38 protein-coding genes (2 of these 38 only partly in view) are annotated in these 57,671 nt (G+C 70.3%); 14 read left to right on the forward strand and 24 right to left on the reverse strand.

Annotated elements, in window-relative coordinates:
* On the reverse strand, positions 1 to 868 hold the 5' portion of the coding sequence (locus VZQ01_RS05880; RefSeq protein ID WP_426747110.1) for a hypothetical protein. 206 nt of this gene lie to the left of the window's left edge; the window shows 868 of its 1,074 coding nt (coding positions 1–868); its start codon is at positions 866 to 868; its stop codon lies beyond the left edge, outside the window.
* A gap of 481 nt (positions 869 to 1,349) precedes the next feature.
* Here VZQ01_RS05880 and VZQ01_RS05885 point away from each other — a divergent pair, with 481 nt between their 5' ends.
* Entirely contained in the window at positions 1,350 to 3,695 is a 2,346-nt protein-coding gene (locus VZQ01_RS05885) for a patatin-like phospholipase family protein (RefSeq protein WP_426747111.1), read from the forward strand.
* A gap of 12 nt (positions 3,696 to 3,707) precedes the next feature.
* On the opposite strand, the gene VZQ01_RS05890 is transcribed toward VZQ01_RS05885, so the two are convergent.
* On the reverse strand, positions 3,708 to 4,493 hold the full coding sequence (locus VZQ01_RS05890; protein WP_426747112.1) for an AraC family transcriptional regulator: 786 nt from the start codon (positions 4,491 to 4,493) through the stop codon (positions 3,708 to 3,710).
* A 71-nt stretch (positions 4,494 to 4,564) separates the two neighbouring features.
* Between VZQ01_RS05890 and VZQ01_RS05895 the strand changes: the two genes are divergently transcribed.
* The 4 genes from VZQ01_RS05895 (at position 4,565) to VZQ01_RS05910 (ending at position 9,073) form a co-directional block, all read left to right on the forward strand.
* Complete coding sequence (locus tag VZQ01_RS05895; RefSeq protein ID WP_223748947.1) at positions 4,565 to 5,515, forward strand: DMT family transporter; 951 nt, start codon at positions 4,565 to 4,567, stop codon at positions 5,513 to 5,515.
* A 234-nt stretch (positions 5,516 to 5,749) separates the two neighbouring features.
* Positions 5,750 to 6,928 carry a hypothetical protein gene (locus VZQ01_RS05900; RefSeq protein ID WP_426747113.1) on the forward strand — a complete coding sequence of 393 codons (1,179 nt, stop codon included), beginning with the start codon at positions 5,750 to 5,752 and terminating at the stop codon, positions 6,926 to 6,928.
* A 345-nt stretch (positions 6,929 to 7,273) separates the two neighbouring features.
* A complete protein-coding gene (locus VZQ01_RS05905) occupies positions 7,274 to 8,650 on the forward strand; it encodes an exonuclease/endonuclease/phosphatase family protein (protein ID WP_426747114.1) in 1,377 nt (458 codons plus the stop codon).
* Between the two features lie 18 nt (positions 8,651 to 8,668).
* On the forward strand, positions 8,669 to 9,073 hold the full coding sequence (locus tag VZQ01_RS05910; protein ID WP_426747115.1) for a hypothetical protein: 405 nt from the start codon (positions 8,669 to 8,671) through the stop codon (positions 9,071 to 9,073).
* A gap of 8 nt (positions 9,074 to 9,081) precedes the next feature.
* Here the strand turns inward: VZQ01_RS05910 and VZQ01_RS05915 are convergent, their stop codons facing one another.
* Positions 9,082 to 9,792: a hypothetical protein gene (locus tag VZQ01_RS05915; RefSeq protein WP_426747116.1), complete on the reverse strand. Its 711-nt coding sequence runs from the start codon at positions 9,790 to 9,792 to the stop codon at positions 9,082 to 9,084.
* Between the two features lie 591 nt (positions 9,793 to 10,383).
* Here VZQ01_RS05915 and VZQ01_RS05920 point away from each other — a divergent pair.
* The 4 genes from VZQ01_RS05920 (at position 10,384) to VZQ01_RS05935 (ending at position 14,172) form a co-directional block, all read left to right on the forward strand.
* The gene (locus VZQ01_RS05920) at positions 10,384 to 11,154 is read left to right on the forward strand and encodes a zinc-dependent metalloprotease (protein WP_223748942.1); all 771 of its coding nucleotides are present in this window, start codon (positions 10,384 to 10,386) and stop codon (positions 11,152 to 11,154) included.
* Positions 11,155 to 11,158: 4 nt separating this feature from the next.
* Complete coding sequence (locus tag VZQ01_RS05925) at positions 11,159 to 11,929, forward strand: trypsin-like serine peptidase (RefSeq protein ID WP_223748941.1); 771 nt, start codon at positions 11,159 to 11,161, stop codon at positions 11,927 to 11,929.
* A 125-nt stretch (positions 11,930 to 12,054) separates the two neighbouring features.
* Positions 12,055 to 12,672: an LURP-one-related family protein gene (locus tag VZQ01_RS05930; protein WP_223748940.1), complete on the forward strand. Its 618-nt coding sequence runs from the start codon at positions 12,055 to 12,057 to the stop codon at positions 12,670 to 12,672.
* 294 nt (positions 12,673 to 12,966) lie between these two features.
* The gene (locus VZQ01_RS05935; protein WP_426747117.1) at positions 12,967 to 14,172 is read left to right on the forward strand and encodes an acetyltransferase domain-containing protein; all 1,206 of its coding nucleotides are present in this window, start codon (positions 12,967 to 12,969) and stop codon (positions 14,170 to 14,172) included.
* Here the strand turns inward: VZQ01_RS05935 and VZQ01_RS05940 are convergent.
* The 5 genes from VZQ01_RS05940 to VZQ01_RS05960 all read right to left on the reverse strand — a co-directional run bounded on the left by VZQ01_RS05940 (position 14,163) and on the right by VZQ01_RS05960 (position 26,323).
* Positions 14,163 to 15,593, reverse strand: a complete 1,431-nt coding sequence (locus tag VZQ01_RS05940; RefSeq protein ID WP_426747118.1) for a hypothetical protein — start codon at positions 15,591 to 15,593, stop codon at positions 14,163 to 14,165. The genes VZQ01_RS05935 and VZQ01_RS05940 overlap by 10 nt on opposite strands.
* Positions 15,594 to 15,676: 83 nt before the next feature.
* Positions 15,677 to 22,858 (reverse strand): SDR family NAD(P)-dependent oxidoreductase, encoded by a 7,182-nt coding sequence (locus VZQ01_RS05945; protein WP_426747119.1) that lies wholly within the window; start codon positions 22,856 to 22,858, stop codon positions 15,677 to 15,679.
* Entirely contained in the window at positions 22,855 to 24,453 is a 1,599-nt protein-coding gene (locus VZQ01_RS05950) for a phytoene desaturase family protein (RefSeq protein ID WP_267697069.1), read from the reverse strand. Before VZQ01_RS05950 ends, VZQ01_RS05945 begins: the two co-directional genes overlap by 4 nt.
* A gap of 13 nt (positions 24,454 to 24,466) precedes the next feature.
* On the reverse strand, positions 24,467 to 25,507 hold the full coding sequence (locus VZQ01_RS05955) for a fatty acid desaturase (protein WP_426747120.1): 1,041 nt from the start codon (positions 25,505 to 25,507) through the stop codon (positions 24,467 to 24,469).
* 135 nt (positions 25,508 to 25,642) lie between these two features.
* The gene (locus VZQ01_RS05960; protein ID WP_426747121.1) at positions 25,643 to 26,323 is read right to left on the reverse strand and encodes a TetR/AcrR family transcriptional regulator; all 681 of its coding nucleotides are present in this window, start codon (positions 26,321 to 26,323) and stop codon (positions 25,643 to 25,645) included.
* Positions 26,324 to 26,665: 342 nt separating this feature from the next.
* Here VZQ01_RS05960 and VZQ01_RS05965 point away from each other — a divergent pair, with 342 nt between their 5' ends.
* Entirely contained in the window at positions 26,666 to 29,488 is a 2,823-nt protein-coding gene (locus tag VZQ01_RS05965; RefSeq protein ID WP_426747122.1) for an FG-GAP-like repeat-containing protein, read from the forward strand.
* Between the two features lie 54 nt (positions 29,489 to 29,542).
* Here the strand turns inward: VZQ01_RS05965 and VZQ01_RS05970 are convergent, their stop codons facing one another.
* From VZQ01_RS05970 to VZQ01_RS06020, 11 genes are all read right to left on the reverse strand, one after another.
* A complete protein-coding gene (locus tag VZQ01_RS05970) occupies positions 29,543 to 33,007 on the reverse strand; it encodes a hypothetical protein (RefSeq protein ID WP_426747123.1) in 3,465 nt (1,154 codons plus the stop codon).
* Positions 33,001 to 33,540: an aminoglycoside phosphotransferase family protein gene (locus VZQ01_RS05975; RefSeq protein ID WP_223748930.1), complete on the reverse strand. Its 540-nt coding sequence runs from the start codon at positions 33,538 to 33,540 to the stop codon at positions 33,001 to 33,003. Before VZQ01_RS05975 ends, VZQ01_RS05970 begins: the two co-directional genes overlap by 7 nt.
* The gene (locus tag VZQ01_RS05980; protein ID WP_426747124.1) at positions 33,537 to 37,223 is read right to left on the reverse strand and encodes a hypothetical protein; all 3,687 of its coding nucleotides are present in this window, start codon (positions 37,221 to 37,223) and stop codon (positions 33,537 to 33,539) included. Before VZQ01_RS05980 ends, VZQ01_RS05975 begins: the two co-directional genes overlap by 4 nt.
* Before the next feature lie 147 nt (positions 37,224 to 37,370).
* On the reverse strand, positions 37,371 to 39,617 hold the full coding sequence (locus VZQ01_RS05985) for a YfhO family protein (RefSeq protein ID WP_426747125.1): 2,247 nt from the start codon (positions 39,615 to 39,617) through the stop codon (positions 37,371 to 37,373).
* A gap of 231 nt (positions 39,618 to 39,848) precedes the next feature.
* On the reverse strand, positions 39,849 to 40,316 hold the full coding sequence (locus tag VZQ01_RS05990; protein ID WP_223748927.1) for a hypothetical protein: 468 nt from the start codon (positions 40,314 to 40,316) through the stop codon (positions 39,849 to 39,851).
* Between the two features lie 196 nt (positions 40,317 to 40,512).
* Complete coding sequence (locus tag VZQ01_RS05995) at positions 40,513 to 40,989, reverse strand: SRPBCC family protein (protein ID WP_223785287.1); 477 nt, start codon at positions 40,987 to 40,989, stop codon at positions 40,513 to 40,515.
* Between the two features lie 71 nt (positions 40,990 to 41,060).
* A complete protein-coding gene (locus tag VZQ01_RS06000) occupies positions 41,061 to 41,405 on the reverse strand; it encodes an antibiotic biosynthesis monooxygenase family protein (protein WP_267697077.1) in 345 nt (114 codons plus the stop codon).
* Positions 41,402 to 42,610, reverse strand: a complete 1,209-nt coding sequence (locus VZQ01_RS06005) for a cytochrome P450 (RefSeq protein ID WP_408891099.1) — start codon at positions 42,608 to 42,610, stop codon at positions 41,402 to 41,404. The genes VZQ01_RS06000 and VZQ01_RS06005 overlap by 4 nt, the downstream gene beginning before the upstream one ends.
* Positions 42,611 to 43,072: 462 nt before the next feature.
* Positions 43,073 to 43,435: a response regulator gene (locus VZQ01_RS06010; protein ID WP_141332369.1), complete on the reverse strand. Its 363-nt coding sequence runs from the start codon at positions 43,433 to 43,435 to the stop codon at positions 43,073 to 43,075.
* On the reverse strand, positions 43,432 to 45,012 hold the full coding sequence (locus VZQ01_RS06015; RefSeq protein ID WP_426747126.1) for a DUF7125 family protein: 1,581 nt from the start codon (positions 45,010 to 45,012) through the stop codon (positions 43,432 to 43,434). Before VZQ01_RS06015 ends, VZQ01_RS06010 begins: the two co-directional genes overlap by 4 nt.
* Positions 45,013 to 45,034: 22 nt before the next feature.
* On the reverse strand, positions 45,035 to 46,177 hold the full coding sequence (locus VZQ01_RS06020; protein WP_426747127.1) for a hybrid sensor histidine kinase/response regulator: 1,143 nt from the start codon (positions 46,175 to 46,177) through the stop codon (positions 45,035 to 45,037).
* Positions 46,178 to 47,146: 969 nt separating this feature from the next.
* Between VZQ01_RS06020 and VZQ01_RS06025 the strand changes: the two genes are divergently transcribed.
* Positions 47,147 to 48,544, forward strand: coding sequence for an APC family permease (locus tag VZQ01_RS06025; RefSeq protein ID WP_426747128.1), 1,398 nt, complete (start codon positions 47,147 to 47,149; stop codon positions 48,542 to 48,544).
* Between the two features lie 9 nt (positions 48,545 to 48,553).
* Here VZQ01_RS06025 and VZQ01_RS06030 read toward each other — a convergent pair whose 3' ends face one another.
* From VZQ01_RS06030 to VZQ01_RS06045, 4 genes are all read right to left on the reverse strand, one after another.
* The gene (locus tag VZQ01_RS06030) at positions 48,554 to 49,135 is read right to left on the reverse strand and encodes an imm11 family protein (RefSeq protein WP_426747129.1); all 582 of its coding nucleotides are present in this window, start codon (positions 49,133 to 49,135) and stop codon (positions 48,554 to 48,556) included.
* 9 nt (positions 49,136 to 49,144) lie between these two features.
* Positions 49,145 to 50,437 carry an AHH domain-containing protein gene (locus VZQ01_RS06035; RefSeq protein WP_426747130.1) on the reverse strand — a complete coding sequence of 431 codons (1,293 nt, stop codon included), beginning with the start codon at positions 50,435 to 50,437 and terminating at the stop codon, positions 49,145 to 49,147.
* A gap of 72 nt (positions 50,438 to 50,509) precedes the next feature.
* A complete protein-coding gene (locus VZQ01_RS06040) occupies positions 50,510 to 50,932 on the reverse strand; it encodes a VOC family protein (RefSeq protein ID WP_426747131.1) in 423 nt (140 codons plus the stop codon).
* A 67-nt stretch (positions 50,933 to 50,999) separates the two neighbouring features.
* Positions 51,000 to 52,088, reverse strand: a complete 1,089-nt coding sequence (locus tag VZQ01_RS06045) for a hypothetical protein (protein ID WP_426747132.1) — start codon at positions 52,086 to 52,088, stop codon at positions 51,000 to 51,002.
* A gap of 225 nt (positions 52,089 to 52,313) precedes the next feature.
* Here VZQ01_RS06045 and VZQ01_RS06050 point away from each other — a divergent pair, with 225 nt between their 5' ends.
* Positions 52,314 to 53,699: a hypothetical protein gene (locus VZQ01_RS06050; RefSeq protein ID WP_426747133.1), complete on the forward strand. Its 1,386-nt coding sequence runs from the start codon at positions 52,314 to 52,316 to the stop codon at positions 53,697 to 53,699.
* 119 nt (positions 53,700 to 53,818) lie between these two features.
* Entirely contained in the window at positions 53,819 to 54,919 is a 1,101-nt protein-coding gene (locus VZQ01_RS06055) for a hypothetical protein (RefSeq protein ID WP_426747134.1), read from the forward strand.
* A gap of 55 nt (positions 54,920 to 54,974) precedes the next feature.
* On the opposite strand, the gene VZQ01_RS06060 is transcribed toward VZQ01_RS06055, so the two are convergent.
* Positions 54,975 to 55,301 (reverse strand): hypothetical protein, encoded by a 327-nt coding sequence (locus tag VZQ01_RS06060; RefSeq protein ID WP_141333038.1) that lies wholly within the window; start codon positions 55,299 to 55,301, stop codon positions 54,975 to 54,977.
* Positions 55,302 to 55,757: 456 nt separating this feature from the next.
* On the opposite strand from VZQ01_RS06060, the gene VZQ01_RS06065 reads away from it, so the two are divergent.
* Positions 55,758 to 57,671: the 5' portion of a sodium-translocating pyrophosphatase gene (locus VZQ01_RS06065; RefSeq protein WP_426747135.1), read on the forward strand. The gene runs 105 nt beyond the window's last position; only the first 1,914 of its 2,019 coding nucleotides appear in the window; it begins with the start codon at positions 55,758 to 55,760; its stop codon lies beyond the right edge, outside the window.

The raw sequence follows: 57,671 nt of genomic DNA on the forward strand, positions 1-57,671 counted from the left end.
TGCGCGTGCCGTGGCTCGTGCCATAGTCCACGAAGAACTCCACCTGGAAGGTCCGGTTCGGCCCCACGAAGGGGAAGCGCGTCACCGCGTCCTCACGCAGGAAGCGCTGCAGGGGCAGCCCCTGTCCCTGCACGTGAATCGCCGTGATGAGCGGGCGCGGAGTGTAGGTCCCCTCCACGTCCACATCCCCGGTCGTCGGCGTCAATGAATACACGTTCACCGAAAGGCTCTTCGACACCGTCTGTCCCCGCGCGGTGGCCCGCACCTCGAGCGTGCACCGACCCGGCACCGAATTGCCCCACTCCGTGTACGACGCGGTCGGCCGGGTGAACACGCTCGTCGGACAGTCGCTCGTCCACTGGTAGGTGATGGGGTCTCCGTCCAGGTCGACGACGGACACGGCCAGCTCGGTGAAAGTGTTGGTAGGCATGTTCACCGACCCGTGGAAGGCCGACCGGATGAACGGCGCGATGTCCGGCTGCGGCGTGGCCGGCGTCACATCCCGGATGTCCAGGAACACGCCCACCGTGGTGCCCGCGACCACGGTCACCGTCACGGTGCCACTGGCGACCAGCACGGGGGTCCCCGTCCCGTCCTCCACGAACCCCTCGGCCGTCAGCGTCTGCGCCCCCGCGGGCAACACGAGCGTCCCCTCGAAGGTGTCCGACGTCGCCGAATAGGTCAGGGTTTGCGAGACATTGGCGGGCTGCGCGGTGACCACCAGGCTGTCGAGCTCCCCGCGGGCCAGGCCCTGCACCGACAAGCGCATCTCACCCGAAGGGCCCTCGGGCTGCCCCGCTCCTCCTCCGGCACATGCCAGCAATTGCACGACGAGGATGCTCACGACGACACTCCACGGCTTCGACATGGGTTGCTCCTTCGATTGTGAAGACAAACCAAGACAAGCCTATTCGGCCCCAGGACACGCTCCCAGTGATGCGGCGGCGACCCAGGTATGTCTGGGTGAGCGGCATCGTCCGACGCCGGAGCCCGTGAAACGGACGCACGGACGAGGACTTGCGCGAGTCCGCCACCGGCGTGAAGACAGCCACCGGGGTGTCTCGTGTGAGGCCCCGCCATGGCCGACGGGCGCTTCCTCGCCGCCGTGGTCATCCTCGACCCCGCGCGCGGTGAAACGCCGGGCCAGGAGCCTCATCGGGATGGAGCACGACCTGTTCGACCGCCATCGTGCCTTCGCGGTGCCTCACGCGAAGCCCTGCTCCGCGCGGAGGGCCCATGGGCCCCGGACGCGGCGCGCGCCTGGGCTTCCACGCGCCGTGTCCAGGAAGCAACACGTCCCGACACGGAAGCTTGATGCACCCGGGGAGGCCCGGGTCTACGGTCGCCGGATGGGTTCAGCCGTTCCCGGCACGCCGGGCTGTGTTTCATCCAACGACGTCACCGCCGCCCCTCGCCCTTCCCGCTCCACGACGGCGCTCGTCCTCGCCGGGCTGTGCCTGCTCGGCGGCACGCCCGCGAAGGCCCAGCCGATTCCCCTCGATGAGTCGGGGGTCACCGCCACCGCCGTCTCGCTCACCGTCAGCGGCGGCGTGTCGCTGGGGGTCTACGAAGCGGGCTTCCTGTACTACGCGCTCGCCTCGGCCCAGGGCAGCCAGGAGGTGGACCTGCGGCTGTTGACGGGCGCCTCGGCCGGGAGCCTGAACTCGCTGCTCGCGGTGATGGCGTCCTGTGGCGCCGAGCTGCCGCCCCCGGACCAATCCCTGTTCTGGCGGACGTGGGTGCCCGTCGGCTTCAACCAGCTCTTCATCCCCGCGTCGACCTCCCCGCTCGGCGTCTTCTCGCGGGAGTGGCTGGAGCGCGGCGCCGCCGACATCGAGAAGGCCTGGAACCAGGGGCTGAGCACGTCCTGTGACGTGGTGTTCGGCGTCTCCACCACGCGCGTGGAGCCCCGCGTGCTCATGGCCGCGAACGGCCGCATGCCCCTGCCCCGCATCGAGGAGAAGTTCGCCATCCGCATCCGGGGACGCGGCCCGGGCAAGCCCCCCTCCGCCACCAACTACACGACGCCCGGCAGCCGGCGCATGGAGCCGCTGCTCGTCACCGACGAGCAGGGCGAAATCGGCTTCCAGGCGCTGCGCGACCTCATCCTCGCGTCGATGTCCTTCCCCGTGGCCTTCCCGCCGCACGAGCTGTCCACCTGCGTGGCCAAGGAGTCCCAATCCCCCGCCGTGTGCCTGCCCAGGGAGGCCCGGACCGAGCGCTACATCGACGGTGGCATCTTCGACAACGCGCCCCTGCGCCTCGCGGTGGGGCTCGCCCGCGACGGCCTCCACTCCGTCGACGGCAGGCTGCAGTGGCGCGACGTCCCCACGCCCGGCGTGCGGCAGACGCCCAAGGGCATCGCCTTCGCGTTCGTGGACCCGGACGCCACCGAGTACCCCGTCCTCCCTCCCGCCCAGGCCCGCGCCACCTCCCGCTCCCTGCCCACCGAGCTCAGCGGCATCATCGCGGCGCTCGTGGACACGGCGCGCTCCAAGGAGCTGTCGCTGCTGCTGGAGGAGGAGCCCGACATCGCCCGGCGGCTCGTGCTGCCCCGGCGCCACTTCCCCGCCGCCAGCGCGCCGCTCTTCGCGTTCCTCGGCTTCTTCGAGACGGAGTTCCGCACGTTCGACTTCTACCTGGGCATGTACGACGCCCGGCGGATGCTGCTCGACGTGACGAAGGGCGAGGACCCGTTCGCCCGGCCCCGCGACGAGCCCGCCCAGGACCCCGGGAGCTGGGCCCCCTTCATCTGCATGCGCGCGGTGTACGACGGCGCCGCCGAAGCCCCGCGCGTCTGCGAGGGAGAGGCCCTGTCCGACTTCCGCGCGCTGCTCCAGGTGTCGCTCGACCAGCTCTACGACGCCTGCGCCAGCGCGGGCACCGGCAACATGGAGGCCACCTGGCGCAACCTGCACTGCGAGCGCGCCATGGCCGGAGAGCCGCCCCCGCGCGTGCCCGGTGTCTCACCCGAGCAGTGGCCCGACTGGAGGAAGAGCCCCAAGGAGCCGGAGCTCGACTACTCGATGCGCCTTTTGGGCGCGTATGGGTTCAGCTTCCGGGATCTGGGCGTGCCGCGCGGCCGGGGCGACCTGGCCATCGTCCGCATCCGCCAGTCCCTCGGAGCGGCGGTGAACCGGCTCACCGAGGTCCAGTCGGGCGACGACCGGCAGATGGTCAGCTTCGCGGGCAAGCTCGCCGCGGACACGGTGGCGTTCGCCGCGCCGGGCACGGTGCTGCACGTCACCATGGGGCCGGTGCAGAGCGAGGTGGGCGTGAGCATCTCCGCGTTCGAGGAGCAGCTGCCCACCGGGCTGCGCTTCACGGCGGCCCTTGGCTTTCGCGGGCTCGAGGACGTGCTCTCCTCCGGGACGGAGGAGTCCTTCGCGCTGGCGCCCGTCGGAGGGCTGGAGTTCCGGCCGAGCACCGACCAGTCCTTCCTCGCGCAGAGCCGCTTCAGCCTGCGCGCCGGCTGGATGTTCAGCGCGAATGACCGCTACGGCACCCAGGGCTGCGAGGGCCGAGGCGCCAGCCGCGTGACGGCGTGCTCCCGCGCCGTCGTGCAGGCCCTGGTGGGCGTGGCCATCCTGGAGCGCTTCCGCGTCCAGCTCATCGGTGAGTGGTACCCCGGCTCCCGCTCGCGAGAGACGCTGTGGTCCGTCGCGCCGGGCATCGGCGTGGAGCTGGGGCTCTGAGCGGGCGCGCCGTCACGACGTCGCGAGCCCGTGGCCCCGCAGCTTGTCCGGCGTGGTCCCCGTCATCCTGCGGAACATGGCGATGAAGGCGGACGCGCTGGAGTAGCCCAGCTCCAGCGCGACGACCTCCACGGCGCTCCCCTCCTCCAGCATCGCGAGCGCCTTCACCACCCGGAGGCGCTGACGCCACTCGCTGAAGGACAACCCCAGGTGCTGCTGGCACCGCCGCTCCAGCGTCCGCTCCGTGGTGTGCACCTGGCGCGCCCACTGGGCCAGTGAGCGCCCATCCGCCGGCGCCTTCACCAGCGCCCGCAGCACCTCGCCGAGCAACGCGTCGTCGGACATGGGCAGGTAGCTGCCCTGCGGCGGCGCGAGCGAGAGCTGGTCGATGAGCACCCGCATCAACCGCCGCTCCGAGCTCGTGCGCGGGTACGCCACCTGGTGCTCGCGCAGGTGCTCCAACAGCGACTTCACCAACGGGCTCACCGCCAGCGCGCACGTCGTCCTCGGCAATCCCCGACACAGCGCCTTCGTGAGGTAGAGCGAGCAGTGGCTCGCCTCCGAGCGGTTCATCCCCCGGTGCTCCACGTCCGGAGGCAGCCAGATTCCATACTGCGGGGGCGCCAGGTAGTGGCTGCCCGCCAGCTCCAGCTCCATCACCCCGCTGAAGGCGTAGACGAACTCACCCCACGGATGGTGATGCCGGGGATACGTGGCCGCCGCGGGCAGCCGCGCCGTGCGGAAATACACGGGGTGCGGAAGCTTGGTGGAGAAAGGAACCTGGAGCTGCTCGGCCATGGCGGCTTCTCGGCATGGGTTGTCGGGTTCAAGCTATATGAATCAAGCCCGCCACACGCCATATCAAGGGCATGAGCACGCTTCGCAGACCCGTCGATGGCTTCGCGCTCGCCACGATGCTCCTCCTGTGCGCCCTCTGGGGCATCCAACAGGTGGCCATCAAGCTGGCCGCGTCCGACATCCCACCCCTGGCGCAGATGGCGCTGCGCTCGGGGCTCGCCGCCCTGCTGGTGGGCCTGCTGTGCCTGCTGCGCGGCGAGCGACTGGACCTGCGTGACGGCACCTGGCGCCCCGGCCTGCTGTCGGGCGTGCTCTTCGGCGCCGAGTTCCTCTTCATCGGAGAGGGCCTGCGCCACACGCACGCCTCCCACATCGCCGTCTTCCTCTACACCGCGCCCGTCTTCACCGCGCTGGGCCTGCACTGGCGCATCCCCTCGGAGCGGCTGCGCCGGGTGCAGTGGGTGGGCATCCTGGTCGCCTTCGCGGGCATCATGCTCGCCTTCGGCGGTGGCTGGCTCCAGGGAGGCATCACCCCGCGGATGCTCTGGGGCGACACGCTGGGGCTGCTCGCGGGCCTGTCCTGGAGCGCGACCACCGTGGTGGTGCGCGGCTCGTCGCTCTCCGAGGCGCGCCCCACGCACACCCTGCTCTACCAGCTGCTCGGCGGCTTCGCGCTCCTGCTGCCCATCGCGCTGTTCACCGGACAGACGGGCCACCTCTCCATGACGGGCACCGCCTGGGCGAGCCTGCTCTTCCAGGGCGTCATCGTGTCCTTCGCCAGCTACCTCGTCTGGTTCTGGCTGCTGCGCCGCTACCTCGCCTCGGGCCTGTCCGTGTTCTCGTTCATGACGCCCGTGTTCGGCGTCACCGCGGGCTGGCTGGTGCTGCGAGAGCCCGTGGGGCTGTTCTTCATCCTGGGCGCGGCCCTGGTGCTCGCGGGCATCCTCATCGTCAGCGCGCCGGGACTCCCGCGCACGGCCGCCCCCGCCGCGGGCCTCCGGCCGGGTCGGCTCGTTCCGTAATCCAGGTTCAACAGCACCCTGGATACACTGCCAGCGGATTCACTCGCCGCGTGGCCCGGAGCACCTCCGGAGGCCACGCACGCGGGCTTGCGACATTTCACGCGATTTCCCGTTCATCGGATGTGCGAGCCGGGCCGGCTCCGTTCCGAGCGCAGCGCATGACCCACGAACCGTGAATCGGGACGGTGTCGTCGCGGCCTTCGGCTCCACACAACCGTGATGGGAGAATCCAAGATGAAGTTCGTGAATCGTGGTGGCTGGGGCGCGCTGCTGTTGTCGGGGCTCATCGGCTGTGGCCAGGAGGCCCAGGACCCGGCGCCCGTGACACCGCAGGACGCGGTCCTCACCGCCGAGCAGGAGGCGCGCTTCCTCACGCCGCCCGCGGGCTGTACGGAGGTGACGCTCGGGGAGACGTTCAATGGCATCCAGCTGACGCCGGTGCAGTACGAGCGTCAGCCCACGTTCCGCGGCGACCTGACCAACCTGGGCGGCACCACGCGCGACGAGCTGCGCATCCGCCTGGACATGAACACGGCGCCGGGCCTCTACAACCTGGCCGCGGGCGGCGCGAACACCTTCACCTGCGAGCAGTGTGTCTTCGGCTACCAGGACATCGGCACCACGACGCAGAAGCTGTTCGTCGCGGACTCGGGCGCGCTGCTGCTCGCGCTCCAGCTGTCGCCGCAGCAGACGCTGGGCGCGCTGTCCAACGTGGTGCTGCGCGAGTCGGTGCTCGCCGCGCCCCGCTCCGGCCCCTACACGGGCTCCGCCGTGGTGGAGGGGGGCGAGTGCCGGTGGCTCCGCTTCGCGACCTGGAACACCCTGCGCCCCGGCGGGTGTGACCCGCGTCAGGGCTCGCCGACGAGCGCCCTGCCGGACACGGCCTGCGTCGCGGACGACTACGCGGGCACGGACGGGACGCTGGAGCGCGCGCTCGGCACCAAGACGCAGGGCGAGTCGTGCACGCGCACCGCCGCGGCGAGCGAGTACGAGCTGGCCACCACCGACTGCGAGCAGGGCTTCGCGTGCACGGACCTGGTCTCCGACGACGCGCAGTGCCTCAAGACGTGTGACTTCATGGCCGCGAACCCCGGCTGCCCCTCGGGCACCGTCTGCGGCGTCTATGGCCTGTGCACCGAACAGTCCGTGCTGGAGGGCCACGGCTTCGCGTTCGACCCGGCGCTCATCGGCCAGCCGTGCTCCGGAGGCTTCACCGAGTTCTGCGGCGTCGAGGGCGCCCGGGGCAGCTGCTCCGACGTGGATGGCGCCGGTCCCGCGGTCGTGACGTGCCACCCCTACACCCGCGCCCGCTCCGACTGCGGCCCGGGCGAGGAGCTGGGCTACGTCTACTACCCGCTCTCGGGTGGCGGCATCGACCGCACCTACAGCTACTGCTACCCCCTCAGCCCCTGAGTCGCCCCGGCGGCGCCTCACCCGCCCCCCGCGGGTGAGGTGTCGCCCTGGCATCCGCGGCGGCCCACGCGGACGACCGGGCCCGCTCCCTCGATGAGCGGGCGCGTGCCACTGGAACGCGGGCCGCGTCGGCCCCGGACGCAGCCACCTCACGCGCAGCGGCTCCCGAGCCGCCCGCACGGCCTCCGCGTCGCACGTGGCTCGCACGGGATGTCGGGCCGACGCGCGCAAGGCCGGGCGACTTCCTGCTTCTTCCTGGAAGAAGGAGGCGGTGGGTCCAGGCACACCGGCTGCACAGGGGACTGCGCACCGCCGCCCCCGCGCCCGGCCCGAACGCGAGCCCCCATGTTGATCCAGTGCCGAAGGTGTCACCGCAAGGTCTTCGTCTTCCAGTTCGAGAGCAAGACGCTCTGCAAGAGCTGTCTGACGCACGTCGCGAAGCCCGGCCCCATCCGGAAGAAGCCCTCGTACGTGGACCTGAAGAAGTCCCCCCACGACGCGCGCATCCAGAAGACCTTCAAGTCGATGAAGCAGGCGCGCCGGGAACAGGTCCGGCTTCGGCGGTCGGCGTCGGGCAGCCTGCTGAGCGCCCTGCTGGACCCGGTCCGGGAGTCCTCCCCGCCCCCGTCGCAGATGATGACCCTGGATGACACGGCGAGCATCCCCGAGCCCAGCGTGATGACGCTGCAGTGCATGACGCTGTTCATCCCCTTCGACGCGGGCAAGAAGTTCTACAAGGACAACGCGAAGCAGGGCACGTTCCAGGGGAACCTCGTCCCGACGGGCGGCTTCAACTTCGCGCCCCTGCAGAACGTGGGCGGCTTCCAGCCGCTCGCCGCGTTCAACACCAGGCCGTACCCGCACCACACGCCCTTCGAGAAGAAGTCGGGGTTCCTGGAGGAGGACGACGTGCTCGCCAACTACGACGCCATCGTCCTCAAGCACATCCAGGAGGCCACCAACGTGCTGGAGTGGAAGCGGCTCCATGCCAGGCGCCCCTACGACCTGCACAAGCAGCTCACGCAGTTGGTGCCCGAGGTCATCTTCCTGTCGGAGGAGCTCAAGGGCGCGCCCTTCCCGGACGAGCTGCGCCCGTGCCCGGAGCTGACCTATCGGCGCATCGGCAGCATCCGCACGCTGCTCGACCCCGACGTGGACCCCAAGAACGAAATCTCCGCCTACGTCCTGCGCGACGAGATGTTCTCCTCACAGGTCCTGTACGAGGCCCGAGGCCTCATCCGCCAGGGCGTCAACCACCCCGAGAAGTGGCTCTGCGTGCAGAAGATCGTCCCCGAGTACCGCGTGTACTTCGAGGTCGCGGGCGTGCACCTGGACGCGGGCTACACCGGCCACACGAAGGACGACAAGAAGCACAAGGCGCTCGAGGAGGTGGCCCGCTTCGCCCACGACAACAACGTGGACGTGCTGCTGGGGGATTTGAACATGGACTCGTTCGAGCTGGGCGGAGGCTTCTTCCCGAACCGGTTCTCCTTCCAGGAGGGCTCCGACGGGAACATCCACCCCACGTACACCGTCTCCCACTCCAACACGAACGCGAAGAACAACTACATGGGAGGCATCATCGTGAACCAGGAGCAGGTGGACACCGAGTCCATCAACCTCCTGGGTGAGGACACGCGCTCCCTGTCGCGCACGCTGAACGACCACTTCTACTCGGACCACCCCGCCATCATGGCGAACTACGTGAAGTCCTTCCGCTGACGCGTCCGGAGCCTCCCCATGCCTCGCCTCACCGCCGCCGTGCTGCTCTTCGCCGGACTGTCCGCGTGCGCCACCACGCCCGTCGACCCGGCGGCCTCCGCGAACGTCGCGTGCCCCACCGAGAAGCTCGCCTTCACCCGTGAGGCGGGCTGTCGCAACGACGGCGCGGTGGAGCTGTGCCTTCCGGCCCGCGACGCGGCGCTGCTCGCCCGCGTCCAGGCGCTCGCCCCCGGCGCGCGCGCCCTGGCCTCGCGAGGCCGCGCCGCGTGCGACACGGCCTCGGAGGTCCTGGTGCTGCTGCCCTTGGAGGCGCAGGACTGCGAGGCCCGACACGGCGCGCTCACGCCCGCCGCGTGGGAGCGGCTCTGCCGCGTCGCCGCGCTGCCCCAGGTGCGCACGCTCGTGCCCACCTGGTACGAGTGACACGCAGGCTACGGCGCCACGTAGACGCAGACGGCCAGCGCGCCGCAGCCAATCTCCACCGCGAGCTTGTTGCAGTCCGGCTTGAAGTCCGAGCGGTACAGGGTGTGGTTCTGCGTCCGCCGGTAGGGGCCGTCCACGCCGACGCCGCTGTAGTTGATGGACACGGTGAGCAGGCCGTTGTCCCCCGTCCCCGCGGGGATGAGCGTGGTGACGCTGCACGTGTCGCGGTTGTGGATGGGCAAGGGCTCGCCGCCCACCGTGACGCTGTTGATCTTGAAGTCCCCGTCGTTGTCGAAGCGGACGTACGCGGAGGAGGAGCGGTCCACCAGCTCCCCGTTCTCCATCGACAAATCACACGCGCCCGGCGTCCAGGCGCCCTTCTGGTACTGGCCCAGGAACGTGTTCGACCCGTTCTGCGGCCGGAAGCGCATCGTCTGCCCCTCGAAGACGACCTCGTAGTCGGGCAGGTTGTGCGTCGCATCCCAGCGAATCATCCGGGGGCCGATGAGCCGCCCCTTGTAGAGCCCCGCCGACGGCGAGCCGGGCAGCTCGCACATGTACACCCGGTCCGACGACTGGCCGGCGATGCCGCCATAGGCCACGTCCGTCTTGTAGCCGTACTCACTGCCGAAGCGATTCCAGACACCCGTCACGGCGGAGTCGCCGCCCCCGGGGTTGTCGTCCTCCGCGCTGGAGTCACACGCGGACAAGGGGGCCAACAGCAGACATCCAAGGGAGAAACGCGCGAGGAGGAGGTTCACGTGCATCCTGATGAGCCGGCGATACACCGCTCGTTGATCTGGATTTTTCCAGCGGAACCTAGAATTCCCCCGAGTCCCTCGTAAAGCAGCCCCCCGCTGGAAAAATCCCGCGGGGGGCGTGCGGTGCTCGAAGCCACACCCGCGGGGTCGACCCAGGGCGTCAGCTGGACTTGGATGCATGAAGACAGCAGTTTTCGTCCGGCGGTGCATCCCCCGGGGGTCCGTGATACCCCATGTATTCACGGGCTTTTGAGACCCCACGGTGGATGACTGATTCATAGACACCGCTGTCCGAAAACCGGGCGCTCCCCTGTGAATACAAAAAGCGCTGGTGAGACGGTGCTTTAACCCAGCCTGCGTCAGGCCTCTTTACACCTCGGACCCCGCAACCTGGAGCGCGGATACTCCAGGTTAATCTAGATTTGAGAGCTTCCCCACTCTTGCCGGCCGAGTGGCCCGCCAGTTGCTGAGGGGACGAGCGCGCCGTCCGCGGCTGATGGGAAGGTCAGGCGGCGGCGCGTCCCCCCGAATCATCAGAGGAAAAGCACCATGTTCAAGAGAGCGGCAGTCCTCGTGGTGAGCTGTGGCGTGCTCGCGGCTTGTGGTTCCGAGACCGGCGACACGCAGCTGGAGAATGAGGAGATCAAGGCCAACCTGGTCGAGGCCGGCTTCCCGGCGGACGACATCATGGAGGTCGACGGTCTGGTGTACGTGGGCCGCGACGCCCACGTGACGCTCGAGGCCTCGCGTGAGATGCTGCAGCCCGTGACGCACGTGGAGCAGTACCGGACGACGAACCTGGTCTCCAGCAGCATCACGAAGATCTGCGTCAACCCCACCTCTTCGTTCAACAGCTACTCCCGCCTCAAGGCCGGTCTGACGGCCGCGGTCGCGAACTACAACGCGCTCGGCCTGAGCTTCACGATGGCCGTGGGCCCGACGACGGGCTGCAGCGCGAACATCACCGCGACGACGATGTCCGGCGCGGGTGGCTCGGCGGGCTTCCCCTCCGGCGGCCGTCCGTACGGCACCATCAACATCGGCACGGGCCTGCAGAGCTACAGCGCGGGCGTCAACGAGCACGTCATCACGCACGAGCTCGGCCACGCGGTCGGCTTCCGTCACTCCGACTACTACAACCGCGCCATCAGCTGCGGCTCCGGTGGTAACGAGGGCACGGCGGGCGTCGGCGCCATCCACATCACCGGCACGCCGACGACGGCGACGGTGGGCGGCTCCATCATGAACTCCTGCTTCCGCTCGTCGGAGACGGGCAACTTCACCAGCAGCGACCGCACCGCGCTGACCACGCTGTACTGAGCCCATGACGCGACCCCTCGGTTCCATCCTGAAACCCTGGGGTTCGCGCCTCGCGGGCACCGTGCTCCTGGGCCTCTGGGCCTGCGGGGGCTCGGTGCCCGCACCCTATGAACTGAAGGTCTGCGAGGAGCCGCAGCCGGCTGGTGTCACCGCGTTCACGCAGTGTGGCCCGTCGCTCGACTTCACGCCCATCAATCGCTACCAGGGCGCGCTCGCCAACATCCAGGAGCGAGAGGACGCCGTCGTCTTCATCAACGGCAGCTGCACCGGCACCTTGATTGCCGCGAGCGCGGGGCCGGTGGTGCTCACCGCGGGCCACTGTGTCGGGCTCGGGGACCGCTCCTTCGTGGTGTTCAACTTCGAGGACGAGGCGGACGGCGACCCGTTGATGACGGAGGGCACGGTCATCGAGCAATCGGCCGCGCCGGACTATGCCCTCATCCTGCTCGACACGCTCCCCACCGCCGCGCCCGTCCCGCTGACGACGCTGGCCACCGAGCGGCTGGCCGTCATCCAGCATCCGCGCGGCTCGCCCAAGGTCATCGCCGAGGGGCGCTACGCCGACGCGTGCAACCGGCTCGTCTACTACACGGACCTGGACACCCTGGTGGGCAGCTCCGGGGCCGCGGTGCTCAACGAGCAGGGCTACGTGCTGGGCATCCACACCGACGGCGACTGCGAGGTGTCGGGGCGCGGCGCGAACCGGGGCTGGACCGCGAGCGCCATCGTCGAGGCCTCCGAGTACCTCCAGGCAGCCGACCTCGTCGAGCGCTGAAGCCGTCCCGAGGTTACGCTCGGGCTCGCGCTCGGAACGTGATTGCCCGCATCCCGGGTTTACCGGGTCACATCCCGAGCGGGCTGGCGTGCGGCGGGCGTGCGAACTTTGCTAAGGGGGTGGGCATGTCTACCGCCCTCCAAAACCGTCCCGCCAGCCACCTGGCCCTCGGCCGCTTCGGCCAGTCGTCCTACATGATTCGCCGGCAGTTCTTCAAACTGTTCGGCGGCGCGTTCCACATCTACGACGCCGCGGGCAACCTCGCGTTCTACTCGAAGATGAAGGCCTTCAAGCTGAAGGAGGACCTGCGCATCTACGGCGACGAGCAGATGCGCGAGGAGCTGCTGAGCATCAAGGCGCGCGGCATCCTCGACTTCGGGATGACGTACGACGTGACGGACGCGTCCACGGGCGAGCGCGTGGGCGCGCTGCGCCGCAAGGGCCTGCGCTCCATCCTCCGCGACGAGTGGCTGGTGCTGGACACCAACGACCAGGAGATCGGCAAGATTGAGGAGGACAGCATGATGCTGGCGCTGGTGCGCCGCTTCCTCACCAACCTGCTCCCCCAGTCCTTCACCGGCACCGTGGGCGGCGCGCAGGTCCTCGCCTTCAAGCAGCGCTTCAACCCCTTCATCCAGAAGATCGACCTCGACTTCGGCATGGACCTCCAGAACCGCCTGGACCGCCGGCTCGGCATCGCGGCGGCGGTGCTCATGTGCGCCATCGAGGGCCGTCAGCAGTAGCGCTCCGCACGGGGTCCGGCCCCACTCACCGGACCCCTCGCCGGCGCGGCGAGGCCACGAGCAGCCGGGCGCCCCGAGGCAACGGCGCCTTATCGCCACCATGATTCAACTGTAACTCAGGAACAGGGATTCCCGGGACACGGGGCCGCCCATGGAAGCCTCCCGCCGCTTTGGGGAGTGAGGCGCCTTGCCGGCTGTTATCGACGGGCCCCGAGCGCCCTCCTCCACCACGACAGGGAAGCAGCCAACCGCCGTATCGCTCGGAGGCGCGGCCTTCCCGTTCGAGTGAACGCGATGACAGCACCCGCCACGATGTCCACCGCCCTGCCCTCATTGGAGCCCCCGGCGGCGAGCCTGGTGACGACGAAGGGCCGGAGGATCCTCGGCATCGACGCCCTGCGGGGACTGGTCATGGCGCTGATGCTGGTGGACCACGTGCGCGAGTACTTCTATCTCCACGCGCAGGTCAGCGACCCGGTGGTGCTGGCGACCACGCCGCCCGGGCTCTTCTTCACCCGGCTGGCCGCGCACCTGTGCGCGCCCGTCTTCGTCATCCTCACGGGCGTGGCGGCCTGGCTCTACGGCCAGCGGCATGGAGGGCGCCGCGCGGCGTCCGGCTACCTGTTCAAGCGGGGCCTGTTCCTGCTGGTGCTGGAGCTGACCGTGGTCAACTTCGCGTGGACGTTCCAGCTGCTCCCGCCGACGTACTACTTCCAGGTCATCGGAGCCATCGGGCTGTCGATGATGGTGCTGGCCACCCTGCTCCACCTGCCCCGCCCCGCGCTGCTGGGCTTCGCGCTGCTCGTGCTTCTGGGCCACAACCTGCTGGACCCCGTCCACTTCGCGGCGGGCGAGCCGGGGCACACCTGGTGGGCGCTCCTGCATGACCGGGGCTTCATCGACCTGCCGTGGGGCGCGCGGCTCAAGACGTCCTATCCCGTGCTGCCGTGGATGGGCGTCATCGCGCTGGGCTACGCGGTGGGGCCGTGGTTCTCGTCCCAGGTCCAGGCGACGACGCGGCGCCGGTGGCTGTTGCTCGCGTCCGCCGGCGCGCTCGCCCTCTTCGGGGTGCTCAGGCTCGTGAACGTCTACGGCGAGCCCCTGCCGTGGTCCGTCGGCGCGACGCCGCTGGAGACGGTCATGTCGTTCCTCAACCTGACCAAGTACCCACCGTCGCTCGACTTCCTGCTGCTGACCCTGGGCGTGGGCGCGGCGCTGCTGGCGCTTTTGGACCTGGCGCCGGAGCCCCTGAGCACGACGCTGGCGGTGTTCGGCGCGGCGCCGCTGTTCTTCTATGTCGTCCACCTCTACCTGCTCCACGCGCTGAACCGGCTCGCGCTCGCGGCCCTCGGCCCCAACCAGGGGACGCTGTTCAGCCTCCCCGGTGTCGGCTCGCTCTGGCTGCTGGCGGCGGTGACCACCGTGCCCATGTGGTTCGCCTGCCGGGCCTTCGCCCGCCTCAAGGCCCGCTCGCGCAGCCCCTGGATGAGCTACCTCTGAGGCCGGATGAAGGCGGCGAAGCGCTTGTCGAGCACGGGCGCCGCCTTGTCGACGGCGTCCCACGTGTCGTCGGCCAGCTTCGGCGCGTCGTGGCCGCTCTCGGTCGAGCGCTTGCCGAAGACGTGGATGAGGTCCTTCTTGATCCACAGGTCGTTCATGTTGTGGAACCAGCGCCACAGCAGCGTCTGGAGCGCGGGCTCGTCCCGGAGGTGGCCCGTCCACAGGCCCCGAGGCATCGCCTGCTTCACCAGCTCCGAGCCCTGGGCCTCCCGCCGGGCAATCTTCGCCAGCAGCGCCTGGTGCGCGGGGAAGCGTGACGTGTCCAGCAGCCCCCGCGTCACCGCGTAGCCGACGAAGAGTCCGGTGGTGACATCCGGATACCGCGCGAGGTCCCCCGAGCCCTTCACCGACAGGGTGGCGGTGATTCCGTCATCGAACTCGAGCTCGAGCTCCAGGAGCCCCTCGGTGTCGAGCGGGTAGAGCCAGAAGGCGACGTTGAGCTCGTCCTCGTCCGCGAAGCTCGCCTTGCGGCCCGTGGGCGGCCCCAGCACCTTCGTGACCTCCGCCTCCGACTTCGCCTTCCACGACACGCCCAGCACGTCCTCGCCCACCGCGGACCGCACCCAGGCGGTGGAGATGTAGGGGATGAACGACCTGGCCGTCTTCGGAACCGGCGGGAAGGCGTCGTGGAGGATGTCGTGAGACAGGACCAGCTCGATGCCCTGCTTGGGCGCGGAGACGTTGACCGAGTCCTTGTTCTCGCTCGTGGAGGCCGGCAGCTTCTTGCCCAGGACCTCCGTCACGTAGGTGATGACCTCCGGCGCATCCGCGCGACGCCCGAGCACCGACGCCACCTGCCGCGTCTTGGGGCCGAGCTTCGCCATGACGTCGGTGGGGGTGAACGCGGGCGCGGAGGTGGAAGGCCGCGGGGCCGAGGGCTTCTCGTCACCGTCGAGCCAGGCGGCGAAGTCGAACTCCGCCGTCTTGGGCGCCTTCACCTTGTGCTTCTTCAACCAGGCGGCCAGGGCCTCGCGTCCGGCCCCGGCCTCCTCGTCGTCGAGGTCGTGGATGTCCGTCTCGCCCTGGGACCACAGGGCGAGGAACTCCTCCAGGCTGTTGGCGACGGTCTGCGTCTCACCCTCGGAGCCGAGCAGCGCCACGGCGGGCGGCGCCTTCCCACCGGGCTTCACCAACAGCAGCAGCGAGCCGTCCGCGAGGCTCAGGAAGGAGAAGGCGGCGGCGCGAAGACGGTCCGCCTTCTCCGGGCTCCACTCCTTCGGAACCGCCTCGACCACCAGCCCATCGAACCACCCCAGGGTTCCATGGTCTTGCTTGCCGACCCACTCGCCCACCTTCTGGAGCAGTGGGGGGAGCTCATGACCTTCGGGCACTTCGGACAGGTTCACGGTGTACTTCGGCATGGGCGGTCGGCTCAGCCTCCTGCGGAGGAGGATAGGCCGAACGCACTGGCCATGGAGCGCCAGGACCTCACGGAAGGTTGCCCTCAGCCGGCGAGGCTCGCGGCACGCTCCTGGCGTGGAGCGGACAGCCGGGCGGCCAGCTCTCGGAGGGACGGCCCGCTGACGACCTCCAGGGTGGAGAGTCTCATCCCCAGCTCGCGCTCGACGGCGGTCACCAACTCCAGGGCCATGATGGAGTCCAGCCCCAGCTCCCTCAGGGGTTGGGTGACGTTGAGCGAGGATTCCTGCGTGCGCATGACCCTCGCCACGATTCGCGTCAGACCCTGGAGGAGGTGCCCACGTCGGGTGTCCTCGTCCATGCCCTCGAAGGCCCCGGACGCGGGTGCGCCGTGCTGTCCGAGGCCGGGAGCGCCAGCGGGCGCATCCATCAGCCCGACCAGTCGCCTCGCGCCGCTCCAGGGAACGAGCGCCTCGCCCCATCGTCGCCAGTCGACGTCCGCGATGGCGAGCTGGACGGGCCTCGCCTCCAGGACGTGCCCGAGCCCCTGGAGCGCGGCGCGCGTGGACAGGCCTCGCAGGCCCAGGTGCTCCAGGTGGCGCGCCACGCTCGCGTTACGGGCGACGAGCCCGGCCTCCCCCAGCGCCCCCCATTGAATCGCCGTCGCCGGCAAGCCCTGCTGGCGTCGGTGCACCGCGAGCTGGTCCAGGAACGCGTTCGCCGCGACATAGGCCCCCTGCCCCGCGTTGCCGACGAGCGACGAGAGGGACGAGAAGACCACCCAGTGCTCCAGGGGCAGCCGCCGCGTCAGCTGATGCAGGTTCCACGCGCCCTGGGCCTTGGCGGCCAGGACCCGCTCCAGCGAGCCTCGGTCCAGTTGCTCCAGCGGCTTGTCCTCCAGGAGGGTGGCGCAATGGAAGACGCCTCGGAGCGGCGGTAGCCCCGCGTGGATTCGGGTGAACACCTGCTCCAGCGCCTCACGGCTCGACACGTCCACGGCGAGGGCCTGGACGCTGACGCCTCGCGCGCGCCACTGCGCGAGGGTGGCGCGCGCCTCCTCGGACCGGGCACCCCTGCGGCTCACGAGCACCAGGTGCCGAGCGCCCTCCTCGACGAGCCACCGCGCCACCTCCAGCCCGAACCCTCCGAGGCCACCGGTCACGAGATAGGTGCTCTCCGACGAGAATCGCGGGCTGCGCGCGGGGGGGCGGACTCGGAGCCCCGGGTCCTTGATGGAGATGCACACCTTGCCGATGTGCTGACCTCGCGCCAGGGTCCGGAACGCGTCCTCCGTCTGACTCGCGGGCAAGGAGCGGGAGGGCAAGGGACGGAAGCTGCCGTCCTCGAAGCGGGCCAGCACCTCCTGATACAGCTGGCGCACCTCATCGGGGCGACTCCGCAGGAGCCGGTCGAAGTCCACCGCCGCGTACGTCAGGTTCTCGTTGAACGGGCGCAGCCGCAGCAGCTCGTCCTGCTCGAAGCTGGCCTTGCCCAGCTCGATGAACCGGCCGAAGGGCGCCAGGCACTCCACGCTGCGAGACACGACCTCTCCCGGCGAGAAGCTCAGCACCACGTCCACCCCGCGCCCGTCCGTCCAGGCGCGGACGTCCTCGGCGAAGCGCGTGTCACGGGAGTGGCTCACGTGGGTGAGCCCCTGGTCGCGCAGGTACTGGCGCTTCTCCTCGCTCCCCGCCGTCGCGAGGATGTCCGCGCCGCACCAGCGGGCCACCTCGATGGCCGCGAGCCCGACGCCGCCCGTCGCGCCGTGGATGAGGATGCGCTCGCCCCGCCGCAGCCGGGCCACCCGCATGAGCGCGTGGTACACGGTCAGGAAGACGATGAGGTTGGCGCCCTGTTCGAAGGACAGGTGCTCGGGGAGCTTCACCACGTTCCCCGCGGGCAGCACCACGTGTGACGCGATGAAGCCCGGGGCCACGCCGTAGACACGGTCCCCTACCGCGAAGCCCGTCACCCCCTCGCCCACCGCGCTGATGCGCCCGGCGCCCTCCATGCCGATGACTTCGCCGATATAGGTGTCCCGCGTCACGCGCGAGGAGAGCAGGCCCAGGGCCTTCATCACGTCCTTGAAGCCGAGCGCCGTGGACTCCACCTCGAGCTCGACCTCGCCGGGGCCGGGGGCGCGTCGCGCCTTCGCCACGAAGCCGAGGGTGTCGAGCTGTCCCTCCTTGCCGAGGACCAGCTCGTACCCCATTCCCTCCGGGACCGGCTCCAGTTGCGGCGCCTCCGTGGGAGGCGTGAGCGTGTCGCGCACGAGCCGAACGGCGTGGAACAGGCCCTCGCGTTCGGCGACCTCCTGCTCCATGCCGAGCCCGCTCAGGCGCAGCAGCAACGCCTCGATGCTCGACGGCTCTGCGTCCAGGTCCACCACGGTGAGTCGGAGGTCCGGCCGCTCCGTCATCGCGGTCCGGGCGAGCCCCAGCAGCGGCGCGAGGCAGAGCGACGGCAGCTCCCGATGTGTCGCGAGTCCGCTCGTGAGGAGCCCGGACGAACCCGTGGCATCGCGTCCGAACACAGGCGCCGCTTCAGCATGGAGCACCGCGCGCTGAGCCTCGACCACCGCGTCCTCGATGCGCTTTTCGTCTGAAGGGTTCTTGAGCGGACCGGTTCGGCGCAGGCCAGGCGCACCGGCGGCGTCAGGGAGAAGCTCGACTGACTCGGCGCGGGTGGGGAGGACATCTCCACCCGAGCTGTCCATGGGTCGACCCACGAGACTCCGCCCGGATGTCTGGGCAACGCCCGATGACTGCAACACAGACGCGACACGCGTGGTGCGAACATCCTCAACAGAGAGCTCCCCGAGCTGACCAGGATCGAGCCGCTCAGTCGGGTGGGCAGTGTCGGACAGGGGCTCGACAAACTCGGCGCGCGTGGTGACCAGGTAGTAGCGGTCGATGCGCCCTGGACGCAGGGCTTGAATGCACCGAAGCAGCGCATCGGCCGCGTCCACACCTCGTGCGACCGGCGCTTCGCTCTCGGGCGTGGCGGCAAGCCAGCGCAGGTCCACGAGCCGCACCTTGGCACTCTCGGGCAGAGCCGTGAGCGTCGCATCCAGTGCGGTGGCATCGGAGACAGCGTGCCACTGCGACGTACTCGTCCCAGGTACCGCACCGCCCATCACCACCCACGTCACCTCTTCGCGCGCCACTGGCTCCGAGGGCTCGAACCGCTCCCATCGTCGCGAGTACACCGAGCGCTCCAGGAGCACCGCTTCGTCCGTGCGAACCCTCGGCAACATTCGGCACGTCAAGCCCGTGACCTCGGCCACGACGACACCGTCCTCGCTCAGCAAGGTGATGTCCCCACGCAACGTCCCCTCCCCTACCGAGCGGAGCCGTCCATGGGACCAGAGCGTCCGTCCCGGCGACATCAGCACCTCGATGCAGTCGACCCTCGTGGGCACGATGTCGTGGTCCGCGTCATCCATCGCGGCCGCGATGAGGCTGTGGAACGCCCCGTCGAGCAGCACGGGATGCAGGTGGTATCCCCGCGTGTCCACTCCGGCCGGCAGGTCGAGTCGCGCGAGCACCTCCCCCGGAGCGCGATGCAGTGCACTCACCACGCGGAACGCAGGTCCATACCGCAGCCCTCCGCGCTCGAGTGACGCGTAGAGCGCCTCCGGCCTCGTCGACTCCGGCAAGCGCGCACGGAGCGCCGCCACCTCCACGACGCGCGAGCCCCGCCCCGACGACATCAGCCTCCCGCGTGCACAGACCACGGGCTGCTGCCCTTCCTCCTGTCGTTGAACGACGAAACGGGACGTCTCCGCGGAGAACCCCAGCCGAAGACGCGGGCTCGTCTCAGGGCTGAGCACCACCGCCGAGCTCAACTCCAGCTCCTCGATACGGCAACGCGCATCCCCCGTGAGCGCATGTCGCGCCGCCAGCGCCAGCTCCACATGCCCCGCGCCCGGGAAGAGCAGACTCCCCGCCGCGTGATGGTCCGCGAGATAGGGCACCGCCGCGAGGCTCAACTCCGCCGTCCAGGCGCCCGGCTCGGAATCCACCAGCAGCGGGTGTCCTCCGAAGGCACGGCGTCGACTCTCGGAGCGTACGCTCTCCCCCCAGTAGACCTTGCGCTGCCAGGGCATCCTCGGAGCACCGACGTACGCCCCAGGGCCGAAGTAGCCACGCCAGGCGACGTCCACCCCCAGGACATGGAGCCGCCCGAGCGCGGAGGTCATCGTCTCCTGCTCGGAAGCCTCCCGCACGAGCGACGCGAGCACCTCGCCCTTCACGCCCGCCGTGCTCGACACGTCCCGGATGGACGAGGCCAGCACCGGGTGCGGCCCCACTTCGATGAACGTCCCATGTCCATCCTCCACGGCGGCGCGCAGTGCGTCCGCGAAGCGCACCGAGCCCCGGACATTGTTCCACCAGTACGTCGCGTCATGGCGCTCGGGCTCCGTCATGAGCCGCCCGGACACCGTCGAGTAGATGGGCAGGCGCGGCGCGTTGGGGCGCAGCACGGCCAGCGCCTCCAGCAGCTCTCCCTGGAGCGGGTCCATCAAGGGGCTGTGATACGGCACCTCCACCTGGAGGAACCGATTGAAGCGCTGAGCGGCGGCCAGCTCCGCGGCCACACGCTCCAACGGAGCCCGCGCCCCCGCGAGCGTCACCGAGCGCGCGCTGTTGATGGCGGCGACGGCGATACCCGGGCCATGACGCTGGACCCACTCGAGCGCCTCCTCCGGCCCCAGACCGACGGCCAGCATGGCCCCCTGCCCCGCCACCCGTTGTTGCAGCCGGCTGCGATGGAAGGCGGTCAGCAGCGCCTCCCGCGTGTCCAATGCCCCCGAGGCCCATGCGGCGCCGACCTCACCGATGCTGTGTCCCACCACCCCATCAGGCACGACGCCCCACGATGCCCACAGGCGCGTGAGCGCCACCTGCAACACGGCATTGGCCGGCTGCGCCACCTCCGTGCGGGTGATGCGTGACGACGCCGCGTCGCGCTTCAGCTCCTCCGCGATGGACCACCCGGCCAGCTCGCGGAAGAGGCCATCGCACGCCTCAACGGCCTCACGGAAGACGCGCTCGGTGGCCAGGAGCTGTCGCCCCATCGCCCACCACTGCGGCCCCATGCCCGTGTAGACGAAGAGCACCTTGCGCCGCGCCTCGACCGGGTCCGCGACGAAGTCCAGCCCCGGCACATCCCGCTCGCCTCGCGCGATGGCGCGCAGCGACTGGACCAGGGTCTCCCGGTTCGCGCCTCGGAGGGCGAGGCGATGGCGTGGATGCGAGCGGTGCACGGCCGCGTCACGGCACAGCTGCTCCGGCGCCGCGCGCCCCTCCTCCAGCCAGGCCGCGTACCGCTCCGCCAGCGCGGACAGCGCCTCGTTCGACTTCGCCCCCAGGACGAGCAGGTGCGGACGCCCCTCGGGACGCTTGGGTGTCAACACGGCCGCGCGAGGCGGCGGCTCCGCCAGGACGACGTGCGCGTTGGTTCCGCCATACCCGAACGAGTTCACACCGGCGAAGCGCGGCTCGGCGCTTCGTGGCAATGCCTCGGGACGCGTGGGGATGTGCAGCCCCAGGGTCTCGAGCGGAATCTGGGGGTTCACCCGTCCCAGATGCGGATGAGGCGGGACCAGGCCATGTTCGAGCACCAGGGCCGCCTTGATGACGCCGGCCACGCCCGCCGCGGCCTCCAGGTGTCCCAGGTTCGTCTTCACCGAGCCCATGCGGCAGCGCTCCGGGCCCGTCCGACCCGCGCCCGTCACGGTGCCGATGGCGCGCGCCTCGATGGGGTCACCCACCGGCGTGCCCGTGCCATGGGCCTCCACGTACGCCACGCGCGACGGGTCCACGTCCGCCTTCGCGTAGGCCTCTCGCATCACCGCCACCTGCGCGTCCGCGTTGGGCACGGTGATGCCCGGCGTCCGTCCATCCTGGTTCACCGCCGTGCCCAGGATGAGCGAGTGGATGGGATTGCCGTCCCGCAGGGCCGCGGACAACGGCTTGACGACGAGCATCGCCGCGCCCTCCGCGCGCACGTAGCCGTCGGCCTGGTCGCTGAACGCGTGGCAGCGGCCTCGGGGAGACAGGAACCGTCCCTTCGACATCGTGATTTGCGTCTCGGGGAGGAGCAGGACGTTGACGCCTCCGACAAGCGCCGCCTCGCTCTCGCCCGCCCACAGGCTCTGGCAGGCCAGGTGCAACGCGACCAGCGATGAGGAGCACGCCGTGTCCAGCGACACGCTGGGTCCTCGCAAGTCGTAGAAGTACGACAGCCGGTTGGAGAGCATCGTCAGTGTGCTCGCCGTCGCCGAGTGGCTGTCGAGCCGCTCCCGGTTGTCCGGGCTCGCGTGCAGGATGAGGTTGTCCATCATGAAGCCGCCGACGAAGACCCCCGTGCGGCTGCCCGCGAGGGTGCTCGGCGGCAGGCCCGCGTCCTCGAGCGCCTCCCACGACACCTCCAGCATCAAGCGCTGCTGCGGGTCCAGCGTGCTGGCCTCTCGCGGGGTGATGCCGAAGAAGCCCGGCTCGAACTCACGCAGGTCCTGCTGGAGCAACCCCGCGCGCTGCACATAGGTGCGCCCCGGTGCGCGGCCCGAGGCATCGTGGAACTTCTTCGCGTCCCAGCGCCCCTCGGGGATGTCGACGATGCACTCGCGCCCCTCCATCAACACCTTCCAGAACCCGTCCGTGTCCTCGATGCCGCCCGGCAGGCGACAGCCGATGCCGACGATGGCCAGCGGCTCGCGCGCGGGGGCCGCGTCCACGCGACCTGGAGAGGCGCGGCCGGGGCTCCGCCGCGCCTCGGGGACCACGACGGGAACGGGCACGTCCTGGCCCGCCACGCTCCGCAGGACCTGCGCGGGTGGGACGGTGCCGTTCGCGTCCCGGAAGACGGCTCGCACGTGACCGGTGACCACCGGACGCCCGGGCTCCGAGGGACGTCGGAACTCCTGCCGGAAGTAGAGCCACTGCTCGTCCCAGGAGACCAGCCGCGTGCCCAGCTCATAGGACTCGAACAGGCGCAGCGAGTCGCGGAACTGGAGCGAGGTCTCTCCCACGGGGACCACCCACCGGTGTCGCAGCACCTGGGGCAACAGGCCCGCGCGCACGAGCAGGTCCACGCGCCCCAGGTCCATCATCGCCAGGTAGCGGCTGTTGTTCATGTGGCCGAAGAGGTCCAGGTCCGAAGGCAGGACGCGCCATCGGGTGACACTCTCCTCGAGCGGGCCCACGCGGCCTCGCAGGGCACCGTGCAACAGGGTCTGGAACAATCGGAGCGAGGGCTTCATGGGGAATCCTTTCGGAGGAGGTCTCCGAGGACGTTGCGGCGCAGGACGATGGAAGCGGCGAGGACCCCGGACATCAGCGACGCGCCGACGCCCACCGAGACGGCGTCCTGTCCCACCAGGAGCAACCCCTGGATGGGCAGCCGCGAGCGGAGCCACGGCTGTCGGAAGCGCTCCGGGCTGTGCTCCAATCCGTAGATGGAGCCGCGCGGTCGGTGGGCGAAGTGCGCCGTGCTGAGCGGCGTGGACAGCTCCTGGTACTCCACCCGCCCCTTCAGCTGCGGGAACTGCTCCAGGACGACGCAGAGCAGGCGCTCGGAGAGCCGGGCCTTGAGGTCGTCGTACTCGGCCCCTCGACGGCGCCAGCGCGTGCCCTCCCACTTCTCGAACCAGTCATAGGGCGCGGGGCACAGGGCGGTGAGCGTGGAGCGCCCCGGGTGGCGCTGGGCCCACGAAGGGTCTCTCGCCGAGGACGAGCTCAGGTAGACGACAGGCAGCGGCGCCGAGGCGTCCCGCGTGAAGGCGCGCAGGTTCGCGTCGTGGTCATACCCGGCATGGACCCAGACATTGGTCGCCGGCAGGGCCACCTCGTCGGGCGCGCCCTTCAGGCCCAGGTACAGGCCGAGGTGACCGATGGACTGCGGAATCCGCTGGAGTCCCCGCGTCACCTCGGGCGGCCTCCAGGGCTCCGGGAGCAGCGAGCCCAGGGTCTGCGCCGCGCCCGCGCCGCTGATGATGTACCGGGCACGCAGCGCCTCGCCGTCGGTCAGGCGCACGCCCAGGGCGCGGCCATCCTTCACGAGGATCTCCTTCACCTCCGCGCGGACGCGAACCTGCCCGCCCGCGCGGGTGATGACCGGCGCGATGTGGTCCAGGATGCCGCCCGCGCCACCGACCGGGTAGCACGCACCCTCCAGGTAATTCTCCGCCACCAGCGCGTGCATAGCGAAGCTGCTCTCCGCCGGAGGCAGCGCGTAGTTCCCCCACTGCCCCGTGAGCACACCCAGCAGGCGCGGGTCCGACGTGAGCGAGGACAACACATCCCGCGTCGTGCGGTTGGAGTGACGGCGAAAGGGCCAACCGAGCACGGGATGCGTGAGCGGCGTCATCCACCGGGGGAGCACGTGCTGGATGAAGTAGCGCAGCGAGGCCCGCTTCACGCCATGCAGCAGGCGCACGTACGCGGCGATGGCCTTGCGCTCGGAGGGGAAGGCGCCGCACAGCTCCGCCTCGAACGCCTCCGCGCCGGTGACGTAGTCATGGCGCCGGTCGGCGAAGACGAGCCTGTCGTAGACGCGGTCCATCCGCGCCCAGCCGAGCGCGCCCTCGGTGACGAAGTCGAAGACGCGCCGCAGGGGCTCGTCCGGCTCGTGCAGCCTGCCCAGACAGTGCACGCCGACGTCCCACTCGTAGCCCTTGCGCTGGAAGGTGTGCGTCATGCCTCCGGCGACGGAGTGACGCTCGAGCACCAGCACCTTCAGGCCATGGCGGGACAGAATCGCCGCCGCGCCCAGCGAGCCCATCCCCGAGCCGATGAAGATGACATCGAAGGACGCACCCGTGGCGGACGCGTCGACGCGTCGAGAAAGCAATCCCATGGCGGTGGACTCCTCAGTCCCGAGCGGGCTCGCGGGGCGCGGTGGCCAGCCGCCAGAGCAACACGGGCAGGCCGATGACGGGGCGCAGGAAGAAGTGGCGGCGCTGCTCCGGGGTCAACACGCGACGCAGGAAGAAGTGCAGCCGGAGCTGCTGATACCAGGGCAGCGCGGGCGCCAGGTGGTGTGACAGGTGACAGGGCTGGCCCCACGGCCCGCCTCCGAGCAGCAGCCCCCAGAGCCCCAGCCCCAGCTCCCGCGCCCCGTTCGCCCGGTCCAGGGGCATGAACAGGTGCTCGGTGCTCTCGCGGACCCGGTCCAGCACGAAGCTCAGCCAGCTGCCGACCAGGAACAGCGCCACGCCGGTGAAGAGCCAGCCATGCAGCCACGTCGCCAGCGCCGCGCAGAGCACCAGGTACCCGTTGGTCAGCAGCACGGAGAGTCGTCGGCTCCGCGTGTGCTCCTGGGGCCGCCAGGGAAAATAGTCCGAGTGGCTGAGCATCGGGGCCAGCGGCAGCAGGCTGCCCAGCAGTCGGCGCAGCCGGACGTGGTGCGTGAAGGAGCCGTCCTCCGACGTCCCCAGGCTCCGATGGTGGCTCGCGTGGGCCTGGGCGTAGTGCACCGGGTCCGCCAGGAAGAGCCGACAGGCGTTGTTCGCGAGCACCCTCAACCCGCGCCCCACCCGTCCCCTGCCCACGATGAGGAGGTCATGCGCGGCGCCCTCGTGGACGCTGAGCGTGACGATGCCGCAGACCAGGAAGCCATGCACCACGCCGGCGACCACCCCCGCGAGCACGATGCCCCCCGCGGTCGACAGGGCCCCCGGCAACACGAAGGGCAGCGCCGTCAACGACAGCAGGTCCGCCGCGAACAGGGCCAGCAGGAGGAGCACGTTGACGGTGTCATGCAGCACGGGGTGCGCGCGGAACCACACCAGCGAGTCACGCGCCCTGCCGCGAATGGCTTCGAGCTGCGCATCGGTGAGGGCGGGGAAGTCCCCGGACGCAAGTCTCGCGTGAGCGGCCGCGAGCCGCAGGTCTTCTGGATGGAGATTCATGGAGTCGGGAGCGGCTGGGAGCAGGCGCTGGAGGTGCCATCAAGATGTCTTTGATTGCGCCGCCGCTCAACTCGCTTGGGTGCTCACATTCGTGCGCCCGAGGGAGAAACGGCCTCGGGAGCGTGCACTTCGGGGCTACTGCTCATATTTGCGTCGGGTCGCCGCGGCCTTCCTCGGCGGATGGCCGAGCGGCGCGGGCGACAGGCTCAGATAGCCGAGCACGAGCACGCACAGCTCATTGGGGAACGCGTCGTTCGTGAGGTAGTCGGGCCGGTCCACGCCAGCGGCATGGCAGAGCGCCTCCAGCGTGTGGACGATGATGAAGACCGCCATGTCCAGCTCTCGCGGGCGGATTTCCTCCAGCCTCGCCGCCAGGAACGCGCGCACCAGCCGGAACAGCTGCTGCTCGAAGGTGTCCACGTGGCCCAGCGGGCGCAGCACCGGCAGGAGCGCGTAGCGCAGCGAGTCCAGCTGGGGATGCAGCCGCTTGAGCGTGAGGATGTGGTGGATGATGGAGGGCACCGCGACGCCCAGCGGGGCCGGCGCGAGCTCCTTGAGTCCCGCGTCGAACTCCGTCAGCCAGCGCGAGCCGTGCTGCTCCAGCACCGCGAGCACCAGCCCCTCCTTGTTCGGATAGTACTGGTAGAGCGAGCCGATGCTGACGCCGGCCGCCTCGGCGATGCGGTTGGTGCTCGTCGCCTCGTAGCCGTCACGGACGAGCAGCCGGGCCGCGGCGGTGAGGATGGCGTCGCACGTCGCCTGGGCGCGCTGCTGACGAGGCTGCTTCCGACGCGAAGGGGAGGAACTGCGCGGCATCACGACTCCTCGAGCTGGAGCCGAACCATTCCAAGGAGTGCCCCCCCAGGTCCACCACCCGGAAGCGCGGGTGGGCGCTCGTCCCCGCCGTCATCAGCATGGTGCTGCACGAGCGCGCCGATGAGCTGTTCAGCGACCCGGACACACTGCTCAATGACCAATTCAGACCCACGGCGGAGGAGTAGCATCACCCTCCCCCAGGTCTGAGTTCACCAATGACTCACTTGCGGCACGCCAAGCCTGACCTCTATACGCAAGATTAGCGGACTTTTCCGCGAAATCCAGACACGAGGCATTGGCGTGCGCATGCGAAGAATCCCCGGACCCCCGTCCGCAGCGGGCATGAAGTGGTGGACCAGGCTGTCCCTCGCCGGAGTGCTGGCGCTCACCGGCTGCACACAGACGGCGCCGCAGTCCGAGAGCGCCTCCCTGGCAGAGGCCGCCTCCGCGGCGAATGGCGAGTGCCAGGTCCAGCCGCCCTTCGACCCCAACTTCGAGCCGGAGCTGGAGTGGGCGTGGAGCTCCAGCACCGTCCTGCCGACGCACGTGCAGGTGATGATGTCGCCCATCGTCGTGGAGGTGAACGGCGATGGAATCCCCGACGTCGTCTTCAGCAGCTTCGTGGGCAGCAACTACAACACCAACGGCGTGCTGCGCGCGCTCAACGGGGCCACGGGCGCCGAGCTGTGGACGGTGACGGACCCGACCCTGCGGGTGCGCGGCGCGGGCAGCATCGCGGGCGGCGACATCGACGGTGACGGGCTGGTGGAGATCTGCGCCGTCCCGGAGAGCGGCACGGGCCTGCTGTGCTTCGAGAACACGGGCGCGCTGAAGTTCCGGACGAACGTCTCCCAGAACAGCTGGGGTGGCCCGTCGTTCGCGGACCTGGACGGCGACGGCACGGTGGAGATCCTCAACGGCCACTCCGTGCTCAGCAACACCGGCGCGCTGAAGTGGGCGGGCACGGACACGCTGGGCGGTCCCCAGGGCCCCATCTCCTTCGCGGCGGACATCGACGGGGACGGCCTGCAGGAGGTCGTCAACGGCCGCTCCATCTACCGCCATGACGGCACGCTCAAGTGCCGCAACACCTCCATCGGCAACGGGCTGGCCGGCGTCGCCAACTTCGACGCGGACCCGCATGGCGAGGTCGTCGTGGTCAGCGGCGGCATCGTGTCGCTCATGGACGACAACTGCGCCCTGCTGTGGAGCACGGCGATTCCCGGCGGCGGCAGCGGCGGCGCGCCCAACATCGCGGACTTCGACGCGGACGGCAGCCCGGAGATTGGCGTGGCGGGCGCCAGCCGCTATGCCGTCTTCGAGACCAACGGCACCGTCAAGTGGTCCAGCCCCACCCAGGACAACAGCTCCAACGTGACGGGCTCGTCCACCTTCGACTTCGAGGGTGACGGCCGCGCCGAGGTCGTCTACGGCGACGAGCGCCGCCTGCGCATCTACGACGGTGAGACGGGCGCCATCCGCTTCGACGTGGAGCACGCCTCCGGCACCACGTACGAGAACCCGCTCATCGTCGACGTGGACGCGGACGACAACGCCGAAATCGTCGTCGCGTCGAACAACTATGCCTTCTCCGGCCCCACCGGCATCCGCGTGTTCCGCGACGGCAAGGACGGCTGGGTGAACACGCGCCGCATCTGGAACCAGCACGCGTACTCCGTCACCAACGTCAACGACGACGGCACCATCCCCGCGCACCCCGTGGAGAACTGGCGCGTGCCCGGCCTCAACACGTTCCGCGCCAACAGCCAGGGCACCGGCACCACCAGCCCCTACGCCGCGGCGGACCTCGTCGCCGGCGAGGTGACGTCCTCGTGCGACCGGACCACCGGCACCCTGAGCCTGCACGCGCGCGTCACCAACCAGGGAGACGCGGCCGCCTCCGCGGGCATGCGCGTCGCCTTCTACGACGGCAACCCCACCTCCGGCGGCGCCCTGCTGGGCGTGGCCACCCTCCCCACCGTGCTCGCCGCGGGCAGCAGCGCGGTGGTGAGCGTGGCGCTCGCCTCGGCTCCCGGTGGCACCACCACGGTCTGGGTCCGCGCGGATGACGACGGCACCGGCGTGGGCCGCGAGACGGAGTGCATCGAGACCAACAACGCGGGCAGCGGGCCGGTGAGCCTCGCGTGCTCCACCAACGTGCCCCCCGTGGCGCTGTGCCGCGACGTGTCCGTCGACGCCAGCCCCACCACCTGCCAGGCCCCGGCCAGCGTGGACAACGGCAGCCATGACCCGGACCAGCAGCCCGGTCCCTTCTCCGTGTCCCAGTCGCCCACGGGGCCGTTCGGCCCGGGCTCGCACGCCGTCACGCTGACGGTCTCCGACGGCCAGTCCACCGACACGTGCACCGCCACCGTCACCGTGGTGGACGTCACGCCGCCGGTCATCACCTGCCCGGGCGAGCGTGTCTACCTGGCGACGAGCCCCGCCGGGGCCCACGTCACGCCCGTCCCGGCCACCGCCGCCGACGCGTGCGGCGCCCAGGTCAGCGGCCCCGCCGCGGGCATCTATCCGCGCGGCACGACGCCCGTGACGTACACGGCCACGGACGCGGCCGGCAACAGCGCCTCCTGCACCACCGCCATCCACGTGGTGGACTCCGAGGCCACCCCGCCCGACCTCGTCATGTGCGACGTGCCGCGCTACACCTCGGCCGCGCAGGTGAAGGCGTGCGGCTGGGCCACCACGAGCGCGGGCGGCGCGCCCATCAGCGTGGTGCTGCTCTCCATCAACGGGGGCGCCCCCATCCGCCTCCCCCCCGACGCGGGCGGCGGCCACGTCGTCGAGTGGCTCAGCCTGGCCGAGGGCCACTACACCCTCACGCTCACCGTCATCGCCACCGACGGCGCCTTCGCCACCGAGAGCCGCGAGGTGACGGTGGACCGCACCGCCCCGCTGCTGCGCGTCGTCGCCCCTGACGTCACCCAGCCGCAGCCGCTCACCGTGGACGTCGTCACCGAGGTGACGGACCTCTCCCCGGTCCGCGTCACGGCCAACTGGGTCAGCTCCACCGACGTCGGCGCGGGCACGAACCTGGCCACCACGCCGGTGACGTTCTCCGGCCCCGGCGCGCACGTCGTCCTGCTGCGCGCCACCGACGCCGCGGGCAACACGTCCGAGCAGGTCCTCACGGTGCTCGCCCAGTAGCGCCTCCGAGGCACCTCCCGCGGGCCAGCACGCGCCGCGGGAGGTGTCCCGCCATCACTGCTGCGTCGGCCGGACCAGCGCCTCCCGTCCCCCTGGGGCGGGGTGGGCCTCGAGCGCCGTGTAGACCTCGAACCAGGCCTGGTACGCGCGCCAGGCCGGGTCCTTCTGCTCCAGCAGCGTGCGCCGTGCTCCCGCCATCCGCTGGGACACGTCGAAGGGCAGCTTCGTGCGCCCATCCGCCTGCAGCTGGGCCGCGAACCAGAGCACGTCCAGCTGCCCGGCATCGACCGGCGCATGCGTGCGGGCCACCAGCGTGTCCGCGTGCTCCAGCGCCATGCCCAACCAGCGCGCCGCGTGGGCCGGGTCCTGGCGGTCCACCGCGTTCTCGGCCAGCCGCAGCTCCGCGAGCGTCACCGAGCGGAGGTCCTCGTCGCGGTCCAGCTCGTCGAACTGCTCCAGGAACAGCGCGCGGCGCGTCTCCAGCGCCTGGGCCGCGGCCTCCAACTGTCCCAGACGCGTGTGGGCATTCGCGCGCAGCCCCGCGGCGATGAGGCGATAGGAGCGGTGGACGTGCTCGGGCGAGGAGTGCGCCCACTTCAGCGCGGAGCGCACGGCCGGGTGGGCCAGGTCCTTCTCCACGCGCGCCAGGTCCTCGAGCGTCCGCTCGGGCTTGCCCGCGCCCAGCGCGGCGGCGCAGCGGGCCAGCCGCATCACCAGGCGGTTGCGCAGCCCCTCCTCGTCGGAGGGCAGGGCCTCGACCAGCGGGAGGCCCTGGTCATAGAGCTCCAGCGCGCGCTCGAAGTGGCCCGCGGCCAGGTGGTAGAGCGCGGCGCGGTCCACCGCGAGCGGCAGGAACCGGGCCTGCTTCTCGGTGGCCCGCACCATCGCCAGCGCCGCGTCCGCCGCCTTCGCCGCGTCCTCCTCGCGCCCCACGTGCAACAGCGCCCGCGCGCGCGCCAGCGACACGGCCAGCCCCGCCCAGTTGTCCACGTAGGGCAGCTTGTCGCGCTGCTCCAGGTAGCCCAGCGCGATGTGGTGGTTGCCCACCTGGGTGTGCAGCAGGCCCAGCGCGCCGAGAATCATCGCCTTGTAGCGCACGTTGTTGCGCACCAGGTCCAGCGCCACCAGGTAGTGCCGGTTGGCGCGCTCGGCGGCGGCGGGGTTCTTGCCGCGCAGGAAGTCCTCGTGCTGGATGGCGCCGTACAGGGCCTGCACCGCGCGCTGGTTCTTGAGCTCCGGCCACGCCGCGCGCAGCTGGGCCACCGCGTCCTTCACCGCCTGCGCGTGCGCCTTGTCGTCCAGCTTGGGCAGCTTGCGCGCCAGCAGGTACGCCTTCACGAAGCGCCGGAGCGGCTCCACCCTCTTCTCCGACGTGGTGGTCATCTCCTTCTCCACCACGTCGTGGCTCACGCCGGCGCGCAGGCGCAGGTTCATGGACTCGACGGCGCTCTCCAGCGAGCCCGTGCGCTTCGTCACCAGGTCGAAGTCCGCGCGGGCCTCGTCCTGGCGCTGCCGCGCCAGCCGGCGATACGCGCGGCCCATCAGCGCGCGACGGAACAGCCGCTCCGCCCGACGCCGGTCCTCGGTGCCCACGGGCGCATCGTCCACGTAGACGGTGGCCAGGGCCTCCAGCACGCCGTCCGCGCCGAGGCTGGCCGCACGCTCCACGGCCTCCTGGACCAGGACCCGGCGACGCAGCGGGTCCGTCTGCCGACGGTAGAACGCGAGCAGGGCCTCGCGGACGGCGCGCGGCGTGCGCTCCTGCCTCAAGGCGATGATGTGCTGCCCCAGCTCCAGGGCGAAGGCGTGCGCGGAGCCCTCGGGCGCCCGGGCGAGCGCCTCGGCGAGGAGGGTCTCCGCCTCCGCGTAGGGCCGGCCCCGGTACAGGGCGCGGACCGAGGCGATCGCGAAGTCGAGCTGGTCGTCCGCCTTGAAGATCTTGTGCACGGAGAGCCGCCGGCCGACGTCCACCAGCGCCATCCGGTCATCGAGCTTGCGGTACAGCGCGTCCGCCCGCTCGTAGTATGCCTCCAGCACCGCGCGCGGCGTGGTGTCCGTCACCTGCGCCGACTCCAGCTCCTGCCGCGCCAGCGTGAAGTCCCCCGCCGCGTCCGCCAGCTCGCTGCGCACCACGTGCTGGAAGACGGCCGTGGCGGGGCTGGGCGCGTTGGCGGGCTCCAGCGCGGCCATGCGCTGCTGCTCCGCCACGCTCAGCTCCTCCACCATGCGGCCCCGCTCGCGCTCCTTCATCGCGCGCCGGTGGTCGATGAGGACACGCAGCGGCCCCTCCAGCCCCAGCGTGGCCGGGTCGCTCACCGCGCCCATGTGCTCGGCGTAGAACTCCGCCGCGCCGAAGTCCTCGAACGCCAGGTGCAGCATGGACAGCCGCATCATCAACAAGCGGCGGGGCCGGGGGCGCTCCTCGAGCAACAGCCGGTGGCGGTAGAGCAGCAGCTGGTCCGCGCGCCGCCCCACCATCTTCAGCTCCTCGTTGAGCCGGGGGACATCCCAGGCCGAGGGCACCTGTCCATCCAGGGGCAGCTGGTACACGTCCAGCGACTGCGAGCGAGAGCACGTCGCCAGCAACGACTCCGCCGCCGGCGCCGGGTACTGGCAGTTCCACGACGCGCCGGTGAGCTGGTCCGGGCTGGAGGCGGCGGCCAGCGCGGGCGCGTCGTCGCGCTCCGGGGAGAACGGCGCGCGGAACAGCACGCCGCTGTCGCTCGCGTCGATGGTACCGTCCGCGTTGGAGTCGGTGAAGAACTGCACCACGTACAAGAAGCGCCCGTCGCGTGAGAACACGGGCTGGCCGCTCTGCCCCGGCAGGTCCAGCGCCAGCTTCACGGGCCTCGCGTCGGGGACATCCAGTCGGAGCGCCTCCAGGTGCGGCGCGGCGCGCGCGGCGAAGCCCGGGCCCACCTGCTTCACGGAGCGCTCGACGGGCACGTACACCAGCCAGCGCCCGTCCGGGGAGAGCGTGGGGCTGGTGAGGTTGCGCTCCAGGAGCGGGCTCGCGCTCCACGCGGCGCCGGGCCGGACGCGCGACAGCTTGAGGTCGCCCTGGATGGTGGCCCGGCTCACCAGCGCGATGCTCGCGGAGTCGATCCACTCCGCCTGCAGCGCGTTGGCCTCCTCGGTGAGGCAGCGGCGCTCCTCACCCGAGGGCAGGTCCCGGATGCAGAGCTGACCGCCGGCCTGGTCCCGGAAGGAGATGTAGAGCAGGCGCTTGCCGTCGGGGCTGATGCGCGGCCACGTCACGTCCGCGCCCTCGTCGAAGAGGCGGCGCTCGCGGCCCTTCTCCAGGTCCTGCACGTAGATTTCGGTCGCGATGTTGCGGTTGGACGCGAAGACGAGCGTGTTCCCGTCCGGCGACAGCTGCCCCAGGAACTGGTCCCCCACGCCCACGGTGAGCCGCGAGGGCGTGCGCAGCCCTCCGTCGTTCTCGTCGTCCTGGGCCCAGGCGCCTCGCGCGAGCAGCGCGGCCAGGAGCAGGACCTTGGTGTCCCGGGACGTCAGCACTTCTTCTCTCCCCAGGTGCCGTCCGCGGCCTCCACCTGGCCGCCGCAGACCACGCCCTCCGCGTGCACCTTGTGCCAGCTCTGGCGCAGCACCTCCTCCGAGGCGTCGGGGCGCTGGGTGCGCATCCACTTCCACAGCTGCAGCCGCGAGCGGTTCACCCGCTCCACCAGCGCCACGTCATCGGCCGTCAGGCGCCCGGCCCGGCAGCGACGGCGGCTCTCCACCAGCAGCCCGTCCTTGCCCTCGCCCACGCAGTGGCGCCGGAGCAGCTCGTCCACGCGGTCCGCCTGCGTCTTGCCCAGGTCCTCCACCAGGGGCGCGGGCTGGACGCCCAGCTCCTCCAGCTGGTTGGGCGTGAGCGGCACCGGCGTCGGGTTCATGCCCGCGCGCGCCAGCCGCTGCTCCACGTCCTTGAACGAGCCCGAGGCCTGCTCCTCGAGCGCCGTGGCGCGGTCGACCATGACGATCTCCGGCGCGCTGATGCACCCGGGAGCGACGAGGGCGGCCCACAGCAACAACGCGCGGGTCTTCATGGCGAGGCCTCCGTCAGCGTCATCGACTTGATGAGCTGGTCGACGATGGGGCCCATGGGGATGCCCCGGATTTCGTTGATGCTGATGAGCTTCGCCAGCCCGCCCATGGTGATGCGCAGGCTGCCGAAGCCGTGGTTGAAGCTCACCCGCACGTGGTCCGGATACCCCAGCGTCAGCGCATAGCGGACACGGTTGGTCGCCGGGTCGACGTGGCGAGGGTCCTCCAGGTCGAGCAGGTCCAACAGGTGCCGGTTGCCGATGCGGAGAATCTCCGCGCGACCGTTGATGCTGCGGTCCTTCGCGGAGATGACCACGGCGGCGTTGCCGTCGAAGGGCTCGCCCCGGGACGACTGCACGCCGGTGGCGCGCACGCGGGCCTCCAGCCTGGAGTCCTTGCCCTGCCAGTCGAGCAGCCACTGGCCGGTGATGCGCCCGCCGCGAACGCCCATCTCCAGCTGCGTCATCGAGACCACGTGCTGGTCGATGGACAGGTTGCCCGCCAGGGGCGCGATGGTGGCGAACGGCGTGGTGATGCTGTTCGCGGACACGTAGCCGCTGCGCGACAGCAGCGGGTGCTGGTCGGCGAAGCGGAGCATCGGGTACGGATTGACGTCGATGTCGCTCGACAGCCGCACCTGCCCGTCGGTGTAGAGCACGTCCTCGGAGAGCGGCACGTTGCCATCGAGCGCCTCGACGGCGAAGTCCGCCTCGGGCATCCGCGCGTTCACGTTCTGCAGGAGCAGGTTCGCGCGTGTCCTGAAGAGCGTGAGGTCGGGCGAGGCCACGCGGAAGTCGACCTTGACGTGGCCGCTGCTCTCGAGGACGCCGGGCCGCGCGAGCTTGGACAGGTCCTGGGACAGCTCCCCGCGAAGCCCCAGCCTCCGCCGCTCCTCCCCCAGGTCGAGCCGTCCCTTGATGCTCAGCTCGGTGCTCGTCCCGCCGTTGGTCACCTTCAGCTCCGGGACATGGATGACGCCCGTGGGCTTGCGGCGCGCGGTGAAGGCCCACGCCAGGTCCTGCACCGGATAGGGCAGCGCCGGTTTCTGTTCGACGGAGCGGACCGTCAGCTGCTGCGTCACCTCGATGTCCTCCGCCTCCAGCTTGTCGGTGAAGGTGGCGGTGGTGTCACTGGAGAGGTCCGCGAGGGACAGGCGGCTGTCGGCCATCCCGACGGTGAGCTTCTCCACCGTCATGTCGCTGTGAATCGTGCGCCGGGGGCCGTCCACGCGCGAGTCGACCGCCCAGCGCAGTCCGGGGAGGTTCACCGTCAGCGCGTCCTGGCGCCACCGGAAGCCCTGCACGTCCACCACCGCCTTGCCCGCGAAGCTGCCCGTCCGCAGCGGCTCCGGTGAGAACCTGGGCAGTCCGTCCGGGGTGAGCCCGGTGACGACGCCGAGCAACGTGCCATTCACGTCCAGCTTCACGCCCAGCCGCGACGCGTTCAGCTCCCTGGGCACCTGGGCCAGGGCCAACAGCGGTGCCAGCGTGCCGAGCGGCGGGAGGTCCGCCTTCACTTCTCCCTGGAGCGCGCGCGTCTTGCGCTCGTACGCCAGCGCGATATCGACGGTGGCCTTCACGCCCTCCTGGCTGGTGACGCCCACCTTGACCGTCGGCTTGCGCCGGTCCAGGTCCACCGTGAAGGTGTGACGCTGCGGCCCACCGTCGGTCTCCCCCACGCGCAGCCCGTCCACGCGCAGCTCCACCTCGCCCTTGTGCCGCCAGGCATCGCCCCGCGAGCGCGCGACGACGGTGACGTTGCCCGCCGAGATGTCATCCCAGCCCGGCTTCCGCACGCGCACCTCGGTGCGATGGTCCACGCGGGGCGCGGCGGAGAAGAGCGCCGTCGCCTTGCCCTGGGACGACACGCCCACCCCCAGCTGCTTCCAGGGGATGCGCGCGGCGACGTCGTTGGGGATGAAGGGCCGGGCCGCGACCAGGTCCGGGGTCTCGAAGGCGAGCGTGTACGCCACGTCATCCGCGCCCTTGGTGGCGTCCAGCGTCGCGTGCATCGCGCCGACGTCCAGCACCAGCCGGCCGCGGGCTCGGGTCAGGCGCGGCTCGTCCACGTGGGGGACCACCTGCGACGCATCGAGCTTCACGTGCACGGGGCCCTTGAGCACCTCCAGCCCCTCCGCCGTGACGACCTCGAGCGCGCCCACGGGGAGGTCCGCGCGCAGCGAGAAGGGCGGCCTGCCCGCGAGCGGCGCCTGGAGCTGGAAGCCCAACCGCTGGGCCTTCGCGCGCAAGCCCGGGACGTTCACGTCCACGGCCGCCACCAGACCGGACAGCGCCACGTCCCCGGCCACCTGGAGCGGCGAGGACGGCTCGGGCCGCAACTGCTGTCCCTTCAGCTCCCCCTGCGCCTTCGGCACGCGCACCGTGGCGGGCCCGTCGACCTCCAGCTTCTGGAGCGCGAACGTCAGCAGCGCGGACACCCCCTGCCGCGCATCCGGCGTGGCCGCCAGCGACACACGTCCATCACCCAGCGCCACCGTGAGCCCGTCCTGGGCCAGCCGCAGCGACGCGAGCTCGATGTCCAGCCCGAGCTTGCCCTCGGCCCCCAGCAGCGGAATCGCGCCCAGGGTGACGTCTCGCGCGTCGAGGCGCACCTCGCCGCGCTCGAGCGTGAACGGGCGCCAGTCCCCCGGCAGCACCCGCAGCAGCTTCGCGAGGTCCACGTCCGCCAGGGCGCGCGTCATGACAGGCGCCACGCTCGAGTCATCCGGCAACACCAGCTCGGCCTGGAGTTCGGCGCTGTCCGTCAGTCCCGTGCGCTCCAGCTCCAGGAGCGTGCGGCGCGCCCCCGCGTCGAACCGCGCGGACACCGCGCCATGCAGCAACGAGCGCACCGAGAACCGAGGGTCGAAGGTCTGTCGCGCGACGTCCAGGTCCACCCGCGCACGAGCGGCCGTGGCCCCCGCCTCCACCGCGAGCGCGAGCGCCAGCTCCGCGCGCGCCGGAGGAGCCAGGGTGCCTTCGCGACTCAGCTCCAGCGGCAACGGGGCGCCCGTCTGGCCCAGGTTCGCGAAGAGCTTCCAGGCGCCGTCCCGCTCTTTCACCTCGGCGCCCAGTCCGAGCCCGCGCACGGACCAACGGTCGACCACCACGCCATCCTGGACTCGGAGCCAGGCCAGCGACACGCCCGACACGTCCACGCGCGCGACGGGGGGCGCGGACGCGAGCAGCGAGGCGAGCTGTCGGGAGAGCCCGAGCGAGGGCTCCTCGGGGACGGGCCCGGGCGCGGGAGGTCCCGTCAGCTCCGAGAGGGACGTGGGCCCCGCGTCGTCGGCCACCAGGGCCACCGTCACCTCGCGCGCCGCCACGTGTTCGATGAGCGTGCCGCCGCTCATGAGCGAGCCGGGCGACCACTTCGCCTCCAACGTCCCCACGCGCAGCAGCTCGGGCGCGACGCGCTGGAAGGCAGCAGGCGTGCGCACCACCAGGCCCTCCAGCCGCAGGCCCGACAGCAGCGACACCTGGGTGGTCTGGTAGTCCACCTGGATGCCCGTGGCCGACTCCACCTGCGAGACGACGTGCGACTTCAGCCAGGGACGGTCGAGGTTGTGCACGACGACCAGCGCCACGATGAGCACCAGCGCGACGGGCGCGACGAGACTCAGCAGGACGCCCGCGAGGAGTCGAGCCCACCGCCGGCGCGGTCGTTCAGCTCTTGGGGTTTCCATGTGGCTCGGTTGACGCGCGCGGCCATCATCGTCGGGAGGGTGGGTGAAGTCGAGGACCGGATGCGGGCAGGCGGGCGGGCGCCGGGAGGGCCGCGAACGGGCTTCGCCAGACGCGCTCGCACGGGGGCTTCACTCCATGGACAGCGTTCACCGTAAAGCGGGAGAACGCCGACGACGCCAGCCCTCGGCCAGCGCCAGCCCCACGAGCGTCACGCCCCACAGCAGCAACCCCGGCAGGACTCCAGGGACCCGATAGCGCAGCACCACCTGGTGACGCCCCGAGGGCACCGCGACGGCCCGCACGGCCCCGTTCGCGGGGAGCACCCGAGTGGGCACACCGTCCACGCTCGCCGTCCATCCGGCCTGGAACGCATCGTTGACGATGAGCACCGCGTCCTCGGATGACTCGACCGACACCACGAGGTGCTCGGGAGTGTCGCGCTCGATGAGGACCCGCCCTGTCAGCGGCGCCTCGCTCGGGGCGGGGAGCGGCTCCACGCCACACTCCACCGCGGCCCAGGTACCTTGACGGAAGGCCTCCGTGCCCAGGAGCCCGAGCGCGGCCTTCTCGTCCGACACACATCGAGGCCTCGCGACGAAGAGTCGCGGGAGGGCGTCGGCATGCTCGACGAGGACCAGCTCGAACACCTCGTCGCGTGCGAACACCCTTCCCGGCTTGGGCTCCAGCCCCGCGTAGGACGCGGACGTATACACACTGAACCGCACGCCATAGAGCGGCTCCAGCTGGGTGAAGCGCGCGGGCGCGTCGAGCTGCAGCCCCTTCACGCGAGAGCTCACCGCGGGCAGATACGCCCCCGCCGCGCCGATGTTCCACAGCGCGGGGGTGTCCGGCATCAACGAAGCGCGCGACATCAACGCCACGCTGTCCTGGAACTCGAAGCCCTCGAATTGGGGCAACTGGAAGCGCTGGAGGCGAGAGGAGACGCGGGGCGCGGAGTCTCCCGTCCGCGCGGCGTGCTCGCGCACGGCCTCGACGAGCGTGGGGGGACTGTCCAGCAGCTCCTCCGAGCCGAGGATGTAGAGCGGCTCGTTCAGCGTGAAGGCCGCGCCCAGCTGCAGCGCCATCAACACCCCGGCCCGAGGCCATGAGCCCGCGAGCCCAGGCAACACGAGCGCGCACCCCAGCGCGAGGCCCGCCGCGATGAAGCCGGCGTCGCTGAACGCATGCGACAACGTCTCCAATGTCTCCGCGGGCACCTGGGGCCAACGGGCGACGACGAAAGCGGAAGACCACACCGCGCCCCAGCGCTCGGCGAGGGCCACGGCGAGCAACCCCACGGACAGGCCACCCGCCACCCAGGCCGCGCGGCGCGCCCGTGGCTCGGAGGACACCAAAGCCTTCCACCCGAAGCCCGCGAGCAGCGAGAGCCCCAACGTCAGGTGCGCGACGAGCTTCTCCGGATAGCGGAACGGCCGCCACAGCGGCAGCACGTCATGCAGCCACCCATAGACGGGCAACGCGGCCCCGAGCGCGAGCAGCAGCACCAGCCCCCACACCGCGGCGAACGGCGCCCAGCGCCTCCAGGGGATGAACATCAACCCCGCCACCGCGAGCACCAGCACCGGCACCCCGACGAGCGCCGAGTCCGTCCACAGCGTGGAGAAGCCACCCGTGCTCAAGAGCGGCTTCACGACCTCCTCGGGGACGGCGCGCTCCACTGCGGGGTTGGCGAGGTAGGGCCCCAGGACGAGCTCCGGCAGTCGCCACGGGTCCAGCGACCAGCGCTGTGCGTCCTCGAGCGAGCTGGCGCCAGGGGCCCCGTGCGCGAACACCGCCATGCCCGCGAACAGCTGCGGCGCGGCCAGCCCCGCGCCCATCGCCACGAGCCCCAGCGCGCGGAGCACGCGAGTCCGCAAGGCGCCCCGGCCCGTCACCGCGAGCAGCAACACGAAGGCGTTCGCGAAGGCATAGCTCCACGTGTCACCGGCCAGCAGCACGCTGGCGACACCAAAGGCGGCCACGGCGGCGCGAGCGGGGGTGGCGACGCGCAGGAAACGCTCGGCGGCCCAGAGCGCCGCGGGCAGGGAGGCCGCCGCCAGGAGGTACGCCAGGTTGTTGGTGAGCGACACCAGGTGTCCGCTGAAGGCGAAGGCGAGCCCCCCGAAGAACGCTCCGCCCCGTGGCACGTCGTACAGCCGCAGCAGCGCGTAGGTGCCCAGCAGGGCCAGCGGCGGACACGCCAGCACCGTGAGCTTCATCGCCACGCCGGTGGAGAACAGCAGCCCCAGCAGCTGCGACGGATGGAAGGGCGCGGACAGCATGATGCCCGCGAACGACTGCCCCAGCCCGTCGAAGGGATACCAGCCGGGGAAGTCCCCTCCGAGGACCCGCTGCGCCCAGTAGCGCCGCAAGGGCGCGTAGACCAGGAGCATGTCCCGCGCGATGAAGACCTGCGCGCTGAAGACGGCCCGGTAGAAGAAGAGACAGGTGAGGGCCAGGGCACCGCCGACGACGGCCCACGCCGGGCGCGGAATCGGGACTCGGACTCCGGCGGCGGGCTCGGGCGAAGCAGGGGGAGGCATCCAGCGCGGGATTGTTCACCCTCCCCCCGCCCGCGTCCAGGGGCGACAACGCCTCACGGACGCGGTGCTACCCCTTCGCGCTCAGTTCTCGCGCTCGGCGTCCACGCCGATGATGCAGGTGCACGTGCGGGTGACGGCGTTGCAGCGTCCGGACAGCGTGCCACCACACTGGGCGTTGGACGTGCAGGAGCGGCCCGGCGTGCAGGTGCCGCAGTCCGGGTCCAGCGCGCACAGCTCCGAGCAGCAGTTGTCCCGCGCGCAGCCGCACGGCGCCGGCACGAAGCGACAGCCATAGGGGCTGCCATTGCACCACACCTGCTCGAGCCCGTCCGGGTCGAGCCAACACTGGCGATTGTTTCCGGAGCACGAGGCCGTCACGCCATTGGCGCACTGCAGGCTCACCGTACAGTCACCGGCGCCGAGCGCCGACTCCTGCTGTCCGACGGTCTCCGACGCGGGGGCCTCGTGGAGCTGAGCATCATTCTGCGCGGGCTCACATCCGGTCAGCAGCATCGCGGCGACGACAAGGAATCCAGCCAGACTCTTCATGGGAGGCCTCTCTCGGTTGATGGATGGGATGACGCGCTCGGGGGAGCGCGGCGCGCGAAATATGTCAGACGCCACCGCAAGTGAAGACAGTTCTCACCGTCACGAATCCGCGGCGTGCCTCAATCCCAACCACACTCAGGTGCGAGCCGCCCCATTGAGTCAGGGACGACCGCGCGCCTGGTGTTGCATGGCTGGATTATTCGACGAACGTCGCGAGGTTCTCGAGCGTGGATGACATCCCGACGACGTGGTCCTCCTGCCGGATGCCCTCGGGCACGTCCACACAGCGGATGGAGACCTCGGTGCCGGCGCCGACGGGCGTCAGCGTCCAGGTCATCGTCATCGTCCCCGCGAAGGCGGGGTCCTCCGACTCGAACTCGAACCGCTGGACGACGCGCTGGTCCGGGACGAGCTCCACGAACTGCCCCTCGACGGCGTCCTCGTGCGCCGAGCTCTTGCCTGGAACGGAGTGATGCGCCTCGTCATACGTGAGCGTCAGTCGATAGGCGCCACCGGCGCGTGGCTCGAAGGCCCGCAGGCGCGCCGTCATCCCCTTGGGGGGAAGCCACTTCGTGACGGCCTCCGGGTCCAGCAGCGCTTGATACAGCCTGGCCGGCGGCGCCGCGATGACCCTCGAGGCCGAGTCGACCCTCTTTCCCTGTGTGTTCGTCATCAGTGCCGCAGCTTGGAGCCCTCGCCTGGCCCGGGCAACCCGGCGCGCTCCCGGGCTCGGGGCAGGCGACGTCAGCCGTGCACCTTCCGACTGTCGCCCGGAGCCTCCTCGCGCCGCGACAGGCCGTAGTCGCGCAGGACGCTGGCGACCCGCAGCCGATAGTCCAGGAAGACCCCGTCGCGCCCCTGCGCCTGAGCCGCGCGATGGGCCTCGAGTCGACGCCAGGCCTCGACCGCCGCCTCGTCCCTCCAGAACGAGAGCGACAACAGGCGGCTGGAATCCGAGAGGCTCTGGAAGCGCTCGATGGAGATGAAGCCATCGATTTGGGAGAGCAGCGGCCGCAGCCCCGCGGCCAGGTCCAGGTAGGTCTGCCTCCCCTCTTTGCGAAGCTGGACCTCGAAGATGACGGCGATCATCCAACCTCCTCGGGCGCGAGCCGGAGCGCGGGCAGCAGGGGTACTCGGGCATTGGGCAACGGCAGGAAGGGGACGTCCTCGAAGGCGTCGCGATGCCGGGCGAGGTCCGTGGCGAGCAGGACTTCCAGGGCCCCCGCCGCCAGGGACGTCGCGAGACGCGCACCAGGACAGACATGCGCGCCCCAGCCGAAGGAGAGCCGCGCGGAAGGCTCGCGATGGATGTCGAAGCGGTGGGGCTCGCGGTGCACCCGCGCGTCGCGATTCGCGGCGGCGAGCACGACCAGGACACCCTCCCCCGCCGCGAGCGCGTGGCCTTCGAGGACGGTGTCCTCCGCGAGGTAGCGGCGCGTGTTCTGCACCGGCGGGTCGTATCGCAGCACCTCATCGAGCACCTGGGGCAGCAGCGCCGGTCGGCCGGCCACCTCGGCGAGCAGCGAGGGCTCCCGCATCAGGGCTCGCAGGGTGTTGCCAATCAAGCCGGCCGTCGCGTCATGGGTCTGCACCAGCAGCCCGATGGCGTTGGCAACCACCACGTCGACCAGGCGCTCCGGGTCCACGCTCGCGGCGGCGTCCGCCGAAGCGCCGACCTCCCTCCGCAAGAACGCCAGCGGCCCTCCTTCGCCCCCTCGCGCCGTCTGGGCCTCCAGGGCCGAGCGGACCTCCGCGCGCAGCTGCTCCGCCGCGAGCCCGCCTCGCAGGACCACGGCGTCCCCTGCGCCAGGGACGAGCCCCTTCACCAGCTCCCCCGTCCATTCCGCCACCCCGGACAACGTCCCAGGCGCCAGCCCCAACAGCGCCCCGACGGAATGGACCGGCCACCCGAACACCCACTCCTGGAGCGAGCCCCCGCGCAGCAGTCGTCGCGCGCTGGCACGCACGTCCACGCCGGGCGCGGCCCTCCACCGCTCGATGAGCGCCCCGAGCCCCCGGCGCACCACCCCGTGGAACGGCCCGTCGTTCATCCGGGCCCATTGCCCGAACAGCGCCCCGGAGGCCAGCGCGCCGAACGTCCGTGGCACCGGCTCCGCGCGGGGCCGGACAAGGCAGGCAGGGGACGTCAGCACCGCCCGAACGCTTCGAGCGCTGGAGGCCACCCAGAGTCCGAGGGCCGCGTCCCGATAGAAGGGACGCGTCGCGACGAGCTCGGCGTAGAACGGATACGGGTCGGGGTGTGTGGCGGCGGCGACAGGATGCAGCGGCGTCATGGACGTGCTTCTACGCGCCGCCGCGGGGGCCATGTTTCGACGCACACCGAAACGTCGTCGGGCTGAGGCCCTCGCTTCCCTCCAACGAGGTCCGGTTCCCCACGGAAGGGAACCCACCGGGCCTCCATGTCACGGCGCGGGGACCTCGCGCCGCACCCGATGAGAAGACCTCTTCCCTTCTGCTGGGCAAAAGCCCACGGCCCTCGGGGAACAGGCTTGCCCAACAAGCGGCCCGGCGGCGCGAGGTTGCTCCCACCGTGGGGAGGGGACCTCGGTCACCCCACACCAGCACAAGAGCAGGAAGTCCTGGCACATCCGGTGAAAACAGCCCCCGCTCGCGAGGGCCTTGCTGGCCCCCATTCAAAGCAAGACGAGGCGGGCGATGAAGGCATGGAGCAAGGCGTGGCCGCCCCTCAGGTGGCGCGCCAGCCCCACCTCGGCCGGCCGCCACCGTCGTCCCGTTCACGCCGCCAGCGGCACCAGCTTGTGCACCTGCTCCAGCAGGTGGCTGAGCGAGAAGGGCTTCTTGAGGAAGCCCGCCCAGTCGTACTCGGCCGGACGCACCGACGGGTCGATGGCGCTCATGATGAGCACCGGCAGCCCCGCGAACTCCTCGCGCTGCCGGATGGCCCGCAGCGCCTCGAACCCGTTCATCACCGGCATCATCACGTCGATGATGATGAGGTCCGGCCGCACCTCCTCCAGACAGTCCAGCGCCTCACGCCCATTGGCGCACGTCACCACGCGGTAGCCCTCGTCCTCGAGGATGGACTTCACCGCGTCCGCGATGTCCATCTCGTCGTCGACGACCAGCACCGTCTTCATGAGCGCCTCCGAGGCGCGGGCTTGCGCCGGACCTTCGGCTGGGGCCGCTTGCGCGGTTTCGCCTTCTCGCCCATCGGCGCCTTGCGCCGCACGTCCCGCACGCCTTCCGTCATGATGGCGTGCCCCGTCAGCACCGCCTCCGCGCTCTCGAAGGTGTCCGCCACGGTGATGCCCTTGTCCGTGATGGAGAACTCCCGGATGCCGCTGTCGTACTGGCTCTCCCGCATCTTCATGATGGAGATCAACCGGTACAGCTGCGAGCGCAGCTCCACGTAGCGCAGCAGGATGACGTTCTCCACGTACGCGGTGGCGTCCGGCTGGGGCGCCTCGACGCCCGGGGAGAACAGGGCCGTCTCGTCCGAGTAGAGCGTGGTGACGTCCAGCATCCGCAGTTGGTGGGACAGCGCGGAGAAGAAGCGGCTCATCCGCTCCGGATAGACGGCCGCCGAGCGGAAGCCCGCGACGCTGTCCACGAAGAGCCGCAGGCGCTTCACGTTCCGCTCGTGGATGCGCTCCAGGAGCCGCTCCGCGAGCGCGTCCATGTTGTGCTCCAGGGGCGGCTGCCACTGGATTTCGATGAGGCCCGCGTCCACGTACTTGCGCAAGTCCCCCATGCCCACGCCCTCGGCCTTCTCGATGAGCCGCTGGGACGTCTCATAGAAGCCGAAGTACACCCCGGGCTGCCCCTGGCGCGCGCCCTCCAGCAGGAAGCGCAACCCCAACAGCGTCTTGCCCGTGCCCGGCGCCCCCAACAGCAACGTGGTGGAGCCCGACAGGAGCCCCCCGTGGAGCGACTCGTCCAGCCGCGGCACGCCGAAGCCCATCCGGACGCGCTCCTCCTCCACCTTCTCCACCGGGTCGGCGAACTGCACCTCCGTGCGCGGGTGCACGATGACGCCCCGGTCGGAGATCTCCAGCTCGTGCTTGCCCAGGAGCGAGTCGCTGCCCCGGAACTTCAGCGTCACCAGCTCCCGCACGGCCCGGGGCCCCGACAGCCAGAGCGACAGCGCGAAGATGCCGTCCACCGCCGTGGTCTCCGGCAGCAGCTCCGTGGGGCCATGCGGCGACAGCAGCAGCGTGGTGCAGCCCAGGATGCCGATGAAGGTCTGCAGCTCCTGCAGGAAGCGCTTGTACGTCAAATCGCCGCGCGCCAGGTCCTTCGCCACGTCCATGCCGTCCAGGATGAGCAGCGTCGCCTGGTGCTGACGCGCCGCGCGCCGCACCAGCTCCAACAGCCCCTTGAGCCCCTCGGACTCCAGCTGCCGGTAGCCGCTGATGTAGTGCAGCTTCTCCGGGATGACGCTCGCGTCGAAGAAGGACATCCCCTCCAGGTTCGCGAGCATGCGGGCATGGGACTCCGTGAGCAGCGTCACGTAGAGCGCCTTGCCGCCGTGCTTGACGTGCCAGAAGGCAATCTGGTGCGCCAGCACCGTCTTGCCCGAGCCCGGGGGGCCCAGCACCGCGTACGAGGCGCCCTTGATGAGCCCACCCTTGGTGATGAAGTCGAGCCGGGGCACCCCCGTCTCCAGCCGAGGATGAAGCGTCTTCTTCGCGCCGGCACCACCTTCAGAGGACACGACACGCCTTCCTTTCAATCCATCAGTAGGCCGCCGTCCGATGACGGGGCAGTGTCACATGGAACGTCGCCCCCTGGCCCGGCTCGCTCTCGACGGTGAGCGTGCCCCCATGGGCGACGACGATCTCCCTCGCGATGAACAGGCCCAGGCCCAGGCCGTCCGCGCGGCCCGTGCTCGACGCGCGCTCGAAGCGGTTGAAGATGCGCGACTGGTCCTGCTTCGCGATGCCGATGCCCTGGTCCGTCACGCTCAGCCACAGCGCGTCCGGGTGCTCCTCCACCGTGAGCCAGATGGGCTTGCCATCCCCATAACGGAAGGCATTCGCGAGCAGGTTGCTGATGACCTGCTCCAGCCGGAGCCGGTCTCCCATGAGCAGCGCGGGCCCCAGGGGGAGCGCCAGGGACAGCTCGGTGCCCGCCGCGCGGGCCGACATCGCCAGGCGCCCGGCCACCTCGCGCGCGGCCTCGGCCAGGTCGAACACCTCGATGTCCAGCCGCAGCTTGCGGCTGCCCACCCGCGACACGTCCAGCAGCGTGTCCAACAGCTGCTGCAGCCGCACCAGCTGCCGCAGCGCGGGCGTGGTGCTCGCCTCCACGGTGCGCCGCGCCACCGCGTCACCGGGAACCCGGGTGAGTTGGTGGACCAGCCGCTCCAGGTTGAGCCGGAGCGCCGTCAGCGGCGTGCGCAGCTCGTGCGCCGCGATGGACAGGAACTCGTCGCGCGCGTGCACCGCCGCCTGGGCGCGGGACTGCAGGCGCAGGAGCGCCTCCACGTTCGCGAGCAGCTCGTCATCCCCCAGGGGGGTGGTCCAGTAGGCGTCCGCTCCCTGAGCCAGCCCGCGCAGCCGGTCCTCGCGGCTGACGGAGACGGCGGACAGGTGTGCAATCAGCAGGTCGCGCGTCTCCTCGCGCGCCCGCAGGCGCCGGCAGACCTCGTACCCGTCGACGTCCGGCAGGTGGACATCCAGCAACACCATGTCCGGACGGCCGCCCGCCAGCCGCAGCGCCTCCGTTCCGCTGGTCGCCTCCACCACGTGGTAGCCGGCCACCGTGAGGATGCGGCTGGTGAGGTAGAGGACCGCGGGCGTGTCATTGACGTTGAGGATGGTGGCGCGCGCGCGGTCCTCCTCCTTCGCTCGTCCTGGGGATTCGGCCCGGGGCTCCATTCCTGGAAGATGGTGTCCGCACCACCCGAACGAAAAGCCCCGACGCACGCCGTGAGTTCAGGAAGACTGTGCGCTGGCTGACATTGGAGCCGCGCCCCAGAAGCCTGATTCATGGGGGGCGGCGAGCCGGCTACAGCCGGGCCTCCACCTTGACGATGGGCGCCGTCGCCACGTCCAGGGTGTTGTCCTCCCGCGCCTGGAGTCCCCAGGACACGCGCGCTGGTGTGGAGCGTCAGTCCCGACATGGGTGTGACGGTTCCAGTCGATGAGGTTGAAGGACACGCTCGGGACACGCCCGCTTCGACGACCGTCCCGAGGCCTCTCGCCATTTCAGCGCAGCGCGGACGGTGTCCGCGAAGGACTGGGGGCTCAGGCCGTGCGGGCCCTGGTACTTCTGCGGCGTGGCGTCCGGAGCGAACTCACCGGGGACCGTCGGAGACCTCGAGCGAGACCAGTCGCTTCGCGTCGCCCACGGGGCCCGCCGCGCCGACAGCGGGGATGAGCACGGCCAGCCGCATCAAGGTGAGCCCGCGCGACATGGGTTCCTCCGGCAATGCCTCCCACCGCGGGAGGGGTCGGGAACACTCTACTCCTCGCGGGGTATGTGAATGAGAACAAGGCTTCGGTAGAGCCTGGCAGATGCACTCCTTCCTTCTCGCCTCCCTGCTGTTCCTGGCCGTCTTCCTCTCGGGCTGTGGGTTGTTGGACGCGGACTGTGGCGATACGAAATGCAACGCCGGGTCAGACCCGGAGTGCCGCGCGGGCATCGTTGACGCGCTGTGCGCGGAGGGCGGCGGGGCTCATTGCGCGTCGGACGCCACGTGCTCATGCTCCGGCAAAACCAAGGAGGCCTGTGAAGAGGCATCCACCTGCTGCATGTGGTCCGTGGCGCAGGGGTGTTTCTGCCGACCGACCCTTTGACGGCAGCTTCGTCGCGAGGTACTCGCGCCCGGACTATGCTCGGGGGGCATGAGCGCTCCTGCCGCGAATGAGGCCAAGGCGTCGTCGGGTGGAAGCTATTCGCGGCGGGTGGGGCTGTTCTCGGGGGTGATGCTCGTCATCGGCGGCATCATCGGCTCGGGCATCTTCCTCAACCCCGCCATCGTCGCCCAGCGCGTACATACCCCAGGGCTCACCTTGGGGGCGTGGCTGCTCGGCGGCGGCGTGGCGCTCATCGGGGCGTTCATCTACGGCGAGCTGGGGCAGCGCATCCCCAAGGCCGGGGGCAGCTACGTCTACCTGCGCGACGCCTTCGGCGAGCTGCCCGCGTTCCTCAACGCGTGGGGCCTGCTGTTGATGATTGCCACGGGCGCCATCGCCGCGGTGGCGGTGACGTTCGCCAACTACACGCTGGCGTGGACGGGGTTGCCGGCGGACTACCGGCTCCCGCTGGCCATCGGCGCCATCGTCCTGTTGTCGGGCATCAACTACTTCGGGGTGCGGCCGGGGGCGCTCACGCAGAACGTCTTCACGGTGCTCAAGCTGGTGGCGCTCGCGGTGCTCGTGGGCACGGGGCTCCTGCTGTCGGGGGCGGCGCCAGTGCAGGCGGTGGCGCCCGAGCCGCCGGACTCCATCGTGCTGGCGTTGGGCGCGGCGCTGGTGCCGGTGCTCTTCAGCTATGGCGGCTGGCAGCAGACCAACTTCGTGGCGGAGGAGCTGGTGGACCCGGAGCGCAACCTGCCTCGCGCGCTGCTGCTGGGGGTCATCGGCGTGGTGGGGGTGTACCTGCTCGCGAACCTCACCTACCTGCGCACGCTCGGTGCCGGGGGACTGGCGGCGAGCACGGCGCCTGCGGCGGACGCGCTGGGGCACCTCCTGGGCCCGGCGGGCCGCACGTTCATCACGGCGGGCGTGGCGCTCTCCACCTTCGGCTTCCTCAACCTGGTCATCCTGGTGTCGCCGCGCGTGTACCAGGCGATGGCGGCGGACGGGTTGTTCTTCCCGTGGATGGCCAGGTTGCATCCGCGCCACCACACGCCGGCGGCGGCCATCATCTTCCAGGCCGCGTGGGCCATCCTGCTGACGGGCACGGGGACCTACGGCGAGCTGCTCGACTACGTGGTGTTCGCGGACTGGCTCGTCTTCGGCGCCACGGCGGCCACGCTCTTCGTCTACCGCGCCCGGGAGAAGCGGGGACAGGCGCCCCGCGTGTCCTACCGGGTGCCCGGCTATCCCCTCACGCCGCTGCTCTTCATCGCGGCGGCGCTCTACGTCGTGGTGGGCTCCACGGCGTCCAATCCCCTCAACGCGCTCAAGGGCACCCTCCTGCTCGGCGCGGGTGTCCCTGTCTTCCTGTACTGGCGCCGACGCAGGGAAGGACAAGCGAAGGCGCCAGCCTCCCAGGCCAGCGTGGTGGGCGGGCCCTGAGCCATTCCCTCAGTCCGCAGGGGCCGTCACCAGCTCGAACGACACGCCCAGGTTCCCCACCTGCTCGAGCGCGGTCTTCGTGTCCTCCGAAACGATGAGCGCGGTCTTGAACTTCTCCAGGCGAAAGACACGAGCCCCTTCGGTCTTCGAGGGGTCGATGCGCAGGCCGTTGATCCAGCGGAACTGTCCCGCATTCTCAGGAAAAGACTCATCTTCGGCATAGCACCGGAGCTCTCTCGTCGCGCTCTCGTCGATGCAGTCGGAGCGCTTGGTTGCGTTGATGATGAAGAACCGCTCGGAGTCACCCTCCACCATCACTGGAAACAGCTGAACGTCATCGGGAGCATGCGCGCTGAAAACGTTCGCGACCTCCTCGCTGACGACAGGCGTGCGTTCGACCCCAGCAAACACGAAGGTGCGTTTCCGCCCGGGGTTCCTGACCCTGACCTTGATGGCCCCAGGGTCTGGAAGGCGGAGCCCCTCTCCGAACATCCACGGCTCCGCGAACGAACCGCCAGCAGCAGGCACGGGGGTTGTGAGGTACCACTGCGGCACGCCAGCGATGTTCACCCAATAGAAGTTCCGTTCCACCCTGCCCTCCTACCTCACGATGAAGCTGCGCAATTCGGAGCCCGGCGTGAGCAGTTCGTTGGAGATCTCCGCGAGCTCGCGCAGCAACCGGGGACGGCACGTCTCCGGGCTTCGGCAATGACGTACCGCAGCCTGCAGACGGGTCACCACTTGGTTGTGATAGAACTCAGGGTGAGGTCCCTCGTGTCCATTGAGGCGCACCTTGTTCGCGGCATCCTCCAGAGACATACCGGCCTTCTCGAAGACTTCTTCACACGCCGGTGTCCAAGGTCCCCCGGTGGCATCAGAGACAGGGTTCTTGTTCGTGCAGATGTGGTGCACCGGCCCGGTCTCATCACCGGGGAATTGCCCCTGCTCGTACATCGCCAGCGCGGCTGCGGCTCCTGGCGCCAGCGCCACGCTCAGGACCCCCGCCGAAGGGAAAGCGATGGACGTGACGCCACCACTCATCGCCGCTCCGAGTTGGAATCCCGCCTCCGCCTCGGCCCGGACAGCCGCACGAGCGAAGCCAGGCAGCTTCGGCCCCTGGGCCGCCATGGCGCCCTTCCCGCCAAGTGCCATCGTGACCAGCAGCACCAGGACGCGCGTGCCGTTCGCCCCCATCACCTTTCCGAAGCGGTGGCCGATGTCCTGTAGGTCGGTGACGCGCATTGCCGTCCCCGCATCATCCCACAACTGGACGAAGCCACGCCCCATCTCCCAGACCGGAACGACTCCCAGATAGGCCACCATGGCCGCCGTCAGCACCACCGCGATGCCCTTGGTGATGGGCTCGGGAAGCGTGATGGAGAGGAACACCACCAGCGCCGCCGAAGTCACCATCGCCTTGAGCGCCGCCGGGTTCAGCACCTTTCCGACCTCGCGCTCGACACTCTCCCACACGGTGTCGAGCGCGAACGAAAGCGCCATCAAGGTCCGGTCCTTCCGGGAGAGCGTCAGCCCCGTGCCCCCTACCAGGGTCAGGCAATCATCGGCCTCGGGGCAGATGCGCGCGGACAACGACTCCAGGGACACCCCGGATGCCGCCTCCGCAATCCCCTTCGACGAGGCGAGCAGCGTCGTGGACCGAACCCATCCTCGCGCGTCGACCGCTTCTGCTTCCTGGAACGCGACGTCCATTCGCATGTCCAGGATGAGTCGGGTGAGGGCCGCGCTGAACGCCTCCTCGCTCACCTCGACCGGCTCGACGTCCACCGACACGTGGACGACCTGCTGACCATCACCTCTGTCGAGATGGACGACGCGGGTGGTCGCACACCCGGTCGCCCATAGACTCACGAGAACCAGTCCAATGAACCGCATCGAGCCCCCCGCCAAACCCTCCCGGGAATGGGAAGGCGCGACATCTTGGCGCTGGGGTCTGACGCCTTGCGCTCAGCCCTGCGGCGGCATCTGCCCCGGCTCCATGAAAGCCAGCTCCCAGTGGTGGCCGTCCGGGTCGTAGAAGCTCCCGCCGTACATGAAGCCCAAATCCATGGCGTCCGCGGCCTTCGAGCCTCCGGACGACAAGGCAATCTTCACCATCTCGTCGACCTCGGCGCGGCTGTTGGCGGACAGCGCATACGTCCCCGCCGTGCTCTGCGTCGCGTCGTGCAGCGGCTTCTTGATGAACTCCTTGAAGCGCGCGTCCGTCAGCAACATCACGTACGCGTCCTCGCCCACCACCATGCAGGTGGCGCTGTCGTCGGTGAAGTCCTTGTTGAACTCGAAGCCCAGCTTCGTGAAGAAATCGACGGAGCGCTTCAGGTCCGCGACGGGCAGGTTGAGGAACAGCTTGCGGGGACGGCTGGGCTTCATGGGTGTCTCCAGGGGTGGGATGAGGTTTCTACCCCTCTGACTGCCGACCCGGCCGGAAATCATCGGTCTATTTTCCCGGAGGATTTCGCCCCGTCAGCCACCCGAAGAGCCGTGTGCGCTGCCGGCCCCTCAGGCTCGTCATCACCGCGCGCTGCTCGAAGTGCCACTCCGTCCTCAACCGCTCCGCGGCCCGGGCCATCCACTCGGGGATGCGCGTGGGCTCGCAAGCCCCCAGCCCCAGCGTGTCGTTCTGGAGCCCCGTGCCATCCAGGTCGTAGATCGGGACATCCCCCCCCGGCTCCCCGTCCGAGTCCCAGGAGGACATGGAGAAGCTGAGCCAGTCCGGAGCCCGGCTGTCGACCGACAGGTGACAGTGGTGACGATAGGTCATCGACCGCTCGTCCCCCTCCTCCCCGCCCGTCGCATACAGCTTGAACCAGAAGACGCCCGGCTCGCCGAAGCCCAGCGCCCGCGCCAGCTCCAGCGCCGGTGAGCGCGCGCGGCGCGCCTGGAGCACCGCCTCCATCCGCTCGAACAGGGCCTCCAACGCCGGCGTGGAGCGCGCGTGGGTCCGCAGGTCCTCCAGCCGGTCCAGCTCCCACCCCTGGCGCTGCACCGCCCGCTCGACATGGGGGATGAGCGCGTCGAGCGAGGCCTCGGACGCGTCGATGGTCAACACCGCCAGCATGTCCCGGGACACCTCCTCGCTGGCCACGACCACCGTCTGGAGGGACTGGAGCAACACCGGGTTCGCCGCCAGCCCCTGGAGCTTCGCCTTGCGCTGCCTCGAACCCCAGCCATACGTCACGTCCAAGTCCAACAACCCCTGGAGCGCCATCCGCCACGACTCGCGCAGGGCCTCGTCCGAGCCCTCCCGGTCCACGCTCTCGCGAAGGAAGAACACCCCCGGACGCCGGTCGTCCGCGAGCCGCTCCAGCACCGCGCGGATGACCGGCGCGGGCAATTGCTGACAGTGACGCCCGAAGGCCCAGAAGGACGAGCGGTCCCCCGGGAGCAGGTGCAGCGCCGCCCCCGCGGCGAGCGCCGGGTCCACGTCCTCCGGAAGCTTCTTGAGCGCCTGCGTGAGGCGCTCCCAGTCCGGTTTTGGCTCTCCCAACAACGCGGAGAGGTCCTCCGGGGCACGTCGTCGACTCATGCCCCCCGTCTACCAGACCGCCCCCCGGAAGCACATACACACCCCGGACGGGTCCGACGCGCGAAGCACACACGAGGTTCCAACCGCCGCCCCTTTCCTGTTCCGCCATTGCATCTGTATCCGGATAGACCCTTCCACAATGACATCCGTTGAAGGGGCCCGACGCGACGAACGTGTCGGACTGGCGGGATACCCTCGCCAGACCATTCAACCAGGAGCGACGCATTGAAGCAGCGCAACAACATCATGAAGAGGATGCTCGTGGTGGGAGCGGTGAGCCTGTTCACCGCCTGCGCCGGTGAGCCAGGCGACGCGCCCACGCAGGTCATCCCCTCACGCACGGACAACACGCTGGCGCTGCTCATCGAGCGGGAAGGCGGACAGGGAGGCTTCGTCGAGGGCGCGGCCGAGCGCTTCAAGGTCTCCGCCTCCGGAGAGGTCTTCAAGTCGGTGAGCTGGAGCGCCACCTCCGGCGTCCTCGAGCCGGACTCGGAGCGGGTGACCTGGAAGCTGCCGCCCAAGGGCGTCGCCACCCTGTCCGTCTCGGTGGAGACACAGTCGGGGAAGAAGGCCCAGGGCGAGTTCCACTTCAACGTGGAGTCCACCACGGACACGCTCCTCAACACCGTCATCGACCCGAGCCCGGACGTGACGGGCGGCTTCTGCGAGCTGACGTTCGACACCGCCGGCCGGGGCCACATCGTCTACTTCAACGACACCCACCGCTCGCTCTGGTATGGCCTCTGGGACGGCACGTCGTGGACGACGGAGCAGGTCGACGGCGCGGGCTTCAACAACGAGGGGAAGTTCAGCTTCAAGCCCGTCATCGCCGTCGAGCCCGCCACCGGCACGCCGCACGTCGCCTACCTCAAGGGCAACGGGGAGCAGGGACGAGGGGAGCTCATGCGCGTCGCGTATGCCACCCGCGTCGGCGGCACCTGGGTGCGCGAGGTGGTGGACGTGGCGGAGCGCACCAACGCCGTCAACCTGTCCGTCACGCTCAACCCCACCCAGGGCCACCAGCCCGTCATCGCCTACGGCGACAGCTCGTCGGGCGCGCGCATCACCGCCCGCACCGGCACCAACACGTGGAGCACGCCCCTGTTCCTCCAGGGCGCCATGACGAGCGAGGCCCTCTTCGACGCGGCGGGCACGCTCTACTTCACCAACCGGAACCTGCTGACCGCCGTCAAGGGCACCGTCGTGGAGACCTTCTCCCTGAACGGGCTCTCCTCCATCACCAGCTGGTCCTCCCTGGCGCTGACGCCGGACCAGCACCTGCTGGTGCTCGCCAACGGGACACCCACCGGCGCCTGGGGCAGCCTCTTCGACGTGACGCTCGGCACGCCCCTGTCCACCAGCACCGCGCGCACGTCCCAGGGGGACTACAACGCCGGCTCCAATGACCTGGCGTACAGCGCGGGCAAGCCCGTCATCGCCCAGCGCCATGGGACGACGCTGGAGCTCATCACCCCGGACGCCCGCGGCTTCTGGACATACACCCAGCTGGGCACCATCCAGGACGGCACGCGGCCCAGCATCGCCATCCGCCCCACGGATGGAACGCCGCATGTCTGTTTTCAGCGCAATGGCAAGGTGACCTTCCTGTAGCACCGGGTCTCGCGGACTCCAGTCCTCTCATCGGATTGGAGTCCGCGAATGCATCCTCAAACTTGCAAGGGCATGGGCCGTCCGGGCGAGACTGCCGCGCGACACCAACGGAGACATCCATGGGACTCGCGGAGCGCAAGGCGGCGAAGTCGTTCGAGGAGACGCAGTTTCCCCAGCTCGAGAAGCAGCTGGCCGAGGTCGCCGGCTTCAAGGTGCCGGTGAAGGTCGACTGGGCCAGCCTCTGCGCCGACGGCTACGCGGACATCTACGAGGAGGCGTGGACGAAGGTGTACTTCACGCCGCTCTTCCAGGCGCTCGAATCGCTGACGGAGGACGAGCTGGGCCGCGAGTTCGTCCAGGGCTCGCTCAAGCGCCTGGTCATCCAGAACGTCGCGGGCAACGTCTCCGGCTCCAGCTTCGCCTCGTTCGTCGACGGCGTGCTCACCCTGGACCACGAGCCCTGCACCAACCTGGACGACATCCATGACCGCCGAGAGGGCATCCAGCGCGCCCTGCAGTCCGAGCCGGAGCTGTCGCGCCCGGACGACCCGCTGGCGGCCTTCCTGGACATGAAGCCCCGGGGACTGGAGACGACGCTCCAGGCGCTCCTGCGCATCGCCAGCCGTCGACAGGCGGGCATCCCCCTGCTCCCCCCGCGCGTGACGGTGTCGCTGCACAGCGGCACGTACTTCACGGGCACCGTCCGGGACATCATCGAGGACTCGCGCGAGGGCCGCTCCCTGCTCTTGCAGGAGGAGCGGGACCGCGAAGCCAACGCGGTCATCGTCAACGTGAACCACATCGAGTGCGTCAGCGTGCTGGACGCGGGCTACCTGGGCTTCATCCGCGTCGACGACGCCCCCATCCCCTCCCCGCTCCAGCTGCGCCGCCAGTTGAACAAGGACAGCGAGAAGCTGGGCGCCCTCCTGGAGCGCCCCGTCCCCCTCGCGCTCACCCCGGGCTCGAGCGCCACCAGCGCCGAGGCCCTGCGCGCGCTCGCGTTCCTGGCCACCCGGGTCCTCGAGGCGCTGGGCACGCTCGCCCGCGACGGAGAGGCCCGCCGCGCGCTGCACGAGAAGGTCCAGCGCATCCACCTGCGCGCGGACACCACCGCCGGCGTGTCGCTCTCCAACGGCACCCTGGAGTTCGTCACCCCCCTGAAGCCCGCGGGCTGGCGCACCAGCGCCGAGCTCCAGCAGGAGCTGCCGCCCATCCTCTGAGCGAAGCAGCCCCCCGAGCGCGCGCCTCCTCCCAGCGAGGGCGCGTGCCGGGGCCTCAGTCCGGACGCGAGGTCCGCCTCCCCCACGGCTCGTCCCCGCCGATGGGCACCTCGGTGTCATCCACGCTCAGCACCGTGGTGCGCGGCGCGCCGCACAAGCGCAGCTGCTGCTTCAGGAAGCCGAGCGCCTCCGGGACGCGCTCCTTCGGCACGGACACGTCGACGATGGCCACGCCGCCCCCGGCGCTCGCGCCCGTCACCGTCCCCAGCCCCACCGCCGCCAGCGCCTCCCGCAAGCGCGCCGCAATGCCCTCATGGCCTCCCAGCGGCACCTTCGCCAGGTCCTGGGAGTTGAGCATCACCTCGATGACCTGCAGTTCCATGGCGGCAACGGACGTGGAAGGTCCTACGGAAGCAGGGAAGCTCCCGCGCCCATGGTAGCCACGATGCGGGGCCCGGACCGCCGATATTCACCGACAGTCCCATACAATTCCCCTCCTGGGATTTCCTTCCGACTCAAACCAACGCCATGGCGCACCCCGCCAGCGGCCGCCCGTGAGAGCGGGTTCTCCTCTCGGGAGGCCCCCGAAGCCCGGCCGACCCACCATCCCCCCGGCCCCACCCCACTCCCCCCGGGGGCGTCCCCACCCCCTTATCCGCTCAGAGGAGGCTCCCAGCGCGTACGGAAATCCCGTATAGGCCCTGCACACCAACTGTGCGGCAACGAGCGACCCAGCGGGGCGAGACGTCAATCCCCGGGACTGCTCTGGAGAGAATGGATGGAGTTGTCGAGTCTCGAGTCGAGTTTCTGGGCAGTCGCACCAAGCGTCGTCGGCGCCGTGGGCTTGCTCTTCGCTGCGTTCTTCTACTTCCGCGTCAAGTCCCTGCCGGACGGCGACGCGACGATGAACCGCATCGCGGGCTACATCCGTGAAGGCGCGATGGCGTTCCTCGTGCGCGAGTACAAGGTGCTCGCCATCTACTGCGCGGTGCTCGCGGTCCTCATCGGCCTGGCGCTGGGCAAGCTGGCGGCCGTGAGCTTCGTGGTGGGCGCGTTCCTCTCGCTGCTCGCCGGCTACATCGGCATGAAGGCCGCCACGTTCGCCAACGTGCGCACCGCGCAGGCCGCGCGCACGGGCTCCAAGCCGAACGCGCTGCTGGTCGCGCTGGACGGCGGCGCGGTGATGGGCCTGGCGGTGGCGGGCCTGGGCCTGGTGGGCATGGGCGGCATCTACTACGCCTTCCAGGGTCACCCGGAGCTGTCCCCCATCCTCCACTCGTTCGCCGTGGGCGCCAGCTCCATCGCGCTGTTCGCGCGCGTGGGCGGCGGCATCTACACCAAGGCGGCCGACGTCGGCTCCGACATCGCCGGCAAGGTCATCGAGAACATCCCTGAGGACGACCCGCGCAACCCCGGCGTCATCGCCGACAACGTGGGTGACAACGTGGGCGACGTGGCCGGCATGGGCGCGGACATCTACGAGTCCATGGTCGCCGCCATCGTCGCCGCCATGGCCATCGCCCTGACGGCCAACGCCACGGAGCTGTCGCGGCTGGCCGTCGAGGGCACGTCCGCGAGCACGGCGAAGGTTGCCGGCGTGGTGCTGCCGCTGGTGCTCTCCGCGGTGGGCCTCGTCGTCAGCGTGCTGAGCATCTTCATCGCGCGCGCGCTCAAGGCCATGAACCCCGCGCAGGTGCTGCGCAGCGCGCTCATCATGCCGCCGGTCATCCTGGTGGGCCTGTCGTTCGTCATGATGAACGTGTTCGGCCTGTCCCAGAACATCACCGTGGCCCTGGCCGCGGGCGCGTTCGGCGGCGCCATCATCGGCCTGGTCACCGACTACTACACCTCCGCCCGGCCGGTGCAGCGCATCGCCGAGGCCTCCATCACCGGCGCCGGCACCAACCTCATCCGCGGCCTCGCGGTGGGCATGGAGAGCGTGGGCATCTCCATGGCGACCATCGCCCTGGTGGCCTACATCGCCGACCAGGCGCTGGGCCTGTACGGCATCGCCCTGTCCGCGGTGGGCATGCTCGGCGGCACCGCCGTCGTGATGACGGTGGACGCGTACGGCCCCATCTCCGACAACGCCGGCGGCATCTCCGAGATGTCCGGCCTGGGCCCCGAGGTCCGCGCCATCACCGACGAGCTGGACGCGGTGGGCAACACCACGGCGGCCATCGGCAAGGGCTTCGCCATCGGCTCGGCGACGCTGACGGTCATCGCGCTGTTCTCCGCCTTCAACCTGGAGGTCAACCACACGCGCGTCGCCGCCGGCCTGCCGGAGATGAGCCTGCTGCTCACCAACCCCAACGTCATCGTGGGCATGCTGCTGGGCTCCATCCTCCCGTTCCTCGTCGGCGCGTCGACGATGCTCGCGGTGGGCCGCGCCGCGGGCGCCATCGTCGAGGAGATTGGCCGTCAGTTCCGTGAGATTCCGGGCCTGATGGAGCTCAAGGCGGACCCCGACCCGAAGAAGATCGTCGACATCGCGACCAAGAGCGCCCTGCGCGAGATGATCTTCCCGGGCCTCATCGCCGTCGTCGCCCCGCCCGTGGTGGGCTACCTGCTCGGGCCCCAGGCGCTCGCGGGCCTCTTGGCCGGCGCGCTCGTGGTCGGCGCCACCATGGCGCTCTACATGGCCAACGCCGGCGGCGCGTGGGACAACGCCAAGAAGTACATCGAGAAGGGCAAGCTGCCGGGCCACGCGAAGGGCTCGCACGTCCACAAGGCCGCCGTCGTCGGCGACATG

Origin of the sequence: Myxococcus faecalis (assembly GCF_050039385.1) — a bacterium.
Classification (GTDB): domain Bacteria; phylum Myxococcota; class Myxococcia; order Myxococcales; family Myxococcaceae; genus Myxococcus; species Myxococcus fulvus.

What these genes read in the sequence shown, in the direction of transcription:
- VZQ01_RS05945 (WP_426747119.1), bottom strand. Translation starts at nt 22,858, where the DNA reads ATGAAGCCCTCGCTCCGATTGTTCCAGACCCTGTTGCACGGTGCCCTG.
- VZQ01_RS05975 (WP_223748930.1), bottom strand. Translation starts at nt 33,540, where the DNA reads ATGAAGACCCGCGCGTTGTTGCTGTGGGCCGCCCTCGTCGCTCCCGGG.
- VZQ01_RS05935 (WP_426747117.1), top strand. Translation starts at nt 12,967, where the DNA reads ATGACAGCACCCGCCACGATGTCCACCGCCCTGCCCTCATTGGAGCCC.
- VZQ01_RS05895 (WP_223748947.1), top strand. Translation starts at nt 4,565, where the DNA reads ATGAGCACGCTTCGCAGACCCGTCGATGGCTTCGCGCTCGCCACGATG.
- VZQ01_RS06045 (WP_426747132.1), bottom strand. Translation starts at nt 52,088, where the DNA reads ATGAGTCGACGACGTGCCCCGGAGGACCTCTCCGCGTTGTTGGGAGAG.
- VZQ01_RS05965 (WP_426747122.1), top strand. Translation starts at nt 26,666, where the DNA reads ATGAAGTGGTGGACCAGGCTGTCCCTCGCCGGAGTGCTGGCGCTCACC.
- VZQ01_RS05985 (WP_426747125.1), bottom strand. Translation starts at nt 39,617, where the DNA reads ATGCTCCTGGTCTACGCGCCCTTGCGGCGCTACTGGGCGCAGCGGGTC.
- VZQ01_RS05930 (WP_223748940.1), top strand. Translation starts at nt 12,055, where the DNA reads ATGTCTACCGCCCTCCAAAACCGTCCCGCCAGCCACCTGGCCCTCGGC.
- VZQ01_RS05995 (WP_223785287.1), bottom strand. Translation starts at nt 40,989, where the DNA reads ATGACGAACACACAGGGAAAGAGGGTCGACTCGGCCTCGAGGGTCATC.
- VZQ01_RS06000 (WP_267697077.1), bottom strand. Translation starts at nt 41,405, where the DNA reads ATGATCGCCGTCATCTTCGAGGTCCAGCTTCGCAAAGAGGGGAGGCAG.
- VZQ01_RS05990 (WP_223748927.1), bottom strand. Translation starts at nt 40,316, where the DNA reads ATGAAGAGTCTGGCTGGATTCCTTGTCGTCGCCGCGATGCTGCTGACC.
- VZQ01_RS05925 (WP_223748941.1), top strand. Translation starts at nt 11,159, where the DNA reads ATGACGCGACCCCTCGGTTCCATCCTGAAACCCTGGGGTTCGCGCCTC.
- VZQ01_RS05905 (WP_426747114.1), top strand. Translation starts at nt 7,274, where the DNA reads ATGTTGATCCAGTGCCGAAGGTGTCACCGCAAGGTCTTCGTCTTCCAG.
- VZQ01_RS05955 (WP_426747120.1), bottom strand. Translation starts at nt 25,507, where the DNA reads ATGAATCTCCATCCAGAAGACCTGCGGCTCGCGGCCGCTCACGCGAGA.
- VZQ01_RS06010 (WP_141332369.1), bottom strand. Translation starts at nt 43,435, where the DNA reads ATGAAGACGGTGCTGGTCGTCGACGACGAGATGGACATCGCGGACGCG.
- VZQ01_RS05885 (WP_426747111.1), top strand. Translation starts at nt 1,350, where the DNA reads ATGGGTTCAGCCGTTCCCGGCACGCCGGGCTGTGTTTCATCCAACGAC.
- VZQ01_RS05900 (WP_426747113.1), top strand. Translation starts at nt 5,750, where the DNA reads ATGAAGTTCGTGAATCGTGGTGGCTGGGGCGCGCTGCTGTTGTCGGGG.
- VZQ01_RS06060 (WP_141333038.1), bottom strand. Translation starts at nt 55,301, where the DNA reads ATGGAACTGCAGGTCATCGAGGTGATGCTCAACTCCCAGGACCTGGCG.
- VZQ01_RS06020 (WP_426747127.1), bottom strand. Translation starts at nt 46,177, where the DNA reads ATGGAGCCCCGGGCCGAATCCCCAGGACGAGCGAAGGAGGAGGACCGC.
- VZQ01_RS05910 (WP_426747115.1), top strand. Translation starts at nt 8,669, where the DNA reads ATGCCTCGCCTCACCGCCGCCGTGCTGCTCTTCGCCGGACTGTCCGCG.
- VZQ01_RS05980 (WP_426747124.1), bottom strand. Translation starts at nt 37,223, where the DNA reads ATGGAAACCCCAAGAGCTGAACGACCGCGCCGGCGGTGGGCTCGACTC.
- VZQ01_RS06040 (WP_426747131.1), bottom strand. Translation starts at nt 50,932, where the DNA reads ATGAAGCCCAGCCGTCCCCGCAAGCTGTTCCTCAACCTGCCCGTCGCG.
- VZQ01_RS05950 (WP_267697069.1), bottom strand. Translation starts at nt 24,453, where the DNA reads ATGGGATTGCTTTCTCGACGCGTCGACGCGTCCGCCACGGGTGCGTCC.
- VZQ01_RS05890 (WP_426747112.1), bottom strand. Translation starts at nt 4,493, where the DNA reads ATGGCCGAGCAGCTCCAGGTTCCTTTCTCCACCAAGCTTCCGCACCCC.
- VZQ01_RS06005 (WP_408891099.1), bottom strand. Translation starts at nt 42,610, where the DNA reads ATGACGCCGCTGCATCCTGTCGCCGCCGCCACACACCCCGACCCGTAT.
- VZQ01_RS05940 (WP_426747118.1), bottom strand. Translation starts at nt 15,593, where the DNA reads ATGCCGAAGTACACCGTGAACCTGTCCGAAGTGCCCGAAGGTCATGAG.
- VZQ01_RS06035 (WP_426747130.1), bottom strand. Translation starts at nt 50,437, where the DNA reads ATGCGGTTCATTGGACTGGTTCTCGTGAGTCTATGGGCGACCGGGTGT.
- VZQ01_RS06055 (WP_426747134.1), top strand. Translation starts at nt 53,819, where the DNA reads ATGGGACTCGCGGAGCGCAAGGCGGCGAAGTCGTTCGAGGAGACGCAG.
- VZQ01_RS05960 (WP_426747121.1), bottom strand. Translation starts at nt 26,323, where the DNA reads ATGCCGCGCAGTTCCTCCCCTTCGCGTCGGAAGCAGCCTCGTCAGCAG.
- VZQ01_RS05920 (WP_223748942.1), top strand. Translation starts at nt 10,384, where the DNA reads ATGTTCAAGAGAGCGGCAGTCCTCGTGGTGAGCTGTGGCGTGCTCGCG.
- VZQ01_RS06025 (WP_426747128.1), top strand. Translation starts at nt 47,147, where the DNA reads ATGAGCGCTCCTGCCGCGAATGAGGCCAAGGCGTCGTCGGGTGGAAGC.